General features: G+C 73.1%; 56 protein-coding genes. 30 read left to right on the top strand and 26 right to left on the bottom strand.

The features are described from left to right. The first annotated feature begins 73 nt into the window (after positions 1-73). Positions 74-736: a TetR/AcrR family transcriptional regulator gene (locus F1615_RS12525; protein WP_149549018.1), complete on the top strand. Its 663-nt coding sequence runs from the start codon at positions 74-76 to the stop codon at positions 734-736. A gap of 236 nt (positions 737-972) precedes the next feature. Here the strand turns inward: F1615_RS12525 and F1615_RS12520 are convergent, their stop codons facing one another. Together F1615_RS12520 and F1615_RS12515 are read right to left on the bottom strand one after the other, a co-directional pair. Next, positions 973-1,338, bottom strand: a complete 366-nt coding sequence (locus F1615_RS12520) for a nuclear transport factor 2 family protein (protein WP_149549017.1) — start codon at positions 1,336-1,338, stop codon at positions 973-975. 115 nt (positions 1,339-1,453) lie between these two features. After that, positions 1,454-3,208, bottom strand: a complete 1,755-nt coding sequence (locus tag F1615_RS12515; RefSeq protein ID WP_149549016.1) for an ABC transporter ATP-binding protein — start codon at positions 3,206-3,208, stop codon at positions 1,454-1,456. Positions 3,209-3,341: 133 nt separating this feature from the next. Here F1615_RS12515 and F1615_RS12510 point away from each other — a divergent pair, with 133 nt between their 5' ends. The 6 genes from F1615_RS12510 (at position 3,342) to F1615_RS12485 (ending at position 8,228) form a co-directional block, all read left to right on the top strand. Then, positions 3,342-4,430 carry an S-(hydroxymethyl)mycothiol dehydrogenase gene (locus tag F1615_RS12510; protein ID WP_149549015.1) on the top strand — a complete coding sequence of 363 codons (1,089 nt, stop codon included), beginning with the start codon at positions 3,342-3,344 and terminating at the stop codon, positions 4,428-4,430. Beyond that, on the top strand, positions 4,430-5,059 hold the full coding sequence (locus F1615_RS12505) for an MBL fold metallo-hydrolase (protein WP_149549014.1): 630 nt from the start codon (positions 4,430-4,432) through the stop codon (positions 5,057-5,059). Before F1615_RS12510 ends, F1615_RS12505 begins: the two co-directional genes overlap by 1 nt. 102 nt (positions 5,060-5,161) lie before the next feature. Next, the gene (locus F1615_RS12500; protein ID WP_149549013.1) at positions 5,162-6,076 is read left to right on the top strand and encodes an SDR family oxidoreductase; all 915 of its coding nucleotides are present in this window, start codon (positions 5,162-5,164) and stop codon (positions 6,074-6,076) included. Between the two features lie 50 nt (positions 6,077-6,126). Continuing rightward, positions 6,127-6,942, top strand: coding sequence for an SDR family NAD(P)-dependent oxidoreductase (locus F1615_RS12495; protein ID WP_149549012.1), 816 nt, complete (start codon positions 6,127-6,129; stop codon positions 6,940-6,942). Between the two features lie 241 nt (positions 6,943-7,183). Continuing rightward, positions 7,184-7,879 carry a L,D-transpeptidase family protein gene (locus tag F1615_RS12490; RefSeq protein WP_149549011.1) on the top strand — a complete coding sequence of 232 codons (696 nt, stop codon included), beginning with the start codon at positions 7,184-7,186 and terminating at the stop codon, positions 7,877-7,879. Between the two features lie 163 nt (positions 7,880-8,042). Next, positions 8,043-8,228 (top strand): hypothetical protein, encoded by a 186-nt coding sequence (locus F1615_RS12485; protein ID WP_030863721.1) that lies wholly within the window; start codon positions 8,043-8,045, stop codon positions 8,226-8,228. A gap of 175 nt (positions 8,229-8,403) precedes the next feature. Here the strand turns inward: F1615_RS12485 and F1615_RS12480 are convergent, their stop codons facing one another. Further along, positions 8,404-9,780 (bottom strand): S1 family peptidase, encoded by a 1,377-nt coding sequence (locus F1615_RS12480; protein ID WP_149549010.1) that lies wholly within the window; start codon positions 9,778-9,780, stop codon positions 8,404-8,406. 268 nt (positions 9,781-10,048) lie between these two features. Between F1615_RS12480 and F1615_RS12470 the strand changes: the two genes are divergently transcribed. Genes F1615_RS12470 through F1615_RS12460 form a run of 3 tightly spaced genes read left to right on the top strand, consistent with a single transcriptional unit; the run spans position 10,049 to position 12,363 of the window. Beyond that, entirely contained in the window at positions 10,049-11,248 is a 1,200-nt protein-coding gene (locus F1615_RS12470; protein WP_149549008.1) for a MalY/PatB family protein, read from the top strand. Then, entirely contained in the window at positions 11,241-11,972 is a 732-nt protein-coding gene (locus F1615_RS12465; protein WP_149549007.1) for a class I SAM-dependent methyltransferase, read from the top strand. The genes F1615_RS12470 and F1615_RS12465 overlap by 8 nt, the downstream gene beginning before the upstream one ends. A gap of 10 nt (positions 11,973-11,982) precedes the next feature. After that, complete coding sequence (locus tag F1615_RS12460) at positions 11,983-12,363, top strand: PPOX class F420-dependent oxidoreductase (protein ID WP_149549006.1); 381 nt, start codon at positions 11,983-11,985, stop codon at positions 12,361-12,363. Positions 12,364-12,393: 30 nt separating this feature from the next. On the opposite strand, the gene F1615_RS12455 is transcribed toward F1615_RS12460, so the two are convergent. Beyond that, positions 12,394-12,810 carry a Zn-ribbon domain-containing OB-fold protein gene (locus tag F1615_RS12455; protein ID WP_149549251.1) on the bottom strand — a complete coding sequence of 139 codons (417 nt, stop codon included), beginning with the start codon at positions 12,808-12,810 and terminating at the stop codon, positions 12,394-12,396. 163 nt (positions 12,811-12,973) lie between these two features. Continuing rightward, entirely contained in the window at positions 12,974-13,693 is a 720-nt protein-coding gene (locus tag F1615_RS12450; RefSeq protein ID WP_149549005.1) for a TetR family transcriptional regulator, read from the bottom strand. A gap of 131 nt (positions 13,694-13,824) precedes the next feature. Here F1615_RS12450 and F1615_RS12445 point away from each other — a divergent pair, with 131 nt between their 5' ends. Both F1615_RS12445 and F1615_RS12440 read left to right on the top strand, forming a co-directional pair. Next, positions 13,825-14,670 carry a hypothetical protein gene (locus F1615_RS12445; protein WP_149549004.1) on the top strand — a complete coding sequence of 282 codons (846 nt, stop codon included), beginning with the start codon at positions 13,825-13,827 and terminating at the stop codon, positions 14,668-14,670. Between the two features lie 74 nt (positions 14,671-14,744). After that, positions 14,745-15,350, top strand: a complete 606-nt coding sequence (locus tag F1615_RS12440; RefSeq protein WP_149549003.1) for a peptidoglycan-binding domain-containing protein — start codon at positions 14,745-14,747, stop codon at positions 15,348-15,350. Between the two features lie 15 nt (positions 15,351-15,365). Here F1615_RS12440 and F1615_RS12435 read toward each other — a convergent pair whose 3' ends face one another. The 3 genes from F1615_RS12435 to F1615_RS12425 form a co-directional block, all read right to left on the bottom strand. Next, a complete protein-coding gene (locus F1615_RS12435; RefSeq protein ID WP_149549250.1) occupies positions 15,366-17,681 on the bottom strand; it encodes a PP2C family protein-serine/threonine phosphatase in 2,316 nt (771 codons plus the stop codon). A 190-nt stretch (positions 17,682-17,871) separates the two neighbouring features. Then, positions 17,872-18,246 carry a hypothetical protein gene (locus F1615_RS12430; RefSeq protein ID WP_167533730.1) on the bottom strand — a complete coding sequence of 125 codons (375 nt, stop codon included), beginning with the start codon at positions 18,244-18,246 and terminating at the stop codon, positions 17,872-17,874. A 393-nt stretch (positions 18,247-18,639) separates the two neighbouring features. Beyond that, positions 18,640-19,557, bottom strand: a complete 918-nt coding sequence (locus F1615_RS12425) for a MurR/RpiR family transcriptional regulator (protein WP_167533729.1) — start codon at positions 19,555-19,557, stop codon at positions 18,640-18,642. Between the two features lie 173 nt (positions 19,558-19,730). On the opposite strand from F1615_RS12425, the gene F1615_RS35600 reads away from it, so the two are divergent. Then, entirely contained in the window at positions 19,731-19,892 is a 162-nt protein-coding gene (locus F1615_RS35600; protein ID WP_167533728.1) for a hypothetical protein, read from the top strand. Between the two features lie 48 nt (positions 19,893-19,940). Continuing rightward, positions 19,941-20,354, top strand: a complete 414-nt coding sequence (locus F1615_RS12420) for a DUF3662 domain-containing protein (protein WP_149549000.1) — start codon at positions 19,941-19,943, stop codon at positions 20,352-20,354. Positions 20,355-20,367: 13 nt separating this feature from the next. Here the strand turns inward: F1615_RS12420 and F1615_RS12415 are convergent, their stop codons facing one another. From F1615_RS12415 to F1615_RS12405, 3 genes are all read right to left on the bottom strand, one after another. Next, positions 20,368-21,933, bottom strand: coding sequence for a phospholipid carrier-dependent glycosyltransferase (locus F1615_RS12415; RefSeq protein WP_208818309.1), 1,566 nt, complete (start codon positions 21,931-21,933; stop codon positions 20,368-20,370). Between the two features lie 143 nt (positions 21,934-22,076). Next, on the bottom strand, positions 22,077-22,580 hold the full coding sequence (locus tag F1615_RS12410; protein WP_149548998.1) for a GNAT family N-acetyltransferase: 504 nt from the start codon (positions 22,578-22,580) through the stop codon (positions 22,077-22,079). 15 nt (positions 22,581-22,595) lie between these two features. Next, on the bottom strand, positions 22,596-23,285 hold the full coding sequence (locus F1615_RS12405; RefSeq protein ID WP_149548997.1) for a nucleoside/nucleotide kinase family protein: 690 nt from the start codon (positions 23,283-23,285) through the stop codon (positions 22,596-22,598). Between the two features lie 97 nt (positions 23,286-23,382). On the opposite strand from F1615_RS12405, the gene F1615_RS12400 reads away from it, so the two are divergent. The 3 genes from F1615_RS12400 (at position 23,383) to F1615_RS12390 (ending at position 26,489) form a co-directional block, all read left to right on the top strand. Then, positions 23,383-24,120, top strand: coding sequence for an HAD family hydrolase (locus tag F1615_RS12400; protein WP_149548996.1), 738 nt, complete (start codon positions 23,383-23,385; stop codon positions 24,118-24,120). Positions 24,121-24,300: 180 nt separating this feature from the next. After that, positions 24,301-25,794 (top strand): hypothetical protein, encoded by a 1,494-nt coding sequence (locus F1615_RS12395; protein ID WP_149548995.1) that lies wholly within the window; start codon positions 24,301-24,303, stop codon positions 25,792-25,794. Positions 25,795-26,000: 206 nt separating this feature from the next. After that, a complete protein-coding gene (locus tag F1615_RS12390) occupies positions 26,001-26,489 on the top strand; it encodes a DUF5709 domain-containing protein (protein WP_149548994.1) in 489 nt (162 codons plus the stop codon). Between the two features lie 82 nt (positions 26,490-26,571). On the opposite strand, the gene F1615_RS12385 is transcribed toward F1615_RS12390, so the two are convergent. The 4 genes from F1615_RS12385 to F1615_RS12370 form a co-directional block, all read right to left on the bottom strand. Further along, positions 26,572-26,778, bottom strand: coding sequence for a hypothetical protein (locus tag F1615_RS12385; RefSeq protein WP_149548993.1), 207 nt, complete (start codon positions 26,776-26,778; stop codon positions 26,572-26,574). Positions 26,779-26,957: 179 nt separating this feature from the next. Next, positions 26,958-28,166 carry a beta-1,3-glucanase family protein gene (locus F1615_RS12380; RefSeq protein ID WP_149548992.1) on the bottom strand — a complete coding sequence of 403 codons (1,209 nt, stop codon included), beginning with the start codon at positions 28,164-28,166 and terminating at the stop codon, positions 26,958-26,960. Between the two features lie 313 nt (positions 28,167-28,479). Further along, positions 28,480-29,370, bottom strand: coding sequence for a Gfo/Idh/MocA family protein (locus F1615_RS12375; RefSeq protein WP_149548991.1), 891 nt, complete (start codon positions 29,368-29,370; stop codon positions 28,480-28,482). Between the two features lie 167 nt (positions 29,371-29,537). Further along, on the bottom strand, positions 29,538-29,951 hold the full coding sequence (locus F1615_RS12370) for a VOC family protein (RefSeq protein WP_149548990.1): 414 nt from the start codon (positions 29,949-29,951) through the stop codon (positions 29,538-29,540). A gap of 219 nt (positions 29,952-30,170) precedes the next feature. On the opposite strand from F1615_RS12370, the gene F1615_RS12365 reads away from it, so the two are divergent. From F1615_RS12365 to F1615_RS12355, 3 genes are all read left to right on the top strand, one after another. Continuing rightward, entirely contained in the window at positions 30,171-31,028 is an 858-nt protein-coding gene (locus F1615_RS12365; RefSeq protein ID WP_149548989.1) for an aldo/keto reductase, read from the top strand. Between the two features lie 185 nt (positions 31,029-31,213). Continuing rightward, positions 31,214-32,983 carry an ABC transporter ATP-binding protein gene (locus tag F1615_RS12360; RefSeq protein ID WP_149548988.1) on the top strand — a complete coding sequence of 590 codons (1,770 nt, stop codon included), beginning with the start codon at positions 31,214-31,216 and terminating at the stop codon, positions 32,981-32,983. 113 nt (positions 32,984-33,096) lie between these two features. Next, positions 33,097-33,354 (top strand): DUF5133 domain-containing protein, encoded by a 258-nt coding sequence (locus F1615_RS12355; protein ID WP_149548987.1) that lies wholly within the window; start codon positions 33,097-33,099, stop codon positions 33,352-33,354. 34 nt (positions 33,355-33,388) lie between these two features. Here the strand turns inward: F1615_RS12355 and F1615_RS12350 are convergent, their stop codons facing one another. Continuing rightward, positions 33,389-34,360, bottom strand: a complete 972-nt coding sequence (locus tag F1615_RS12350) for a GlxA family transcriptional regulator (protein ID WP_149548986.1) — start codon at positions 34,358-34,360, stop codon at positions 33,389-33,391. Positions 34,361-34,548: 188 nt separating this feature from the next. On the opposite strand from F1615_RS12350, the gene F1615_RS12345 reads away from it, so the two are divergent. Together F1615_RS12345 and F1615_RS12340 are read left to right on the top strand one after the other, a co-directional pair. Then, positions 34,549-35,022 (top strand): hypothetical protein, encoded by a 474-nt coding sequence (locus F1615_RS12345; RefSeq protein ID WP_149548985.1) that lies wholly within the window; start codon positions 34,549-34,551, stop codon positions 35,020-35,022. Between the two features lie 104 nt (positions 35,023-35,126). Beyond that, positions 35,127-35,342: a hypothetical protein gene (locus F1615_RS12340; protein WP_149548984.1), complete on the top strand. Its 216-nt coding sequence runs from the start codon at positions 35,127-35,129 to the stop codon at positions 35,340-35,342. A gap of 22 nt (positions 35,343-35,364) precedes the next feature. On the opposite strand, the gene tgmB is transcribed toward F1615_RS12340, so the two are convergent. The 4 genes from tgmB to F1615_RS12315 form a co-directional block, all read right to left on the bottom strand. Beyond that, the gene (gene tgmB / locus F1615_RS12335; protein ID WP_149548983.1) at positions 35,365-36,348 is read right to left on the bottom strand and encodes an ATP-grasp ribosomal peptide maturase; all 984 of its coding nucleotides are present in this window, start codon (positions 36,346-36,348) and stop codon (positions 35,365-35,367) included. Between the two features lie 16 nt (positions 36,349-36,364). After that, complete coding sequence (gene tgmA / locus F1615_RS12330; protein ID WP_149548982.1) at positions 36,365-36,556, bottom strand: putative ATP-grasp-modified RiPP; 192 nt, start codon at positions 36,554-36,556, stop codon at positions 36,365-36,367. Between the two features lie 120 nt (positions 36,557-36,676). After that, positions 36,677-37,003, bottom strand: coding sequence for a YkvA family protein (locus tag F1615_RS12325; protein WP_167533727.1), 327 nt, complete (start codon positions 37,001-37,003; stop codon positions 36,677-36,679). A 799-nt stretch (positions 37,004-37,802) separates the two neighbouring features. Next, the gene (locus F1615_RS12315) at positions 37,803-38,960 is read right to left on the bottom strand and encodes a hypothetical protein (RefSeq protein WP_149548980.1); all 1,158 of its coding nucleotides are present in this window, start codon (positions 38,958-38,960) and stop codon (positions 37,803-37,805) included. Between the two features lie 452 nt (positions 38,961-39,412). On the opposite strand from F1615_RS12315, the gene F1615_RS12310 reads away from it, so the two are divergent. From F1615_RS12310 to F1615_RS12295, 4 genes are all read left to right on the top strand, one after another. Next, positions 39,413-39,817 (top strand): hypothetical protein, encoded by a 405-nt coding sequence (locus F1615_RS12310; RefSeq protein WP_149548979.1) that lies wholly within the window; start codon positions 39,413-39,415, stop codon positions 39,815-39,817. Next, positions 39,814-40,593 carry a hypothetical protein gene (locus F1615_RS12305; RefSeq protein ID WP_149548978.1) on the top strand — a complete coding sequence of 260 codons (780 nt, stop codon included), beginning with the start codon at positions 39,814-39,816 and terminating at the stop codon, positions 40,591-40,593. Before F1615_RS12310 ends, F1615_RS12305 begins: the two co-directional genes overlap by 4 nt. A gap of 38 nt (positions 40,594-40,631) precedes the next feature. Continuing rightward, positions 40,632-41,156, top strand: coding sequence for a roadblock/LC7 domain-containing protein (locus F1615_RS12300; RefSeq protein WP_149548977.1), 525 nt, complete (start codon positions 40,632-40,634; stop codon positions 41,154-41,156). Positions 41,157-41,242: 86 nt separating this feature from the next. Continuing rightward, complete coding sequence (locus tag F1615_RS12295; protein WP_037928407.1) at positions 41,243-41,617, top strand: hypothetical protein; 375 nt, start codon at positions 41,243-41,245, stop codon at positions 41,615-41,617. Positions 41,618-41,676: 59 nt separating this feature from the next. Here the strand turns inward: F1615_RS12295 and F1615_RS12290 are convergent, their stop codons facing one another. Then, the gene (locus tag F1615_RS12290; protein WP_149548976.1) at positions 41,677-42,879 is read right to left on the bottom strand and encodes a globin domain-containing protein; all 1,203 of its coding nucleotides are present in this window, start codon (positions 42,877-42,879) and stop codon (positions 41,677-41,679) included. Positions 42,880-43,221: 342 nt separating this feature from the next. Here F1615_RS12290 and F1615_RS12285 point away from each other — a divergent pair, with 342 nt between their 5' ends. Together F1615_RS12285 and F1615_RS12280 are read left to right on the top strand one after the other, a co-directional pair. Further along, entirely contained in the window at positions 43,222-44,952 is a 1,731-nt protein-coding gene (locus F1615_RS12285) for a GAF domain-containing sensor histidine kinase (protein WP_149548975.1), read from the top strand. Between the two features lie 83 nt (positions 44,953-45,035). Next, positions 45,036-47,408 carry a glycoside hydrolase family 65 protein gene (locus F1615_RS12280; protein WP_149548974.1) on the top strand — a complete coding sequence of 791 codons (2,373 nt, stop codon included), beginning with the start codon at positions 45,036-45,038 and terminating at the stop codon, positions 47,406-47,408. 70 nt (positions 47,409-47,478) lie between these two features. Here the strand turns inward: F1615_RS12280 and F1615_RS12275 are convergent, their stop codons facing one another. From F1615_RS12275 to F1615_RS12260, 4 genes are all read right to left on the bottom strand, one after another. Next, entirely contained in the window at positions 47,479-48,843 is a 1,365-nt protein-coding gene (locus tag F1615_RS12275) for an FAD-dependent oxidoreductase (protein ID WP_149548973.1), read from the bottom strand. Between the two features lie 133 nt (positions 48,844-48,976). After that, complete coding sequence (locus tag F1615_RS12270; protein ID WP_149548972.1) at positions 48,977-51,715, bottom strand: SpoIIE family protein phosphatase; 2,739 nt, start codon at positions 51,713-51,715, stop codon at positions 48,977-48,979. 205 nt (positions 51,716-51,920) lie between these two features. Further along, complete coding sequence (locus tag F1615_RS12265) at positions 51,921-52,466, bottom strand: hypothetical protein (protein ID WP_149548971.1); 546 nt, start codon at positions 52,464-52,466, stop codon at positions 51,921-51,923. A 29-nt stretch (positions 52,467-52,495) separates the two neighbouring features. Then, positions 52,496-53,080 carry an ATP-binding protein gene (locus tag F1615_RS12260; RefSeq protein WP_149548970.1) on the bottom strand — a complete coding sequence of 195 codons (585 nt, stop codon included), beginning with the start codon at positions 53,078-53,080 and terminating at the stop codon, positions 52,496-52,498. Positions 53,081-53,242: 162 nt separating this feature from the next. On the opposite strand from F1615_RS12260, the gene F1615_RS12255 reads away from it, so the two are divergent. Both F1615_RS12255 and F1615_RS12250 read left to right on the top strand, forming a co-directional pair. Then, entirely contained in the window at positions 53,243-53,473 is a 231-nt protein-coding gene (locus F1615_RS12255; protein WP_149548969.1) for a DUF397 domain-containing protein, read from the top strand. Positions 53,474-53,628: 155 nt separating this feature from the next. Then, positions 53,629-54,543 (top strand): helix-turn-helix domain-containing protein, encoded by a 915-nt coding sequence (locus tag F1615_RS12250; RefSeq protein ID WP_149548968.1) that lies wholly within the window; start codon positions 53,629-53,631, stop codon positions 54,541-54,543. 335 nt (positions 54,544-54,878) lie between these two features. On the opposite strand, the gene F1615_RS12245 is transcribed toward F1615_RS12250, so the two are convergent. Beyond that, positions 54,879-56,084: a trypsin-like serine protease gene (locus tag F1615_RS12245; protein WP_244328706.1), complete on the bottom strand. Its 1,206-nt coding sequence runs from the start codon at positions 56,082-56,084 to the stop codon at positions 54,879-54,881. Positions 56,085-56,347 lie beyond the last annotated feature (263 nt).

Raw genomic sequence — 56,347 nt, 5'->3', positions numbered from 1 at the left:
AGGACGGGTGACCCTTCTCCACAAGACTGCGTACACGACAAAATTGGCCGTGCCACCAAGGAGGGGAGGGCCGGTGCCGGACAGGCTGCGGGCACCGAGCGGCCGTTACGCGGGAAAGTCCGCCGAGGAGCGGAAGGCCGAGCGGCGCCGGCGCTTCCTCGACGCGGCGCTCGAACTGTTCGGTGCCGGCCCCGGCTACCGGTCCACCACCGTCGCCGCCCTCAGCGAGGCCGCGGGACTGTCGACGCGTCAGTTCTACGAGGAGTTCCGCAACCTGGAGGACGTCCTGGCCGTGCTGCACCTCCAGGTCAACGACCGGGCCGAGGCGGCGGTCCTGGCCGCGGCCGCACGGACGGCACACACCCCGCTCCCCGAACGGGCGGACGCCGTCTTCCGCGCCTACGCCGCCGACGTCACCGGCGACCCGCGCCGGATCCGTATCGCGTTCGTGGAGATCATCGGTGTCAGCCCGCGGATGGAGGAACAGCGGCTCGCCCGCCGCGCCCAGTGGGTCGAGCTGATCTGTGCCGAGGCGCGGGCGGCGGCCGCACGGGGAGAGGCGGCGCCCCGCGACCACCGCCTCGCCGCGACGGGCTTCATCGGCAGCGTCAACGGCCTGCTCCACGACTGGAGCGCGGGCTGGGTGGAGGCCACCCTGGACGAGGTCGTGGACGAACTGGTCCGCCAGCTCCTGAGCATCCTGCGCCCGCCCGCATGGGTCCCGCGGCGGGGCTGACCGTTCCGTCGGCCCCTCCGGTCCGGCGGGCTCGGTGCGCGGCCCGGGCCGGAGCACACGCGCCGGCGACGGGGCCGCACCGGGGGACAGGGCCACGAGGGCCGCGCCGACGGCCCGGGCGCACCCCGGCGGGGCACGGCCCGGCCGGGGTGCGCCCGGGCCGGGCCGCCTCCTCCCGCCGGGCCCGCGTCAGCCGGTCCGGTCCGGCGGCGGGCTGCGCCGCCGGACGGGCCGCGTCACTCGTCCCAGGCCTGGATCAATGTCTGCCCGGTGATCCTGCCGTCCCGCAGGGTGAGCATCGACTCCGAGAGCACCCGCACCCCGTCCGGGTACTGGCAGCTCTCGGAGTAGGCGGCGTGATCGCCCTGGACGACGCACGCCTCCAGCTTGTGCGTCATGTCGCGGCTGTAGACGTCGTCGAGCGCGGCGGCGATCTCGTCCCGGCCGTGCAGGACCTTGGGGTGGCTGGGCTGGGTGTTGCGGTCGACGATGCGCAGTTCCGCGTCGTCCGCGTAGAGCGACACCAGCATCGCCGAGGTGTCCGCCTCGATGCCCCGGCGCAGCGTGTCGGTGCCGAAGGCGGGTTGTGCCGCGGTTGTCATGATGACCTACCTCCTCCGAGGCCGCGGCCCGGACCTCCGGCGGGCCTAGACGGCCTCTCCTACGAGCGTCCTCCGGCCCGGAGGGCACGGCAAGCCGGGCCCCGCACCGCCCCGGTCACTCACCCGTCGCAAGGAACTGCGTCGCCGCCAGCTCCGCGTACAGCGGATCGGCGGTCACCAGCTCCCGGTGCGTGCCGACGGCGCGGACCCGGCCCGCGTCCATCACCACGATCCGGTCCGCCATCGTCACCGTCGACAGTCGGTGCGCGACCACCAGGACCGTCGTCGTGCGCGCCACGTCGGCGACGGTGTCGCGCAGCGCCGCCTCGTTCACCGCGTCGAGCTGCGAGGTGGCCTCGTCGAGCAGCAGCAGCCGGGGCCGGCGCAGCAGGGCGCGGGCGATGGCGACCCGCTGGCGCTCGCCCCCGGACAGCTTGGTGCCGCGATGCCCGACGAGGGTGTCCAGCCCGTCCGGCAGACGGGACACCAGACCGTCGAGCCGGGTCGTCTTCAGCACCCGCGTCACCGTGTCGTCGTCCGCCTCTGGGTTGCCCAGCAGCAGGTTGTCCCGCAGCGAACCCGACAGCACCGGCGCGTCCTGCTCCACATAGCCGATCGCGGCCCGCAGCTGCGACAGCTCCCAGTCGGCCAGATTCCGGCCGTCCAGGGTGATCACCCCGGACTCGGGGTCGTAGAACCGCTCGATCAGGGAGAACACGGTGGTCTTGCCCGCGCCGGACGGGCCGACGAACGCGGTCATGCCCTGTGCGGGCACGGTGAACGTCACCCCGTGATGGACGTACGGCAGATCGTCGGCGTAACGGAAGCGCACGTCCGTGAACGCGAGCGCGGCGGGCGCCGTGCCGGGGCCGGGCAGCTCCACGGGCCCGGCTGCCGGTTCGGCGGGCAGCCGCAGCGCCTCCTGGATCCGGGCGAGCGCGGCGCTGCCCGTCTGGTACTGCGTGATCGCGCCGACGACCTCCTGGATCGGCGACATCAGATAGAAGACGAACAGCAGGAACGCCACCAGCGTCCCGATGTCGATGGCCCCCGTCGCCACCCGGGCGCCGCCCACCGCGAGCACCGTGATGAACGCGATCTGCATCGCGAGGCCGGCCGTGTTCCCCGCCGCGGCCGACCACTTGGCGGCGCGCACGCTCTGCCGCCACGACTCCTGCGCGGCCTCGTGCAGCGTGCGCTCCTCCCGGGGCTCGGCACCCGACGCCTTCACCGTGCGCAGCGCGCCCAGCACCCGCTCCAGCGAGGCACCCATCACGCCGACCGCGTCCTGCGCCCGCCGGGAGGCGCGGTTGATCCGCGGCACGATCACACCGAGCACGGTCCCCGCGGCCGCTGTCACGCCCAGCGTGACACCCAGCAGCACCGGGTCGACGAAGCCCATCAGCACCACGGTCGCCACGAGCGTCAGACCACCCGTGCCGAGACCGACCAGCGAATCGGTGGTCACCTCGCGCAGCAGGGTGGTGTCGGAGGTGATGCGGGCCATCAGATCGCCCGGCTCACTGCGGTCCACGGCCGTGATCCGCAGCCGCAGCAGATACGACGACAGCGAGCGCCGCGCCCCCAGCACCACCGACTCCGCGGTGCGCCGCAGGACGTACGAACCCAGCGCGCCCAGCACGGCGTTGGCGACGACCAGGGCCGACATCAGCAGCAGCGCGCCGGTGATGGCGCGGTCGTCGGAGAGGTCGTCGATCAGCTCGCGGGCCACCAGCGGCAGCATCAGGCCCGTCGCACCGGTCATCAGCGAGAGCAGGGCACCGCCCAGCAGGGCCCACCGGTGCGGCCGTACGTATCCGAGCAGCAGCCGCCACGCGGGCGGACCGGATTCCTCAGCTGCGACGCTCACATGCCCCCCTCGGTGACGGATGGAGGTTCAGGCTACGCGGAGGGCGCGGACCCGCCGCACGGCGGGCGGCGTCGCCGATCATTCCCGCGTAGGGTCGGGGGGACGGACACCGGCCGACGAAGGAGTCAGCACCATGGCCCAGGAAGTACGCGGCGTGATCGCACCCGGCAAGGACGAGCCGGTGCGGATCGAGACGGTCGTCGTACCCGACCCGGGACCCGGCGAGGCGGTCGTGCGGATCCAGGCCTGCGGGGTGTGCCACACCGATCTGCACTACAAGCAGGGCGGCATCAGCGACGACTTCCCCTTCCTGCTCGGCCACGAGGCCGCCGGCGTCGTCGAGTCGGTCGGCGACGGCGTCACCGACGTCGGTCCCGGCGACTTCGTGATCCTCAACTGGCGTGCCGTGTGCGGCACGTGCCGCGCCTGCCTGCGGGGCCGCCCCTGGTACTGCTTCGACACCCACAACGCGAAGCAGAAGATGACCCTCGCCTCCACGGGGCAGGAACTCTCCCCGGCCCTGGGCATCGGCGCCTTCGCCGAGAAGACCCTGGTGGCCGCCGGACAGTGCACCAAGGTCGACCCCGCCGTCTCCGCGCAGGTCGCCGGGCTCCTCGGCTGCGGCGTGATGGCCGGGATCGGCGCCGCGATCAACACGGGCGACGTCGGCCGGGGCGACTCCGTCGCCGTCATCGGCTGCGGCGGCGTCGGGGACGCGGCGATCGCCGGGTCCCGGCTGGCCGGCGCGGCGAAGATCATCGCCGTCGACATCGACGACCGCAAGCTCGAGACCGCGCGCTCCATGGGCGCCACCCACACCGTCAACTCCCGCGAGAGCGACCCCGTCGAGGCGATCCGCGACCTCACCGGCGGCTTCGGCGCCGACGTCGTCATCGAGGCCGTCGGCCGCCCCGAGACCTACCGGCAGGCCTTCTACGCCCGTGACCTGGCCGGCACGGTCGTCCTGGTCGGCGTGCCCACACCGGAGATGAAGCTCGAACTGCCGCTGCTGGACGTCTTCGGCCGCGGCGGCTCCCTGAAGTCCTCCTGGTACGGCGACTGTCTGCCCTCCCGGGACTTCCCGATGCTGATCGACCTGCACCTCCAGGGGCGCCTGGACCTGGCGGCGTTCGTCACCGAGACCATCCAGCTCGACGAGGTGGAGAAGGCCTTCGAGCGGATGCACCGCGGCGACGTGCTGCGTTCGGTGGTGGTGCTGTGATGACCGCCCGCATCGAACGACTCGTCACGTCCGGGCAGTTCAGCCTCGACGGCGGCACCTGGGACGTCGACAACAACGTGTGGATCGTCGGCGACGACCACGAGGTGATCGTCATCGACGCCGCCCACGACGCCGACGCCATCGCCGAGGCGGTGGGGGACCGGCGCCTGACGGCCATCGTGTGCACCCATGCCCACAACGACCACATCGACGCCGCGCCCGCCCTCGCCGAGCGCACCGGAGCCACCATCTGGCTGCACCCCGACGACCTCCGGCTGTGGAAGCAGACCCACCCGCACCGCGACCCCGACTCCTGGCTGGTCGACGGCCAGGTGATCGAGGCCGCCGGCGCGGACCTCACCGTGCTGCACACCCCGGGCCACGCGCCGGGCGCCGTCTGCCTGTACGACCCCGGGCTGGCGACCGTGTTCACCGGCGACACCCTCTTCCAGGGCGGTCCCGGCGCCACCGGCCGTTCCTTCTCCCACTTCCCGACGATCATCGACTCGATCCGGGACCGGCTGCTCACCCTTCCGCCCGAGACGAAGGTCCTCACCGGCCACGGCGACCCGACCACCATCGGCGCGGAGGCCCCGCACCTGGAGGAGTGGATCGCACGGGGGCACTGAACGGCCCGCCCGGGTGACCGGCGCGAAAAGGTGACAGAGGATGTCCGGCTTACCCGTCACGCTCGACGCGTACAGCAGAGCACGGGTGACGGGAGGCCGTACATGTCGGAGCAGCTGAGGGGCAGGGTCGCGCTGGTGGCCGGGGCGACCCGGGGAGCCGGACGGGGCATCGCCGTGGAACTGGGGGCGGCGGGCGCGACCGTGTACGTCACCGGCCGCACCACCCGCGCCCGCCGCTCCGAGTACGACCGCCCCGAGACCATCGAGGACACCGCCGACCTGGTCACCGAGGCGGGCGGCCGGGGGATCGCGGTCCCGACCGACCACCTCGACCCCGCACAGGTCCGCGCGCTCGTCGACCGGATCGCCGCCGAACAGGGCCGCCTGGACGTCCTCGTCAACGACATCTGGGGCGGCGAGACGCTCTTCGAATGGGAAGCGCCCGTCTGGGAGCACGACCTCGACAAGGGCCTGCGCCTGCTCCGCCTCGCGGTGGACACCCACGCGATCACCAGCCATCACGCCCTGCCGTTGCTGCTGCGCAACCCGGGCGGACTGGTCGTCGAGGTCACCGACGGCACCGCCGACTACAACCGGGACACCTACCGCGTCTCCTTCTTCTACGACCTCGCCAAGTCCTCCGTCCTGCGCATGGCCTTCGCCCTCGGCCACGAACTCGGGCCGCGCGGCGCCACGGCGGTCGCCCTCACCCCGGGGTGGCTGCGTTCGGAGATCATGCTCGACCACTTCGGGGTCCGGGAGGACAACTGGCGCGACGCTCTCGAGAGCGTCCCCCACTTCGCCATCTCGGAGACCCCGCGCTACGTCGGCCGGGCCGTCACCGCCCTCGCGGCCGACCCGGACGTGGCCCGCTTCAACGGCACGTCCCTCTCCAGCGGCGGCCTCGCGAGGGAGTACGGCTTCACCGACCTCGACGGCAGCCGCCCGGACGCCTGGCGCTATCTCGTCGAGGTGCAGGACGCGGGCAGGCCGGCGGACGTGACCGGCTACCGCTGATCCTCTCCGGCCCCTGCCGCCGTGATCGTCCCGGCGGCTACCGTCACCCCATGACGACGGACACACGGCGTTTCGAGGGGTACGGGGTTCTCATCACCGGGGCGGCACGCGGCATCGGCGCGGCCACCGCCCTGCGGTTCGCCGAGGAGGGGGCGCGCGTCCTGGTGGCCGACGTGGACCCGGACGCGGCCGGGACGACGGCGTCGGCGCTGCGGGAGCGGGGGCTCGGCGCCGAGGCCTTCGCCTGCGACGTGACCGACCGGGCCTCGGTCGAGGCGGCCGTGGCGCACGCCGTGGGCACCTTCGGCTCGCTCGACGTGCTGGTCAGCAACGCCGCCCACTGCACCCCGGACGCGCCCCGCTTCGAGGACGAGCCGGACGAGGAGTGGGCCGCGGACCTCGACGTCACCCTCACCGGCGCGTACCGCTGCTGCCGCGCCGCACTCCCGCACCTCGCCGCCTCCGGCCGGGGCGCCGTCGTGAGCGTCGGCTCCGTCAACGGGCTGCAGGACTTCGGCAATCACGCCTACAGCGCGGCCAAGGCGGGCCTGGCCTCCCTCACCCGCACCCTCGCCGGGCACGCCGCGCCGCGCGGTGTGCGGGTCAACCTCGTCGCACCGGGGACGATCCGCACCCGGGCCTGGGCGGGCAGGGACGAGGAGCTCGAAGCGGCCCGGCGTCTCTATCCGCTCGGCCGGGTCGGCGAGCCCGGGGACATCGCGGCCGCCGTCGCCTTCCTCGCCTCCCGCGACGCGTCCTGGATCACCGGGACCACGCTCGTGGTCGACGGCGGCATCACCGCGGTCAACTCGGGGTTCCGGCAGGCGCTGGGCGCGGCGTCGCCGCAGCCGCCGCCCAGCGGGTGAGCGCCGCGCGGCGCCCCGGCCGGATCGCCGGCGAGTGCGCGGTCCACGGGACGGAGCCCGGGCCGCGCACCGGCGGTGTCTCCCGGTCCACCTCACGACCCGTGGACCGGTCCCGTACGGATGCATTGTCACCGTTCGGTTGCGGCCGGGACCGGGCCCACAACCGATGGCCCCCGTGGATCGTCTACCTGGCAGAGTGCGCAGGCCTGGCGCACACTTCCGCGGGAAAGGCAGAAGGACCATGGGGGACATACGCAGACGGAGTACCGTCATCCTGGGGGTCACCTCTCTGGTGGCTCCGCTCGCACTCGCGCTCGGCGCGGCACCGGCGCAGGCCGCGAGCTGCACCACCTCGGCGGGCCCGTACCAGAAGAAGGTGGAGAAGCTCCTCGGCCGCCCGGTCGACGGCAAGCAGTCCGCCGCCGACTGCAAGGCCATCCGCGCCTTCCAGACCAAGCACGGCATCAAGCCGAACATCGGGTACGCCGGCCCCGTCACCTGGGGTGTGATGGACCTGATGAACAAGCAGAAGGCCGTGGGCAAGAACCCGAACAAGTCCGGTAAGTGCCCCACGAACAAGGGCCGGATCGCCTGCGTGAACCTGACGCTCCAGCTCAGCTGGATCCAGGACGGCAAGAAGCTCGTCTACGGCCCCGTCCCGGTCCGCACGGGACGCAACGGGTACGAGACCCGCACCGGCCTGAAGAAGATCTACTGGCGCAACATCGACCACGTCTCGACCATCTACGACGTGCCGATGCCCTACAGCCAGTTCTTCGACGGCGGCCAGGCCTTCCACTCGGTCGGTGTCAGCATGTGGAACCCGCCCGGCTCGCACGGCTGCGTGAACATGACGAAGACCGCCGCCAAGAAGTACTGGTCGCTGCTGAAGAAGGGCGACGACGTCTACGTGTACGGCCGCAAGCCGGGCACCTGAGCCCGCCCCGCCGCCCCCGGGCCCGCGCGCGAGGCCCGGGGGCGGCGGTGTGAAATCGCCCACGTTCCGCGGCAGATCACAGCAGATGGACGTGATCAGCAACACTGTCGGAAATGTCCGATATGCGTGCGATTACTCACAGCGTCTTCACGTCCGGCCCCGTATGCTTCACGGCATGTCCACCACTGTTGAACCCTCCTCCGAGCGATCGGCTGCCGAGGTCAACGAGGAGATCCGGGCCCTGTGGCTCCGGTCGGGCGGGACACTGAGCGTCGAACAGCGCGAGGAGTACCAGCGCCTGGTCCAGGAGTGGGCCTCGGCCCTTCCGCAGCCGGCCAGGGCGGCCTGACCGGCCCGCGGCCGGCCTCGGCTCGCCATCCCGTCGACCGGGCACCCGTGATCGAACGGGTGCCCTTCCCGCACCCTCCTCGGCCCTCTGCCGGCGTCGTCCTGTCCGTCCCGTGCGGCGTCCTCCTGCTCCGGCGACGGTGCGGTGCTCCGCACGGCCCGGATCCACGGCCCGCTCAGCCCCATGTCGCCGAGTAGTGCCGCCGGTACGCCTTGCGGTCCTGTTCCGCCCGGATCCACCGTGAGGCCACCAGCGCGACCAGACTGCCCCCGATCACCAGCAGACCCGGCCCGACGTTGCGGGGGTCCGCCAGCCGTGACAGCAGCGTCGACGGGTCCGGGACGATGCCCCTCACCGGAGCCGACGACCCCGGGGTGGCGGCGTCCGGAGCGGCCGCACCCCCGGCGTCCGACGGCGCGGGCGACGGCGCCGCCGCACCTCCGTCGGCCCCGGGCGCCACGATCAGCCGTACGTCGAGCTGCGCCAGCGCCTTCGTCACCGGCTGGAAGTACGTCGTACCGCCCGTCCGGCAGTCACCGCTGCCCCCGGACGTGACACCGAGCGCGATGCCCTCGGAGAACATCGGCCCGCCGCTGTCACCGGGCTCCGCGCACACGTTGGACTCGACGAGACCGCTGACCGTGCCCTCGGGATAGTTCACCGTCGCGTTGAGCGCGGTCACCTCCCCGTCACGCAGTCCGCTGGTGCTGCCGCTGCGGAAGATCCGCTGCCCGACCGTCGGATCCGCCACCCCCGTGATGCGTACGCCCTTGCCACCGCCGACCGCCACCACACCGGCGCCCTCGCCCGCCCGGCCGCCCGCGTACTCGATCAGGGAGTAGTCGTCCCCCGGGAAGCTGCCGCCGACGGTGGTGCCGACCTCCTGCCTGCCCCCGTTGTCGGCGAACCACACCGACCCGTCGGGGCCGCAGTGCCCGGCCGTGAGGATGAAGTCCCGTTCCCCGTCGGTCACGTTGAAGCCCGCCGAGCAGCGGCCGGCCGTGGACAGGATGGGCCGGGCGCCGTTGAGACGGGTGGTGAAGGTGCCCCCGGTCCGCTCCATGCGCACGAAGTCGCCCATGCCGTCGGCCACTTCGGTCAGCTCCGACCAGTCGTCCGCCGACACCGTGGTGTCGCCCCGGACGACCACCTGGTTGGACCGGTAGTCCATCGCCCAGGCGGTGCCGGGCACGCGCGGCGCCGAACCCAGCGTCCGGGCGGCGGACTTGAAGTCGTCCATGCTGTGGCGCACCATTCTCGGCTCGGCGCCCGCCTCGCGCACCTCGGCCGCCGCCTCCTCGTCGGTGACCGCGACCACCGTCCGCCCGTCGGCGCCGATCCAGCTGCCCGCCGTACGGGACGTGCCGAGTTCGGCCACGAGGCCTGCGCCCGGGCCCGCCGCCGTCTCCTCGGCGGTGGAGAACGGGACCGCCTCGGGCACCCGCGGCTCACCGGCGACGGCGCGGGTGACCATCGTGGCCCCCAGGAGGAGTCCGCCGACGGCCGCCAGCCGTGTCACTCGCCGGACGACCCGTCGTCGTGCGTGCCTCATGCATGGCTCCCGAACCTCTGCAGCGCGGTGCGAACACCGCGGGGCCTCCCCTGAGTCGAGTGCCCTCCCTGCATACGGGCCAGGGACCCGTCGTGTTCAGCCCGAGCGCGATCCGCACGCCGGCATGCGCGAACACGTCGGTGTTCCCGCCGCCCGGGTTCTCGCCGTCCGGCCCGGACCCGGCGCAGGCGATCTCCCGCAACGTGCCGACGGCGCCTGCCGCGTTCCGCCGATGCCCGAGCACATCACGGCGCCCTATCGTGTGCTCATGACCAGGATCCCGCACGAGACGTCCGGTGAACCGAATCCCCTGAACACCCTCGGCCTCGACCGCCTGCGGCGCCGCACCAGCATGAAGTGGCGCACCCACCCCGAGGACGTGCTGCCCCTGTGGGTGGCCGAGATGGACGTCCCCCTCGCCGAACCGATCGTGCGGACCGTCACGGAGGCCATGGAACTCGGCGACACCGGCTATCCCGCCGGCAGCGCCTACGCCGAGGCGCTGGCCGCCTTCGCCGGCAAGCGGTGGGACTGGGACGGGCTCGCCGTGGAGCGCACCGCCCTCGTGCCCGACGTCATGCTCGGCGTGGTGGAGATGCTGCGACTGGTCACCGGGTACGGCGATCCGGTCGTGGTGAACTCACCGGTGTACCCGCCCTTCTACGACTTCGTCCGGCACATGGACCGCCGGGTGGTGGAGGCACCGCTCGGCCCGGACGCGCGGATCGACCCCGACGTCCTGGAGGACACCTTCCGGCGGGTGACGGCCGACGGGGGCCGGGCCGCGTTCCTGCTGTGCAGCCCGCACAATCCCACCGGCACCGTGCACACCGCCGAGGAGCTGACCGCCGTGGCCGCCCTGGCCGAGCGGTACGGCGTACGCGTCGTCGCCGACGAGATCCACGCGCCCCTGGTCGTCGGCGACACGCGGTTCGTGCCCCTCCTGAGCGTGCCGGGCGGTGAGCGCGGCCTGTCGCTCATGTCGGCGTCGAAGGCGTGGAACCTGGCCGGCCTCAAGGCGGCCGTCGCCGTCGCGGGGCCCGGGGCGGCCGAGGACCTGGCACGGATGCCCGAGGAGGTCGGGCACGGGCCGAGCCACGTCGGCATCCTCGCCCACACCGCCGCCCTGCGGGACGGCACTTCCTGGCTGGACGCCCTGCTCGCCGGACTCGACGCCAACCGGCGGCTGCTCGCCGAGCTCCTGGCCGACCGGCTGCCGGCGGTCCGCTACCGCCCGGGGGACGCCACCTACCTGGCCTGGCTCGACTGCCGCGCGCTCGGCCTCGGCGACGACCCGGCCCGGGCCTTCCTGCACCACGGCCGCGTGGCGCTCACCTCCGGCCTCCCGTTCGGCACGGGGGGCGCGGGCCACGCCCGTCTGAACCTCGCCACCTCCACCGAGGTGCTCACGGAGGCGGTGCGGCGGATGGCGGCGGCCGTGCAGCGGGCGGGAGCCGTCGGTGGCTGACGAGTGCTTCGGTCATCCACGGCTCGCGGCGCTCTACGATCCGCTCGAGGCCGACCGCGGTGACCTCGACGCGTATCTCCTCATGGTGGAGGAGTTCGGTGCCCGGCGCGTGCTGGACATCGGGTGCGGGACAGGGGTGTTCGCCCTGCTCCTGGCCGACCGGGGGATCGAGGCCGTCGGCGTCGAACCCGCGGGGGCGTCCCTCGACGTGGCCCGGGGCAAGCCGGGCGGCGCACGGGTCCGCTGGATCGAGGGCGACGCGACGTCCCTGCCGCCGCTCGAGGCCGATCTGGCGACCATGACGGCGAACGTCGCCCAGGCCATCGCCGATCCGGACGCCTGGCACGGCACGCTGCGGGGCGCCCGCGCGGCGCTGCGGCCCGGGGGACGGCTGGTGTTCGAGACCAGGGACCCGGCCCGGCGGGCCTGGGAGGGCTGGACCCGCCGGGAGTCGTACCGCAGGACGGACGTCCCCGGCGTCGGGGCGGTCGAGAGCTGGCACCAGGTGACCGACGTGGACGGCCCGCTGGTGACGTTCCGCACCACCTACGTGTTCGCCGCGGACGGCGCGGTGCTCACCTCGGACTCGACGCTGCGTTTCCGCGAGCGGCAGGAGGTCGAGGCCGATCTCGCCGGGCACGGCTACGCGCTGGAACAGGTGCGGGACGCGCCCGACCGTCCGGGCCGGGAGTTCGTCTTCGTCGCGCGCCGTCCCGGCGCCTAGACTTCCCCGCATGGACGACGCGTTGCGGGACCGGCTCGGCGCCGGGAAGTACCTGTTGGTCACCAGTTACCGCAAGAACGGTACGCCCGTCGCCACGCCGGTGTGGGTGGTGCGGGACGGTGACGCGCTCGGGGTGTGGACCGCCGCCGGCTCGTGGAAGGTGAAGCGGATCCGCGCCCGCGGCGACGTCCTCGTCGGCCCGTGCGACGTACGCGGCACGCCCACCGGGGACCAGGTCCCCGCCACCGCGGAGATCTGCGACGCCGCCACCACCGCCCGCTACCGCCGGCTCATCGCCCGCAAGTACGGCCTCGTGGGCCGGCTGACCCTCCTGGGCAGCCGTCTGCGCAGGGGCCTGAACGGCACGGTGGGCATCCGCGTCACCTTCTGACCCCGCGGCCGGGTCCCGCCCGGCGGACCGTCAGGTCCAGGCCCGGAACGGCTCGTCCACCAGCTGGAAGACCGGCTCGCCCCGCACCGGGTCCTTGGCCGTCGACAGCCGTACCCGGTCACCGCTGTGGATCCCGATGGGCGGGCCCATGACCCGGCCGCGCACCACGAACCCCTCCGCCATCTCGATCAGGGAGACATTGCGTGCCGCGGGGGTGTTGCGGTGCAGCACCGTGGAGTGGCGGACCGTGCCGACGCCCTCGCTGCGCTCCGTGCGCAGCTCGCTGCCCTGGCAGACCGGGCACAGCAGCCGGTGGTACGTGGCGGTGCCGCACCAGGTGCAGCGCTGGTAGAGCATGGCCTCCGCGTGGTCGGTGCCCTGGGGATCGAGGACGCCCGTCGCGGAGCCGGCTGCCTGCTGAGCGACGCTTCCTGAGTGGTGGTACACGCTGGTCAACTCCCTGCATTCGGCCGGAATCCCGCGTGCGCGGTCCCCGCGGCACGCGTGTGCCCGGTGTTCCGTGCCACCGCGCACAGCCACAGAGTATGGCACTCAGTGCCACTCGTAAAGGCACTCCGTACCCTCATTTGCCGAGGAGCGGCCGCGCCGTTCAGCCCCTCCCGAGCGCCGCCTCGAGTTCCTGCACCACCCGCCACAGCGGTGCCCCGCGCCGCGAGACGATCACCACCACGTCGTCGGGCCCGTCGGTCACCGCGGGGACGGTCTCGGCGCCGAACGCGGCCCGCACATGCTCCAGCGCGTGGTCCACCGCGGCCTCCGCGTCCCCCTGCCCGTCCGAGCGCAGCCAGGAACGCAGCGCGTTGTTGTGCGCTGCCACCACGGCCGCGGCGATCACATCGGCCCGCAGGGTGCCGTCCCGCAGGCCGGCGTAACGGGCCCGGAGATACCCGGCCAAGGCCCGCTCGTAGCGCCAGACCACGGACAACTCGTACGCCCGCAGCCCCGGCACCTGTCTGGTGAGGCGGTAGCGCTGCACGGAGAACGCGGGGTTCTCGGCGTACATCAGGAGCACCAGCCGGGCGGCGTCGCAGACCCTGCGCACCGGTTCGTCGTCGGTGCCCGCGGCCAGGAAGGCCGTCATGTCGGCCAGGCACCGCTCGTGGTCGGGGAAGACCACGTCCTCCTTGGACGGGAAGTAGCGGAAGAAGGACCGCCGTCCCACACCGGCGAGGGCCACGATGTCGTCGACCGTGGTCTGCTCGTAGCCCCGCTCCAGGAACAGCCGGAAGGCCGCCGCCACCAGGGCGTCCCGCATCGTCGGCTTCCCGGCCTTCTCACCGCGGCCGGCAGCCGCACTGCTGGAGCTCATGCACGGAACGTAGCACCGGGAGGCCGGTGGCGGCACTCAGTGCACGATCGGCACGGCACTCAGTACCGCCGGAGCACTCCCGCGCAGGTCGTCCCTATGATCGAGCCACCGTCGTCCCCCAGGGAGCCCGCATGCCACCCGCCCGTCCGCGCGTCCTCTACGTCACCGACCTGGCCTACCCGGCCCGCGGGCGGCGCTACTGCGACGAGGACATCTTCCTGACCTCCCGGCTGCGCGAGCACGTCGGCCTCGCCCTGTGCCACCCGCGGGACGCCGTCGCCCTGATGGACGGCTTCGACGCCGTCGTGGTCCGCAACAGCGGTCCGGTACTGGAGTACCGGGACGCCTACGACGCCTTCCGCGAGCGCGCCACCGCGACGGGCACACCGGTCTACAACCCGCTCACCGGCCGGGGCGACATGGCCGGCAAGCAGTACCTGCTCGACCTGACCGCCGCCGGTCGGCCCGTGATCCCCACCGTCGGCCGGCCCGAGGACCTGCACCGGCTGCCCGAGGCCGACCGGTACGTGGTCAAGCCCAGGCTCGGCGCCGACTCCATAGGCCTGCGCATCGTCCCCGCGGACGCGGTGCGCGACCTCGTGGACGGCGACGTCCTGGTGCAGCCGCACATCGACTTCACCTACGAGGTGTCCTTCTACTACGTCGACCACTCCTTCCAGTACGCCCTGTACGCCCCCGACCCCGAGCGGCGCTGGCAGCTGGAGCGTTACGAACCCACTGCGGACGACCTCGACTTCGCCCGTCGTTTCGTCGAGTGGAACACCCTCGGCCACGGCATCCAGCGCGTCGACGCCTGCCGCGCGCCCGGCGGCGAACTGCTGCTGGTCGAACTGGAGGACCTCAACCCGTACCTCTCTCTCGACGCCCTCGACGGCGCCGGCCGGGAGGCGTTCGTGTCGGCGATGGTGACGTCCCTGCGCGGCTTCCTCCGCGACAACGGTGTAAGCGGCGGCTGAACCCGCGGGGCCCTCGTCGCGTATCTCTCCCCACAGGCGGCTCGACCGCCCGCACGGGACGGAAGGAGAGCGACGTGACGACACCGTCCGGGGCCGGGCGGCCGCCCCTCGAACCCGTCCACGTCCTGCGTCCGCGCCGCACCGACGCGCTCGCGGAGCTGTTCAGGGAGTTCGAGCGGGAACAACGGGGCGATGACGAGCCGGTGCGGCTGCCCCGGCCGCCGGTCGGCTCCGAGGACCGGACACAGGAACTCCCGCCCGTCCCCGCCGCCCGGCATCCCTCCGGGACGCGCCGCACCGCGCTGGCACTCGCCGTCGCCGCCGCCGCGCTGACCGGCTTCGGCGGCGCTCTCCTGTTCACGGACCGGACCACCGGCGGCCACGCCGCGCCCGCCCCCGGGCCGTCCGCCACCGCGCCCCCGGCGCCGCCCCCTCCAGCGGACCGGGGATTCCTCCGCGAGGGCGACTCGGGTCCCGAGGTGACCGAACTCCAGGAGCGGCTGCTGCGCGTCCCGGACGTCTACCGGGGCGGAACCACCGACGGCCGCTACGACGCCGTCCTGTCGGCCGCCGTCGCCCGCTTCCAGCTCTGGTACGGAGTCCGGGGCGACGAGACCGGCGTCTACGGCGACGACACCCGGCTGGCGCTGGAGTCCCGCACGGGTGACCCGGCCACGTGATCCCGCGGACGGCGGCTACCGCTCCTCGGGCACACGGATGTCCAGCACGCACACGTCGTCGCGGCGCTCGTCCTCCAGCATCGTGTCCAGCAGCGTGCCCAGGGACCCGGGCTCGTCGCCCGGGTGGGCGGCGACGGCCTCGGCGAGCCGCTGCAGGCCCAGGTCGATGTTCTCCGGGGGCCGTTCCACCAGGCCGTCCGTGTACAGCAGCACCCGGTCGCCCGGTTCCAGCCGGCACTCGGCCTCCTCGAAATGCGGCGCGGCGGTCGCGCCGAGCAGCATGCCGGGAGGGCGGCGCAGACAGGTGACCTCGCCGTCGCGCACCAGCAGGGGCGGGGTGTGTCCCGCCTGGGCCCAGAGCAGCCGCCGGTCACCGGGCCGGTAGCGGGCCAGGACCATGGTCGCGGTGCCGTGGGTGTCCCGGGAGTGCAGCAGCAGCGTGTTGAGCCGGGCGAGCGCGCCGGTCATCGAGGAGCCGGTGATGACCATGCCCTTGGTGGTGAAGCGGAGCTGGGCCATGGTGGCGACCGCGTCCACCCCGTGCCCGGCGACATCGCCGACCACGAACAGGGCGTCGCCGTCGGGCAGTTCGATGGCGCTGAACCAGTCGCCCCCGACGTGGATGCCCGCCTGGGCGGGGAGGTAGGCGACCTCGACGCGCAGCCCGGCCAGGTTCACCGCCCTCTCCGGCAGCGGCAGCAGGGCGTTCTGCAGCCGGGAGACCAGGGTCCGCTCGGACTGCAGGACGTCGTGCTGGGTGAGGATCGCCCGCTCGCTCTCCACCAGGGCGAGCTCGGCCCGCCGCCGCGCGGTCAGGTCCTGGACGATGCCGTGCACCTCGACGGGTGTGCCGTGCGCGTCGGCCACCACCTCGGCGACGAGCCGCAGATGACGGACGCCGTGTGGGCCGCGGACCCGGAACGGGACGTCGAACGGCCGCCCCTCGCGGGCCAGCGCTCCGACGGCACGCCGCAGCGCGGACCGGTCTCCGGTCACCGCGAGTCCGGGGAGGTCCGCCAGCGGGACCGGGCCGTTCGCGGGGTCCCGGCCGAGGATGTCGAAGAGCTGCGACGACCATGACGTCTCACCGGTGGCGAGGTTCCAGTTCGCCCAGCCCAGGTTGCCCAGTCGCTGCAGTTCGGCGAGCCGTTGCTCCTGGCGGTCGGAGGAGGCGTGCCGTACCCAGGTCACGACCAGCGCGTCCTCCAGGCGTGCCACGCGAACGGAGTGCGTGGTGAGCTCCGCGGCGCCGTCCACCAGTTCCTGGTGTGCGAACGGCCCGCTCTCGTACGTCTCCCCGCCGGCCAGGGTGTCCAGGCAGCCCTGCCACACCGGCGTGCCCGCCAGACCGGGCCAAAGTTCCAGCAGCCGCCGCCCGGCCGGATCGCCGCCGGTGCCGCCCAGCAGGCCGGCCACCCGCGCCGTCGCGGCGTCGACCCGGAAGTCCTCGGTGTCGCCGGAGGGGCCGCGCAGCGGGGTCAGCAGCATCGCCGGCACCGGCAGTGCCGCGAACAGCGCCCGGACGGCGTCCGGAGGCGTGTCCGTCGCCGGCTCCGACGGGGAGGTGAACGTGCGCAGCCGCCCGGCGCACAACCGGACGGCCCCCAGGAGATGGGCGCGGTCGCGCGGGGTGAAGGGGCCGGGGCGCCCGCGCAGCACACCGATGCAGACGTCGGAGCCGTCCCCGGCGGGCAGCGGCAGCCAGGTCCGGGACGGCCACCGCTCGGGCGGCTCGCCGATCAGCAGGTACTTCGCGCTGTCCGCGGCGAAGTCCTCCAGCCAGCGGGGTTCGCCGGCCTGCAGGGCGTCCCGCACGGCGACCCCGCTGAACGGGGGCACCCGGTGCCACTGGGCGGCGAGCCGTTCGTCGACACCGGCGTGCCCGAGCAGTTCGAGGCAGCCTCCGGCCCGGCGGGCGTAGATCATGACCGAGTCCGCGCCCAGGTCCTGCCCGAGGTGTTCCTGCAGGCAGCGGGCCAGGTCCTGGTGGGTCCCGACGTGGACGAGGGCCCGGCCCAGCCGGCTCAGCGCCTCGGCGACGTCGTCGGGGGTGGAGGGAGCCGCCGGCGGGCCGGCCACGGGCAGGCCGTCGGCCGCGCCGTCCCCGTCCTCGCCGGAGCGCGCCGGGGACCTGGCGTCGCCGGACCGGGCCGGGGCCAGTTCGCCCAGGGTGATCCAGCATTCCTCGAGCAGGGTGCGACGGGCCGCCTTCGCCCGCTGGAGCAGGATCTCGCCCGCGGCGTCCGCGGAGCCACCGGTCAGCGCGATCACGACGCCCCTGGCCCGCTCCACGACGGCCGACGTCGCGGCCTGCTCACGCAACCGGTCCATCTCGGCGCGCTGCTGGGCGACGACCCTGGCCAGTTCCACCAGGTCCGGCGCGGCTCCGGGGTCCACCGGCGCAACGGGCTCGCTCTTCACGCGATGAGCATCGCACAACCCTCCCGGTTCGTTGACCGGCTTGTTCCCCCGGATTCCCGGGACGGCCGGGGCGCCGGGCGCCTCCTCGGCCCCGGAGCGGTCAGCGGCCGGCGCCGGTCAGGGCCTGGGTGACCGCCCGCACGCTGCGGGCGATGTGCTGGAGCTGCATGACCTCGGCCGCGTAGAGCTTGATGGTGTGCTCGATGACGCCCTCGTGCACTCCCAGCCGGGGCAGATCCGCCCGGGCGGTCTGCAGGGCGGTGCGGGCCATCCGGATCTCGTGCTCGACCTGGATCTGCGCGTGCCGGGCCAGCAGGACGGGGTTCCGGATGAACGCCGGGTAGCTCGCGTAGCGCGCAGGCACCAGCTCGCGCAGCCACTTGGCCGCCGAGCGTTCCCAGTCGTAGCTGCCGGGGGTCTTGACCTGGCAGGGCCAGTCGGGACTGAGGCGCGTGGACGTCAGGGGCATGATCATCGCTTCCGGGTGTGCGGCGTCGCCGGCGTGGACGACGGGGTGGGGCGGCCCCGGTCTAGGGGATGACCGGGGCCGCCACGAGCGGCCGGGCAGGGGATGCCCGGCCGAACACCCTGACCGCCGGAGCGGGTAGGAGCCGGCGGCTTCGGGTGTTCGCGCAGGCGCCCGGTCGGTACCGGTGCCATCCGCGGCGGGTGGTGCTGGCTGCGCATGGGCGGACCGTCGGCTTTCCGGGCGGAGCGGGTGGGGACGAGGGTGCTGGGCCGCGGTTCCGGGGCTGCCGGGCCGCGATCCGTGAGCAGTATTTATATATGCCATCTGGTTTGCAAGACGTATGAAAACATTCATGCGCGCTTTGACGAGGGGGTGCCGCGGGAGGCCTAGCCGGGCGGTTCAGTCCCTGAGGAAGAACTGGTGCTCGTCGGCCACGTGCTCGTACTCGTCGAGCCGGGCCTGCGTCCGCTCCGGATCCGCGTCCGTCATGGCCTGGAGCAGCGCCGCGCACATCACGCCGGGAGCGGCGTAGGAGTCGAAGACCAGCCGCGATCCGGTGCCGGTGGCGAAGGTGACGTCGGCCTCGTCCACCAGCGGACCCAGCGCCAGATCGGTGATCAGCGCGACCTTCAGCCCGGCGCTGCGCGCGACCCGCACCGCCGTCAGGGTCTCCTGGGCGTGCCGCGGCATGGAGAACGCGAGCACCCAGGTGCCGCCCGCTTCCCGCGACTGCAGCAGCGCGTCGTAGGCGACGCTGCCGCCCCGCGTCACGAGCCGTACGTCGGGGTGGATACGTCGGGCGGCGTAGGCGAAGTACTCGGCCAGGGAGACGGAGATGCGCAGGCCGAGGACGGTGAGCGGCGTGGAGGCGGACAGCCGGCGGCCCACCTCGATGACCCGGTCGGCGTCGGCGAAGTCCCGCCGCAGGTTCTCCAGGTTCCCGATCTCGGCGTCGACCGCCGCCTGGAGCTCGTTGCCCCGGTTCTCCTCGGCGGGACCGCCCGCGCGGGTGCCGAGGGTGATCGACTGGAGCTTCTCCCGCAGCGCGGGGTAGCCGCTGAAGCCCACCGCCGAGGCGAACCGGGTCACCGAGGGCTGGCTCACCCCGACCCGGTCCGCGAGGTCCGTGATCGACAGGAACGCCGCCTCGGCGATGTGCTCGATCAGGTACTGGGCGATGCGTCGCTGGCCGGGGGAGAGCCGGGGCCGGTCGAACAGCGCGCGGAGCTGGGCCGTCGGGGACATCTCCGTGTCCTGGCCCGCTTTCCCCGAGGTGATCGCGGACGCCTGTGCGCGTGCCTGCTGCGGCGATGGCACCGGTGCGCCTCCTTCGTCTCCCACGAGGGTTCAACATAGCCCACGCACCGTGGTGACCAGGCTCCTCGCCCGAGCGCACCGGCCCGCTTCCCCGGGGATATCCACGCCGCTTCAGGGAACCCGACGGCACAGCGCAACAGAGGACCCCCGCGAGACCCGAGGAGCCAGCGGACATGACCGTCCCCGAGGAGAACCGGCCGAAGACCCGGAACACCGACGACACCATCGAGCGGCGTGAGCAGGACGAGACGCGCGCGCAGGGCGGCACCGGCCGCACGATGCGCGAGGCGCTCGAGGAGGCCGAGATCAGGCCCGACGACTACGACGAGCGCTAGACCCTCCCTCCCGTCCTCGACGCGACTACGTTTCGGCAGGTGAAACCAATGGGCGCTCTGAGCGCGCTGGAAGAGACACTGGAGAACCGATGGGAGGCGCTGTGGGCGCGGATGTTCGGCCGGGACCCGGTCGAACTCGTCGACGCCCTGCGACGCGAGTGCGACAGCAACGCCGTGGTGTGCCGGGCGGGCCGGGTGATGGTCCCCAACGCCTACGACGTGGAACTGGCCGGTCCCGTGCACGAGGAACTGACGCGCCGGGGCGGGCGGGTGGGGCAGGTGCTCACCGACCGGCTGGCCCGGCACGCCGCGCGTCACGGCTACGAGTGGGCGGGCCCGCTCGCCGTGCACGTACGCCGGTCCGCCGAGGTGCCCAACGGCCGTTACCGCGTGGCGAGCAGCGTGATGCCGCACGTGAGCGCGGACGCCTTCCTGCGGGCGGGAGCCGCGGGGCGGAGCTGACGGCGGCCCGCGCTCAGCGCCGGTAGACCGTGATCGAGTGACCGACGTCGTCGACCGGGCGGCTGCTCCGGAGCAGTTCGGCCAGCCGGCCCCTGGCCTTGGCCGCCGCGGAGTCCGACACCACCAGCACCCCGCGCACCTCGTCGAGCGGCACCCGGCGCGGATCGGCCGCGTCGACGCCGTAGTACGAGGGGACCCCGCTGCCCTTGTAGACGAGCCAGACCCGCTCGCCCCGGTACCGCTCGCGCAGCCGGTCGGCGAGCCGGCCGAGGTCCTGGCCCCAGTCCACATTGGAGTCGTGCAGCCGCAGCCGGGTCTTCGACGGACCGCCGAACGCCTCATTGGAGTACGGCAGATAGTAGGGGTACGTCCGCAGCGAGCTCACCGCGACGAGCGTGACGAGCAGCGCCGCCGCGTGCGGTGCCCACCGGCACCGCACGGTGAGCACGCAGCCCGCCGCCACCGCCAGGAACATCGGCAGGAACACGGCGTACCGGGTGCCGAAGTCCCGCGACCCGGACATGGCGGCGGCCAGCAGGACCGCCGGCACCGGGAGCAGACAGGCCGCCGCGGGTCGCAGCCGGCGCACCGTCACCACCGTGACGGCGCCCGCGGCCCACAGCGCGAGCATGCCGAGCGGCGTCTTCACCAGCAGCGCGGCCGGCAGGTAGTACCAGAGCGAGCCGGTGTACACCCGCCCGAACAGGAAGCCCTCCCACGGCCAGTACTCGAAATGGAACTGCACGCGCATGCCGTCCCGGTACGGCTCGGGGAACGGCAGCAGCTCCACGAACAGCCCGCGCAGCCCTCGCAGCACGGGCACCCGCGCCTGCGGATCCCAGCGCAACCGGGGATCGACGGCCAGGTAGGCGGCCCAGACGACGGCGACCGCGACCAGCGTGAAGACGGCGGCGCCCGCCACCGCCCGCACCAGCCGGCGCCGCCGGTCACCCGTGGTCGCGCACCACACCGACACGGCTGCCGTCACGACCAGCACCGGCAGCGCGGGCAGCACGCTCATCCTGGTCGCCAGCGCCGCCCCCAACGCCGCCCCGGCGAGCGGCAGATGCAGCCGCGGCCGCAGGCGCGCCCGCCACACCAGCCAGACGGAGGTCAGCACGAACCCGGCGGCCGGCACGTCGAGCGTGGCCAGTGAGCCGTGCGCGATCACGTCGGGCGAGAGGCAGTACAGGGCGAGCGCCGCCAACGCGCCCGCCCTGCCCGCCAGTTCCCGGGCGAAGGCGAAGACGACGAGCCCGAACAGCAGCGTCAGCACGATCACCGGCAGGCGCGCCCAGAACATGACCCGCCACGGGTCGTTGCCCGACTCGTACAGCAGCCGCCGCCCCAACTCGCCCTGGTCGCCGCCGAACCCCGCGTCGAGGTGCGGATCGGCGACCGCCACCCCGGTGGCGATCACCAGCTTCCCGAGCGGGGGATGCTCAGGATTGAACCGCAGACTGTGCTCCCGCAGATACACGGCGGCGGTACCCACGTACACCGGCTCGTCGATCGTCGGCGTCTGCCGCACTGCGGCGGTCACCATCGCCACGGCCATCTGCCCGAGAAGCAGCACCATCACGACGAGCACCGGCCACCGCCGGCCGGTGCCCCCCGGCGCGGTGCCTCCCTCACCGTCGCCGGGGACCGGCTTGAGTGCGCGCGCCGCCACAAGACCCCTCATGGGCCCCTACTCTCGCACCCGCGCGCGCACCCGGGGCGTCACAACGCCCGGCTCCCGTCCGCCGGTGCACGCGCGGCGAGCTCCTCGAGCGCTCCACCGGTCAGCCGGCACACCGTCCACTCGTCCAGGAGTTCCGCCCCGAGCGACTTGTAGAAGGCGATCGCCGGCTCGTTCCAGTCCAGCACCACCCACTCGAAGCGCTCGAAGCCGTTCTCCCGGCAGATCCGCGCGAGCGTGGCCAGCAGCTCCCTGCCGTGTCCGGCACCCCGTGTGTGCGGGCGCACGTAGAGGTCCTCCAGATGCATCCCGCGGGTCCCGGTCCAGGTGGAGAAGCGCGGGAACCACAGGGCGAACCCCGCGATCTCGCCGGTCCCGTCGTCCTCGGCGATCAGCACGGAAGCGGCGGGGCGCTCACCGAACAGGGCCGCACGGAGCTGTTCATCGGTGGCGCGGGCCTGCTCCGGGGCCCGTTCGTACGTGGCGAGTTCCCTGATCATCGAACGGATCTCGGGGACGTCGTCGACGGTGGCTGCTCTGATCATGGAGGAGAGCCTGCGTCAGCGGGCCGCACCGCGTCCAGTCCGTTCCGGCGGCCGGGACGCGTCCGGCAGCGCGGATGCCGGCACCACCAGATCGGCCCGCTCCCGGGTCGGCGCGATCAGCTCGGCGTTGCGCCGGTCCGAGCGCTCGACCCAGGCCACCGCCTCCTCGTGGCTCTTGCCGAACTCCTCGTGCCGGGCGATCAGGCGGCGGAGCCGCTCCCGCTCGTCCAGGTCGCAGAACCACACCTCGTCGAGCTGCGGCCGGACCCGCGCCCAGGCCCCGGTGTCCAGCAGCAGGTAGTTGCCCTCCGTCACCACCAGCCGGGCGGCCGGCGGCACCGGGACCGCTCCCGCCAGCGGCTGTTCCAGCACCCGCTCGAAGCCGGGGGCGTACACGACATCGCCGTACGGCTCCTCGCGCAGCCGCCGGAGCAGCGCCGCGTACCCGGCCGCGTCGAAGGTGTCCGGGGCGCCCTTGCGGTCCCGGCGCCCGAGGCGGCCGAGCTCGGCGTCGGCGAGATGGAAGCCGTCCATGGGCACGTGCGCGACCCACGGCTCCCCACCGCCGTTCAGCTCGCGCACCACACCCGCGGCGAGGGTGGACTTGCCCGCTCCCGGGCTTCCGGCGATGCCGAGGATCGCGCGCCGGCCGTCCCGCGGGAGCGAGCGGGCACGGCGGAGGAGGTCGTCGAAGGTCAGCACCACACGGGAGAGTGTGTCACCCGGGCCCGGGCGGCCGGTGCTCCGCCGCCGTTGCGGCCCGCGCCCACTGTCCGGCGCCGTACGGGGAACGGTGTCCTGTATGACGGATCTGGGTCTGCCCGATGACATCCTCGCCTGCCTCTTCGATCTCGACGGCGTCGTCACGAAGACGGCCGCCGTCCACGCGGCCGCCTGGAAGGAGACGTTCGACGCCTTTCTCCGCGAGCGGGACGGCGACGCCTTCCGGCCCTTCACCGACACCGACTACGACGAGTACGTCGACGGCCTCCCGCGTGCCGACGGCGTCCGCACCTTCCTCGCCTCCCGCGGCATCGCACTGCCCGAGGGCGGACCCGGCGACCCGGCCGACGCCCGCACCGTGCACGGTCTCGGCAACCGCAAGAACGAACGGCTGCTGGCGAGGATCCGCACCGACGGCGTGGCGCCCTACGACGGCACGCTGCGCTACATCGAGGCGGTCCGCGCCCGGGGACTGCGCACCGCGATCGTGTCCTCCAGCGCCAACTGCCGGGACGTCCTGCGGTCCGTCGGCGCCGAGGACCTCTTCGACGTCCGGATCGACGGGGTGGTCGCCGCCGAGCGGGGCCTGCCCGGGAAGCCGAGGCCCGACACCTTCCTCGCCGCCGCTCACGACCTCGGCGTGGAGCCGTCCCGCGCCGCCGTGTTCGAGGACGCGCTCGCCGGCATGGACGCGGGCCGCGCCGGACGCTTCGGGTACGTCGTCGGCGTGGACCGGGTGGGCCAGACCGACGCCCTGTACGCGCACGGCGCCGACCGGGTCGTGACGGACCTGGCCGAGCTCGGAGGTGATGTGTGAGCACACGGGGGCTCCCGGGGCGCATGCGACGGTTGGCCGTATATCGCCCTGCGTGCCCGTTCCGCGCGGGTTAGGTTTGGCCGTGATCTTCGGACGCCCGGTTTCCGCCGCCCCGGCCCCCCTGGACGCCACGGCCCGTGGAACCCGGCACCCACGACGCGCGAGAACGAAGGACGGACGATGACCGACGGCGCCGGTGCCCTGCTGGCCGCGACACGAGGACGCGAGCAGCGGTCAGGTCCGGGCGCCTCCCGTCACGCGCCCGGCACCAGGCCGTTCGCGGTGCTCGCGGCCGTCTTCACCCTCACCCAACTCGCCCTCGTCCGGCCCGTGCTGGGCCTGGGCTGGGACGAGATCGTCTACACCAGCCAGGTCACCTCCCACCATCCGGCCGCCTTCTTCAGCGCACCGCGCTCCCGGGGCGTCTCCCTGCTGGTGGCGCCCGTCGCGTCCTGGTCCGAGTCCACCGTCCTGCTGCGCGTCTATCTCGCCCTCCTCTCCGGCCTGGCCCTCCACCTGGCCCTGCGCGCCTGGCGCGGCCTGTTCCCGACCCGGGTCCTGGTCACCGCCGGAGCCTTCTTCGCCTCCCTGTGGGTGACCCTCTTCTACGGTCCCCAGGCCATGCCCAACTACTGGGTCGCCATCGGTGCGCTGATCGCCGTCGGCGGTTTCCTGCGCCACCGCGCGGACCCCTCGTCGCGCGGCGCACTGTGGACGGTCGCGGGCGGGGCGGCGCTCATGGCCTGGATGCGGCCCACCGACGCCGTCTGGGTGACCCTCCCGCTCCTCGCCCTCGCCCTCGCGGGCCGGCACTGGCGGTCACTGCTCGCCGTCGCCGGGGGCCTCGCGGCCGGAGGGGCCGAGTGGGTGATCGAGGCGTACACCGCCTTCGGGGGCCTCGGGGAGCGGCTGGCCGAGGCCTCCCGCATCCAGGGCGGGCTCGGTGGGCACATCGCCCTCGACGACCAGCTGCGCAGCCTGGGCGGGCGCGCCCTGTGCCGCCCGTGCACCGGGTCGATGCCCCACCCCGTGATCACCCTCTGGTGGTTCGTCCTGCCGCTGCTCGCCGTCCTCGGCCTCGTCCTCGCCGTGCGGGCCCGCCGCACCGTGCGCACCCTGGTACCGCTGGCCTGCGCCACCACCGCCGCGGTCCCGTACCTGTTCATGATCGAGTACGCGGCGCCCCGCTTCCTCCAGCCCGCCTACGCCCTGCTCGCGATCCCGGTCGCCGACGCGCTGTGGCACCTGGTCACGGCACCCCGCGGGCCATGGCTGCGGACCGCCAGGGTCCTGGTCGCGCTCGCGGTGGCGGGCCACCTCACCGTCCAGCTGACCGTCCTCGTGCACACCGTGGACCGCAACCTCGACAGCCGTCGCGACTGGGCCCGCACGGCGGACGAACTGCACCGGCTCGGCGTCCGCCCGCCCTGTCTGATCACCGGCCACGAGGCCATCCCCATCGCCTACTACGCCGGCTGTTCCTCAGGGGCGACCTCCGGCAACAACGAGAACACCACAGTCGCCGCCATTCTGCGCACGGCCGCACGTGTGCCGGTCGCCGCGCTCACCGGCCCCGGCGGCTCCCCGCCCGGCTACGCCCGGTCCTGGCCCGCCCACCGGGTCGGCGACCTCGAGGTGCGCGTCGCCCCGGCGCCGGGGCCTGACGCGGGCTGACGGCGGCTCCCCGAGCCGGAGACCCGGTTCCTGATCCGGCCGTGGCCGAGCGGCGACGGTCCCGTCCGGACGGCCCGACCGCGCCGCCCCGACCGCGCCGGGCTCTCCCCGCCGTCCGGCGCGAGGGGTTAGAGATCGCGTGACGGGAAACGCGGATCTGACACCGCGGACGACATGAGCCGACGCAGCGTGACAGGGAGGAATCCATGGGCTCCGAACCGATGGCCGACGACGCCTACCAGCCCACCGGGAGCAACGAGGAGCAAGAGGACGCCGCGCCGCTCGACATGCAGGACGCTCTCGACGAACGGACCTACGACGACACCCTCGACGAGGGCTACTCGCCGCCGGAGAAGCCACTCGGCGTCACCAAGCACGGCACCACGGCCGCCGAGCAGCACGACGGGGAGACGCTCTACGAGCGGCTGGCCCAGGAGGTTCCCGAGGAGCCCGTGCCCGCCGGGGACGAGGTGGGCGACCTGCCCGGCGGCGAGGGCGAGCCGGTGGATCCGGAGGCGGGCGGTGCCCGCGCCGGACGCCTGGTCGCCCCCGACGAGGGCGCGCACACCGACACCACCAAGGAGAGCGTCGCGGACGACGTGGGCATCGACGGCGGGGCCGCCGGCGCGGAGGAGGCCGCGATGCACGTCGTCGAGGACGGGACGGCGCTCCCGGAGGAGCGGGACAGAACCTGACCCCGCGCACGGCCTACGGCGCCGCCGGTCCGCATGCACGGGACCGGCGGCGCCGTCCTGCCGGGAGCAGGGAAACGGGCAGTCAGGGGAGGATCTTGTCCAGGGCGGCGGGCCCCTCCTCGGCCAGCTTCCGCCTGGCCCACTCGAGGTTCCGCGGGGTGATGTCCTTGCCGGAGGCAAGGACCAGGTCCTCCGGCGACACATCGGTGCCGGTGCGGGCGTGGAGCAGGCTGTCCGGGGTGGCACGGTCCTCGGGCTGCCGGGACGCGTCGGGCTGGGACGTCGACATCTTCTGGCTCCTCGGGTCCGGATCGCTGTTGCGGCCCCGGTGCTGTCATCGGGTCCGACACTCACCATTCAACGCGGGAGCCCGCCGTGCATCCGGAACGCTCACGGCACCGCGGTGAAGGGCCGCCTCCTGGATGCCGGGGTACCTTCCCGGGCCCGGGGGAAACCTGCCCCGGCGGCTCACTGGAACGGCGTGAGGGTCAGCCGCAGGCCCGTGGGCGCCGTGTCCTGGATGTAGGAGGCGAAGTCGGCCACGTCGTCGAAGGCGAAGCCGTATGCCCTGCCGTCCTCCGTGGCCGCGTGCATGGCCTTGGAGTAGTGGTTGGTGATCCCGGTCCGGTAGAAGACCGAGGGGTCGGTGGTCGGCTGGTCGGGGTGGCTCAGCAGCGTCGACCGGTTGAAGCCCGCGCCCAGCACCGCGGCGACCGGACCGGTGGTGCCGTCGTTGGGGGCGGCGAGGGCGCCGTCGCAGAAGAGGACGTCCCGCGTGGACGGCTTGCCGAAGGAGACCTGGGCGGGCCCGTCGAAGGTGAACCGGTCGCCGCGCACCCGGCCGGTGAAGGTGCCGGCGTTCGTGGTGACCTTGAGGTCCCGGCCGGTGTAGGTGCTCCACACCTCGTCGATGTACGGGGCGAGGTAGTCCTCGGCGAAGAGACCGGCGTCCAGCCCGTGACCGGGGGCGATGATCCGCGTGTCGTCCACGGCCAGCCGGGAGAACGCCTCCACCTCCCTGACGGCGGCGAACGCGGCGGCGCGTCCGCCCGCGCGCACCGTGCCCGTCGTCTGCTCCTCGGCGCCGGTGAGCCGGATGCTCAGCGGCACGCTGAACATGTCGACCATCGTCGTGTTGCAGAACATGCCCGACGCGTTGTAGGTGAACTCCGCGCAGTCGTGCAGCACGCCGTGGTTGGGGTCGGAGGCGACCCAGCCGGCCGGGTACTGCAGCGCCGCGTCGCCGTTGCCGTCGGTGACGACCTTGAACTTGAGCTTCGCGCCGAGGGAGACGTAGATCCGGCCGGACATGTACGGCAGGGACAGCTTGGTCTCACCGCTGCCGGACAGGCCGATCGCGTAGTCGGTGAAGCCGTCCGGGCCGTTGTCGGAGGCGGAGACCGGGACGGCGGTGCCCTCGGGGGTGACCCGGACCTGACGCCCGTCCGCGTTGCCGACGATGTAGAGGTGCACGTTCGCGTTGCCGAAGGAACCGCTGTTGTTGACGATCGTCAGTGGCAGGGGTCCCGCCGCCGCCGTGCCGGCCTTCGGTTTCCCGGGCTGGTCCGCGAGGGCGTGGGGGGCGATCACCGCCGCGGCGGGCAGGGCCACGGCGGCTCCGCCGAGAGCGAAGAGGACCTTGCGGCGGCCGGGGGTGCGCTGATGGCGAGGAGTCATGTGGGGGTCTCCTGGAGTGCTCGTGCGGGTTCCTGGCCGCGCCGGCCGACACGGGGAGGCCTGAGAGAGCGCTCTCAGGATGTACGTCGGGACCGGCGCGCGGCATTGATGCTAGGGACACCGACGTACCCCCGCCAGCGGTCCGACTTGTCCTCAACCCGCTCTCACCTGGGCCTGCTTGAAGGAGGAACGAAGCCCCCACGATCACTTAACCGGCCCTTAAGGGCCGCTTAAGCCGGCCGGGGCGCGGGTGCCACGGAGTGCGCCGGGACCGCTGCGGTGCGCAGCCGGCGGGTGCGCCGGGACGGGCCGTTCAGCGCGGCGCGCCGTGCAGGAGCGTCTCCGCCGTGGCAAGGACCCGTGTGACCCGGAGGGCGAACGCCGCGTCGCAGGAGTGCGCGGTGCCGGTGCGCGCCGCGGTGAGGAGTGCGTCCAGGGCGCGGGTGAGGGCGGGGACGGCTCCCTCCGAGGTCTCCGGCAGGCACGTGACGCCCGCGTCGCCGCGCAGTTCGACCATGGCGCCGGCCGCGGCCGGCGGGGCGGTCAGGCTCAGGGTGAGACTGCTCGACGCGCCGCCGAGGTGGTCGAGGACGAGATGGACGGTGTCGCCGGGGCCGTACGCCGTCGCCGTCACCCGCCGCGCTTCGCCGAGCACCGGAAGCAGCACGGACAGGGCGTGCGGGCCTACGTCCCACAGTGCACCCTTCTCGCGTCGCCACGGCGAGGCGGCGAAGGGACTGTCCCCGGCGGTGAACACCGCTCCGAGCCAGTGCGCCCGCCCGGTGAACCAGCCGCCCACCCGGGCCTGTTCGCCGATCCACGCCTCCGGCCCGGACTGGAAACGGGTGGTGAAGAAGACCACCGAGGCGACCCCGGCCGCCTCGGCCGCGTCGACCACCGCCTGCCCCTGGGGGACCGTCGGCGCGAGCGGCTTGTCGAGCAGCAGATGGCAACCCGCCCGCGCCGCGCGCACGGCCAGCTCCGCCTGCACCGCGGGCGGCAGCGCGACGGCGACCGCGTCCACGTCGGCGAGCAGCGCGTCGACGTCGTCGTAGGCCCGGGTGCCGTGCAGATCGGCCAGTTCCCTGGCGGCGTCCGGCCGGCGGCCCCACACACCGGCGAAGTCCAGGTCCTGGTGCCCGCCCAGCGCGGGGGCGTGCGCCACCCGCGCCCAGGGGCCGGTGCCGAGCAGTCCTATCCGCATGCCGCCGCCTCTCCCGTGGGCCGGCGCCCGCCGGACCGTGTCGCCGTCGCCCTCTGCCGACGCCCTCCGGGTCAGACGATGATCCCTGCCGAAACGGCATGTCAACAGCCCGCGCCGACCGCGCCGCGGTCGGCGGGAAGCGGGCGCCGGGTGTCATCGGCGGAGGGTCAGCCCCCGGGCTGGTTGATGTTGACCATCCAGGGGATGCCGAAGCGGTCCGTGCACATCCCGAACACGTCTCCCCATATCTGCGTCTCCAGCGGCACGGACACCGAGCCGCCGCCGGCGAGCTCGTCCCAGTAGCCGCGCAGCGCGCTCTCGTCCTCGCCGCTGACGCTGACGGCGAAGTTGTTGCCCGGGGCGTGCTCCGTGCCCGGCGGCAGGTCGGCGCCCATGAGGGTGAAGCCGGCGGTGGTCGTCAGTGTGCCGTGCATGATCTTGTCGGCGTACCCGGCGCCGGGTTCGCCGAACGCGCCGTAGGTGTCGAGGCGCAGTTCGCCGCCGAAGACCTCCTTGTAGAACTCCATCGCCTGCCGCGCGTCCCCGTCAAAACTCAGGTACGGGTTGAGAAGTGAGGCCATGAATACCTCCCGAAACGGTGCAAAGGGTCGACTGCGCGCAGAGTAGCGCCGGGCACCGGTCCTCGCGCGGCGGCGCCGCCGCGCGAGGGCGGCCCTGATTCAGCGTCCGGCCTGCTGAATGCGTTCGCGTTCTTCCATTGGATTTCCGGCCGTCCCGCGGCCAGGCTGGTACGCGCTTTCCCCATCGTCGCGACGACAGCCGGAAGAGGTCACGCCCCCATGCACACCCGCCGTATCGGTGAGGTCGAGGTCGGCGCCGTCGGCCTGGGCGCCATGCCCATGTCGATCGAGGGCCGTCCGGACGAGGCCCGCTCCCTGGCCACTCTCCATGCCGCGCTGGACGCCGGCGTCACCCTGATCGACACCGCGGACGCCTACCACGTGGGCGCCGACGAGGTGGGTCACAACGAGACCCTGATCGCCAGGGCCCTCGCCTCCCACGACCGGGGCGGCGACGTCCTGGTCGCGACGAAGGGCGGTCATCTGCGCCCCGGTGACGGCAGCTGGACGCTGGACGGAAGCCCCGGACACCTGAAGCGGGCCTGCGAGGCGTCGCTGCGCCGGCTCGGCGTGGAGGCCATCGGGCTTTACCAGTTCCACCGGCCCGACCCCCGCGTCCCGTACGCCGAGTCCGTCGGCGCGGTGCGCGAACTGCTGGACGAGGGGAAGATCCGCATGGCGGGCATCTCCAACGCCGGCCCGGAGCAGATCCGGCAGGCCGGCGAGATCCTCGGCGGCCGGCTGGTCTCCGTGCAGAACCAGTTCTCCCCGGCCTTCCGCAGCAGCGAGCCGGAGCTGGAGCTGTGCGGTGAACTCGGCATCGCGTTCCTGCCCTACAGCCCGTTCGGCGGCATCGCCCGCGCCGGCGAACTGGCCTTGGACCACGCGCCGTTCGCCCGGATCGCGCGGAGGCACGGGGTGAGCGCGCACCAGGTGTGCCTGGCGTGGATGCTCGCCAGGTCGCCGGTGGTCGTCCCGATTCCCGGGGCGAGCCGGCCGGAGTCCGTCCGTGACTCGGTGGCGGCCGCCGGACTGGCGCTGAGCGCCGAGGACGTCGCGGAGCTGGACGCCGTCTGAGAGCGTCCGCCGTCCGTCTCGGTCGGTGGACTCCGGCGGCGCGCCCCCTCGCGCGCCTGGTGTACTCCTGGCGCGCGGTGTGGAAAGCGCTTGCCGGACAGAGGGCTCACCGGACATGAGCTCACCGGGGACGTGCCCGCCGAGGACGCGTCAGCAAGCAGGCCCACAGGGGAGGACCACCGCCGATGGCGACCACGCCGGAACGACCGCTCGACCACCGCTACCGGGGCGAGCATCCGATCCGCACCCTCGGCTATCTGTTCCGGGCGGACCGCGGCCGGCTGGCCGGCGCCGTCGTCGTGTTCACGGTCAAGCACAGCCCCGTCTGGCTGCTGCCGCTGATCACCGCGTCCATCATCGACACCGTCGTGCAGCACCAGCCGATATCCCGGCTCTGGACCAGCACCGGCGTCATCATGTTCATCCTGCTGGTCAACTACCCGCTCCACGTGCTGTACGTCCGCCTGCTGTACGGCAGCGTCCGCCGCATGGGCACCGCACTGCGCTCCGCCCTGTGCACGCGCATGCAGCAGCTCTCCATCGGCTACCACTCCCGGGTCAGCGCCGGCGTGCTCCAGGCCAAGGTGGTCCGGGACGTGGAGACCGTCGAGCAGATGGTGCAGCAGACCGCGGAGACCGGGCTGGGCGCGCTCACCGTGCTCATCGGGGGACTCGTCATCATCGCCGTCCGCACCCCCGAGTTCCTGCCCGTCTTCCTGATCGTGGTGCCCGCCGCCGCACTGCTCGTCGCCCGGCTCAGGGCCCGGCTGCGCACGCACAACGAGCACTTCCGCCACGAGGTGGAGGCCCTGTCCTCCCGGGTGACGGAGATGACCCGGCTCATCCCCGTCACCCGCGCCCACGGCCTGGAGGGCAAGGCGCTGCGCCGGATGGACGGCACCCTGAACCGGCTGCTCACCTCCGGGATGCGTCTGGACCTGGTCAACGGCAGGTTCGGCTCGCTGGCCTGGGTCGTCCTCAACGTGGTCGGCGTGGCGGTGCTGGCCGGCGCGGCCCTCATCTCCTACTACGACGTCTGGGGCGTCACCGCCGGCGACGTCGTGATGCTCAGCGCCTTCCTCACCACGCTCACCAACTCGACGACCACACTGGCGGGGCTGGCGCCGGTCATCACCAAGGGGCTGGAGTCCGTCCGCTCGGTCGGCGAGGTCCTCCAGGCCCCCGAACTGGAGGACAACGAGGGCAAGGCGGAGGTCACCGCCCTGCGCGGCGCGATCACCTTCGAGGGCGTCGGCCACGCCTACGAGACCGACGGGCGGCCCGCCGTGCGCGACTTCACCCTCGATGTCTCCCCGGGCGAGACCATCGCGCTCGTGGGCGCCTCGGGCGCGGGCAAGTCCACGGTGCTCAACCTCGTCATCGGCTTCATCCGGCCGACCTCGGGCCGGCTCCTGCTCGACGGAACCGACATGAACAGCCTCGACCTGCGCACCTACCGGCGCTTCCTGTCGGTGGTGCCCCAGGAGTCGGTCCTGTTCGACGGCACCGTCAGGGAGAACGTCGCCTACGGCATGGACGACGCCGACGAGGAGACGGTACGGGCCGCGCTGCGGGACGCCAACGCGCTGGAGTTCGTCGACCGGCTGCCCCAGGGCCTCGACACACTCGTCGGGGAACGCGGCGCACGGCTGTCCGGCGGTCAGCGCCAGCGCCTGGCCATCGCCCGCGCCCTGATCCGGGACCCCAAGGTGCTGGTGCTTGACGAGGCGACCTCGGCGCTCGACACCCGCTCGGAGGCGCTGGTGCAGGAGGCGCTCGCCCGGCTGCTGCGCGGGCGCACCACGTTCGTCGTGGCGCACCGGCTGTCCACCGTGCGTGGCGCCGACCGGATCGTCGTGATGGCGGACGGCCGCATCCAGGAGATCGGCACCCACGAGGACCTGCTGCACCGGGGCGGGGTGTACACGGCGCTGCACAGCGGTCAGGCGGCCTGACAGGGCCGGTCGGGGCGCGACGGTTTTCGGTCAATTGCGGCCACTTGAACACATGGGGTGCGTGCTTCCGTCAGGTCCGGGCATACGCAGCGATGACCAGAGAGGGGTGCTTCGTGCTCGTACCGGATCCGAAGGCCGTCAGGCGGCTCCTGACGCAGTACGCGACGCTGCAGATCGCCCAGGCGGAGAGGCATTCGCCGACGGCGGCGCGCGAACTGGAGGACGTCAGCTACACGCTCTGCGTGATGATGGGGACGTCCGCCGTCCACGACGCCATAGCCCGGGCGGACGCCCTGCTCGGCCTGACCCCGCCCGCGCCCGCCCGCGCCGCGGAGGCGGACGGCGAGAACGACCTGTCCCTGGCCGTCTGAGCACCGGAGCGCTCACGCTCCCGCGCGACGGGTGCTACGAGCCGCTCGCGCGGGCGGGACGCCGCCCGTTGAAGGACGAGCGGTAGGCGTGGGGCGTGGTGCCCGCCACCTTGCGGAACCGCTCGCGGAACGCCGTGGGCGATCCGAACCCGGCCTGCCGCCCGATCCGTTCGACCGTGTGGTCGCTGTTCTCCAGCAGGTACTGGGCGCGCCGCACCCGGGCCCGCAGCAGCCACTGCAACGGCGTGGTGCCCGTCTGCTCGCGGAACCGGCGGCTGAAGGTGCGCTCGCTCATGCCGGCGCGCGCCGCCATCGCGCCGAGCGTGACCTCGTGCGCCAGATTGTCCTCGATCCACTCCAGCAGCGGCTCCAGATCCGACCCGCGGGGCACGGGCGGGTGCTCGTGCACGATGAACTGCGCCTGGCCGCCCTCCCGCTCCAGGGGCATCACCGACATCCGGGCCGCGTTCGCCGCCACGGCCGAGCCCAGGTCCCGGCGGATCATGTGCAGGCACATGTCCAGCGCGGCGGCGGCGCCGGCCGAGGTGAGGATCTGGCCGTTGTCGACGTAGAGCACGTCCGGCTCCACGTCGACCAGCGGGAAGGCGCGGGCGAGCCGGTCGGCGGCCACCCAGTGCGTGGTGGCCCGCAGGCCGTCGAGCAGCCCGGCCTCCGCCAGCACGAAGGCACCCACGCACACCGAGGCGATCCGGGCGCCCGCCGCGGCCGCCTGCCGCAGCGCGGCGAGCACCGCGGGGGAGGGCGGCGGCGCGCCCTCGGCGCGGCCCGGGACGACGACCGTGTCCGCGTCCGCCAGTGCCTGGAGTCCGCGCTCGACGCGCAGGGTGAAGCCGCCGTCCGCGGCCACCTCCGGCCGCTCGGCGCACAGCCGGACCCGGTAGGCGGGCCGGCCGTCGGGCAGCCGCGTGAAGTCGAAGACCTGCAGGGGCGCCGCCATGTCGAACGGCACCACCCCGTCGAGAACCAGGATCGCCACGGAGTGCATGACGGCCACGATAGGCGGATTCCCGCCACGCCCCTGAGCCGGGGCATCGGGGCGACGGCGCACCTGAGGCACGGTGGGAGCCGCTGGCGGGAATCCGTTGGATCCTGTCGTTCCAGCCCCTGGGTGATCACCCGACGGGCCCCTAACGTGAGCCCGGCGCCGCTGATCACACCAAGGAAAGAGTCCCGGTGACCAAGCTCCTGCTGTCCCTCCATGTCCTGGCCGCCATCATCGCCGTCGGTCCCGTGACCGTCGCGGCCAGCATGTTCCCGCCGGCCGTACGCCGCGCCGCCCCGGCGGAGGCCGACGGGCCCGGCCCGAAGGCGGTCACCACCGTCGCCCTGCTCCACCGCATCTGCCGGGTCTACGCCCGCATGGGGATCCTCGTGCCCGTCCTCGGCCTCGCCACTGCCCTCGCGATGGGTGTGCTGGGCGACGGCTGGCTCATCGCCTCGATCACCCTGACCGCGGCGGCGGCCGGGATCCTCCTCGCCTTCGTGCTGCCCCGTCAGGACGAACTCGTCGGGCAGTTGACCGCCCACCGGCCGGTCGACCGGCAGAGCACCGTCCAACTCGCCATGTTCACCGGGGTGTTCAACCTGCTCTGGGCGACCGTCACCGTGTTGATGATCGTCCGTCCCGGGTCGATGACGGGCGCCTGACCGTCCGTCGTACCGGGGAAGTCCCCCCTCGTACCGGGCGGGCGCCTACACTCGGCAGTCGCGTCCCCGCACCGGGGCCGCCGAGCAGAAAGGCACGTTGACGGGTGTTCCAGGATTCCCCCATCTACGACCGACTCATCGCGGAGTGCGGCGATGTGCCCGCACAGGTCCGCCGCGAGGCCGAACGCGTGAGCAGGGAACTGGAGCTGGTCATGCGGCCCCTGCAGTCCCCCGGCTACGGTCCGGGCCTCGACCGGCCGCAATCCCCGGGCAACGGCTGGCAGCGCACCGCCATGCTGCCCGGACCGCGGCCGCACTGATCCCCCGTCCGGTGACGGACGCTCACCGCACCGTGGTGCTCGCCCCGTCGAGCTCCGCGGGTTCGTCGGGAATGGGACGGGACAGCCACTCGGCGATGGTCCGCGCGATCGGCTGTTCCGTCTCCACCTCCACGAATCCGAACTGACCCGACTGATTGCACTCCAGGAACCACCAGGTCCCGTCGGAGTCCTCGGCGAAGTCGAAAGCTCCGTACGCCAGTTCGGCCCGGCGCAGGTACGCGCGAACGGCTTCGGCGGTGCGCGCCGGGACCTCGACCGGCTCCCAGGGCGACCCGGGTGCGGCGAAACGCACATCCACCTCCTCCGGATCCCCTTCCGGCGCCGTCGCCTTGCGGGCCGCCAGCAACCGCTCGCCCACCACGGTGAGCCGGATGTCGGCCCGCTTGGCGATCCGCCGCTGAAGCAGCGTCGGCCCGAACGCGACCGCCGAGAAGTCCGTGTCCGGCGCCACCCGGCTGGTCGGCACGGCCCGCGGTGGATCCTGCGGGTGCGCCCCCGACACCGGCTTGACCACCAGATCCGGGAAGCGATCCGCGAACTCCCGCGCCGCGCGCGGGAACGTGGTGATCACCGTGGCCGGCACAGGCAGGCCGCAGCGCTGGGCCAGACGCAGCTGCCACGGCTTGTGGCGGGCCCGGCGGGCCGCGTCCGGATGGTTCATCCAGCGCGCGTCACAGCCGCGCAGCATCCCGTAGAGCGCCTGCGATGCCTCCTCGGTCAGCCATGCGGACGGCTGCGGCGCCCGCCCGGCCGGGGTGCCGGGCCGGCGCACCCACACGGACCTGAGCCCGCCGATGCTCACCAGCCGCCCCCCGACGGACAGATGGCCGCGGAAGCGGCCGTGGACGAACTCGCCGGACAGCGAGACGCCGCCGGTCAGATCGGCGGGATCGAGACGCACCACCGGCACCCCGGAGCCGTTCAGATGCACGACCACCATGTCGGCGGTCACATCCTCCTCACAGGTGAGGATCAGCACGGTCATCGTCTACGGTCCGCGTTCAGTCGTCGAAGTGGGTCTTGGAACCCGCGGTGGACGTCGTCGTCCCCACCTCACGCAACAGCGCGTGGTCGCAGGCCGCGATCCGTCCGTCCCCGAGTACGTTCAACTGCATTCCGGAGTCATACGCGTACGGAGTGGCAACAGCCAACTCAACTGCCGGACGTGCGTAGTTGAGCGCGAACGGTTGCATCGTCTCTCCCTCGTCGGTGCTGCGCCGACCGGGCAACGGCCCCCTGTGGTCCGTCGCTTGGTCCGCCGACTTCTTTTGGCTTCCAGAGACTTATACGAATCGAACGGGTGGTTGGTTTCCTCACGGAGCGTAATCATCGGCGGGTTGCCGCCCCGGCCGGCGCGGGGGCGCGCCGGGCAGGCCCGCTCCGAGGGAGCCGCGCATGGTGCGCAGAGCGAGCAGCAGGACGCCGATGTCGTCCAGGTAGACCGGGTCGGGCAGCAGGTCGGCCGGCAGCACCAGATAGAGGACGGCGCCCCAGAACACCCAGCGCGGCCCCGTGGGCAGACCCGCCCGCCGCAACTCCCGCCGCGTGCGGACCAGACGGACCAGGACGGCGACGGCGCCGGCCAGCACCAGGATCGCGAGAACGGCGGCGACAGCAAGCAGTACGGTGGTCGACTCCAACGTCACTGCCCTCCTCCCGGTGACCGGCGTGCCGCGGCCCTCTCGGCCACGGCACAGCCTTCTCTGATCGGATTCCCGCTGACGGCCCCGGTATGGCGGCGGGGACCGGACATGCGCGCACGCGTCCGATGCCCCGCCCGATTCCTGTGAAACGCGATATCGCCGCAGGTCATCCCGGTGGACCAGTCAAGTGGCAGCGAGCTGCGGGGGCGCCTGGTAATGGTCATCGGCCTTCCCCACGGAGTCGATCATGACCACTTCGCCTTCGTCACCTCGCTCGAACGAACCGGTCATACCTCCCGAGGCGGCCGGGGCCCGGCCCTCCGACACGACGGCGGCCGCGACCGGCACCCATCGCACCGATCCGCCACGCGCACGGCCCCTGGCGGCGGACCGCGCGGATCCGGTGGAAACCGGGCATCAGCGCGATCCGGTCGCCACGGTCGACCTCGTGGACGCCGTCGCGCACCCGGAGCCGGTGTCCCCACCGGGCCCCGACGCCGCCGCGGCCGGGAAGCCGTACGGCGATCCGGTCAGCGATCTCGTGCACGCGGCCGTGGCGGACCGGCCCCTGGAAGAGGTCGTCGACGTCATCACCGCGCTGGAGCGCTCGCCCGGGCATACGAGGGCCGTGGTCGACGCGCTGCGCGCCGCCGGGATCGACCGGTCCGTGGAGGACGTCACCCGGCTCGTCGCCCTGCTGACCCGGCCGCCGCGCGACGCCGGCAGCGCGGACGAGACGATCCGGGCGGCAACGGCGCACGCCTCCCGGCGGCGGTGCGGGAGGGCACCGGCGTGCTCAGCTCTCGGACGTCGTCGACTCCGGCTCCGGCGCGGGTTCCCCGTCCTCGCCGGGCGCGGCGCGGCGGGGCCTGGTGGTGCCGGTCCGCAGGCGCTCCAGGGTGCGGGTCAGGTGCTGGAGAGGGGAGGGGGAGGCCGTCCGGGGCGGGGGCGGCTGCCGGGCGGCCGGGGTGCCGGCCGCGTCCTGGTACGCGGCCAGCGCCTCGTGCGCGCGTTCGGCGGCCTCGCGGTACAGGTCCCGTGACTTCGTCATGGCCTCGAGCGCCTCGGCGTACATGGCCACCAGCGCCCGCTCACGGGCGAGTTCCTCCTCGGGCGTCAGCAGGTGCCAGTCCTCCCGCAGCGCGGTCAGGGCGTCCCGCGCACCGTCGGGCAGCACGCGCGGCAGCGCGTCGAAGCGGGTCACCGCGTCGACCAGGCCGGCCGGTTCCGTACCGTCCAGGAACACGGCCCGCACGGCGAAGGCGTCGGCGTCGTACCCCTCCGGGACCGGAGCGCCCGGCAGCACCGCGGCCCCTCCTCGCGGGACCCGCACACCGAACTCCCGCAGCGCCCAGTTCGCCACCCGTGACTGCTGGGGCGTGGCCCGGTGCTCCACGACCCGGTGCCGCAGCCCCGGCGGCAGCCAGCGCGCGAGCGGCACCCGGCCGCGCTCGTCGGTGGTCATCGCCTCGTGGACGACGACATGGACGTGCCACGCGTCACGCGCGCACGCGCGCAGCAGCCGTCGTACGGCCTTGTCGTCCTCCGGGAGCGGATGGATCTCTCCCGGCCGCAGGTCCGTCACCGCGTCGTGGTTCCAGTCGGTGTCCGGCTCCTGCCCCCAGAACATCCCGGCCGGGGACGGCCAGGCCTGGTCCCAGGGCTGTTCCGCCTCCGCGGCCAGCGTCCATTCCCGGCCCCGGTCCGTGCCGGGCGCGAGGCTCAGCCGGGCGCGCACGGTGACCCCGCCGGCCACCCGCGTCCGGGCCTCGAAGACCAGGTCGGGAGCGGTCTCGTCGGCGGGGAGTTCGAGGAAGTCGTCGATGTCCCGGCCGTCCTTGAGCCGGCGCAGGCTGCGCCTCAGTGCCTCGTCGGCCCGGCTTCCGGTGTGGCGGCCGCGGGCCAGCCGGACCGTGGGAGGGATCGTGGCGCGGGCTGTGGGGGAGTTCGGCATAGGTCCAGTCGTGAGCGGGGGCACGTTCTCCTGCCAGTATCGTCGCCGTCGGCCGGCGGCATGACGCGGGGCTCCGCCGGACGGCGGGTCACGCCTGCGCCTTCCCGGCCCGCGCGGCCCTCATGTGACATGGGCGCCCGGCGTGTCGCGCGCGGGGTGTGCGCGGCGCACACGCGGTCGGGGCGGTTCACCCGTGGTTCCGGCGGCAGGGACGTCACCACAATGGTCCCGCGAGCGGGGCCGGCCCACCATCCGCATCGGGGCCGGCCCTGCCCGCACCAGGGCCGGACAGGGGCCCCGTCGCGAGGGCGAAAAGCCCGGACCCTACCAGGGGCGTGTCACTCCTGTCGCATATTCCCCCGGAAAACACCAAAGCTCTCACCTCGATCGAGCACACACCGTAGCGTCGACGTCACGTTCGCGGTACAGCCGTGCGAGGAGGGGGATCCGGCGTGCCCGGAATCGACGAGAGTCTGCTGGAAGCCATGCGACTGCCCGGGGCGCGGGGCGCCCTGGTGGTCGACTGGATCAGCGGGCTCGCCCTGGGCGCGGTGGGCGACGCACCGGGCGGCGACGCGGAGGCCACGGCCGCCGAGACCGCCGAACTCGCCCGCCAGGCCATGGAGAGCGGCACGCTCGCGCCGGCCGACGACGGAGGGACGGGGACCGTCGGCAAGGAACCGCCCGTCGAGGACCTGATCCTGACCAGCGCGGACGCGTACCACCTGCTGCGCTTCGTCGTCACGACCTTCGACAGCACGGTCTTCCTGTACCTGTGGCTCGACCGCGCCGACGGCAACCTCGCCCTGGCCCGCATACGCCTGGCCGAGATGGCGGACCGGCTGGTGCTCGGATGACCACGGCGGCACGCACCGGCGGATCCGCGCCCGAGCTGCTCGGCACCCTCGCGGCCGACCACGCCACCGGGGCGCTCTCCACGGAGTCCGGGATCTTCTACCTCTCCGCAGGGCACGTCGTCCACGTCGAATCCGCGTACAGCCCCGACCTCGGCGACCTGCTCACCCGCAGCGGTGCCGTCGCACCGGCCGGCTGGTGGGACGCGGTCGAACGGGCGGGGGCCGTGCACCGGGTCGGCCGGCAGCTCGTGGACAGCGGGCGTCTGACCACCGGGGCCCTGGAACTCTGCCACCTGGGCGCGCTGTTCGACGCCGCGTACTTCGCGCTCGCCCACGGCGGCGCCGCGCTCCGCTTCCGCCCCGGCGTCGCCCACTGGCTCGGCGCGGTCCGCCCCGTACCGGTGGCGACGGTGCTGCGCGAGTCGCGGCGCCGCCGTGACCTGCTGCACCGCATCTGGCCCGACCCGGCCGTCGACACCGCCCCGCTCATCCGCGCGGCCGGCGGCGGCGCCGACCGGCTGCCGCCCCGGCGCGGCCGCACCCTCGCCCTGGTCGACGGCGGGCGCACCGCCGCGCAGATCGCCTCGGTCCTCGCCCACCGCACCTTCCACACCCTCGTCGAACTGCGCCGCCTGGCCGCCGACGGGCTGGTCACCCCCGCGCCACCCCCGCCCGCCACGCCCGTCCACTCCGTCCCCGACGCGGGCGGCGCGGCGTGGGACGAGCCCGACACAGCGCTGCTGAGACGGCTCCTGGACGCCTTGGAGGCACTGTGATCCGCGCGCGCCGGCAGCGTGCCGAAAGGAGACTGCTCATGGCCGTCGAGACCGACGTGCTGGACGAACTGCGTCGGCTCCGCACCCGCATACCCCGGCTGGCGGGCTCCCTCGCGGCCACCGTCGACGGACTCGTCCTGGCCCACGACGTGGCGGACACCGAACCGGAGGGGCTGGCCGCGCTCACCGCCGCCGCGCTCGGGGTCGCGTACCGCATGACGGACGCGGCCGCCCGCGGCGACTTCCGCGAACTCCTCGTGCGCGGCAGCCGGGGGTACATCGCGACCTACGCCGCCGGGACCACCGCCGTCCTCACCCTCCTCGCCGACGACCGCGTCAACGTGGGCCGGCTGCATCTGGAGGGCCGGCGCAGCGGCGCCCGGATCGCGGAGCTGGTGGACACCCACATCGGCCCGGGCGGAGGGCGGCACGCCGACCGGGTCGCGCCCCGGGAACTCCCCGCGCGGGCCCAGGACGCCGATCCGGCCCGGCCCATCGGCACCCTCCCGGTGCGGACCCCGCAACTGCCCGCACACCGGCCCCGGACACAACCCGGCGGCTGACCCCCGGCTTCACCTCCCGGCCGTACGCCTCCGCACGATCCGGCGCCCGGCCCGAACCACCCATCACGACGGAAAGGACACCACTCATGGCGAACACCGAGACCTCCCTCAAGGAATGCCTCAGCTCCATCGACGGCGCGACGGCCGCCGCACTCGTCGACTACACCAGCGGCATGGCCCTCGGCACGCTGGGCGGCGGCAAGGACTTCAACCTGGAGGTCGCCGCGGCGGGCAACACCGACGTCGTACGGTCCAAGCTGCGCACCATGGAGCACCTGGGGCTGAACGAGGAGATCGAGGACATCCTGATCACCCTGAACAGCCAGTACCACCTGATCCGCCTGCTCAAGGGACGCGGCGGCAACGGTCTCTTCCTCTACCTGGTGCTCGAGGCGGGCCGCGCCAACCTGGCCATGGCGCGGCACCAGTTGCGCCGCATCGAGGCCGAGCTGGAGGTCTGAGCCGGGCCCGGGTCCCCGCACGCCGGCAGGGCGTGCGGGGACCCGGGCCCGTGAGCGGGTCAGGCCGCCTCGGGCAGCCAGAGGTCGGGGCCGAAGACCTCGTAGTGGATGGACCGGGCGGGGACCCCGGCGCCGAGCAGCGCGCCGCGCACGGTGCGCATGAACGGCAGCGGTCCGCACAGGTACACCGTCGCGTCCGCCGGGACGTCGATCCCCTCCAGATCCATCAGACCGCTGCGGGCGTCGGGCTCCTCGGGACCGGGACGCTCGTACCAGAACACCGCCTCCGCGTCGGCCAGCCCGTTCACCGTCTCACGGGTCTCCGCGCGCAGGGCGTGCTCGGACGGCGAGCCGTCGGCGTGCAGGACGAGCACCCGCCGTGTGGAACCGGTGGCCCGCAGCCGGGCGAGCATGCCCAGCATCGGGGTGCAGCCGATACCGGCCGAGACCAGGACCAGCGGGGTGTCGGCCTCGTCGAGCGCGACATCGCCGACGGGCACGGACAGGGTGAGCTCGTCGCCGGTGCCGATCCGTTCGAACAGCAGGTTCGACACCTCGCCGTCCGGGGAGCCGTCCTCGCCCGCGACCCGTTTGACGGTGATGCGGCGCAGCTCCTCCCCGGGGTCGGAGGACAGGCTGTACTGGCGCAGCTGGTGCACGCCGTCGGACATGACCAGCTTCACGCTGACGTACTGGCCGGCCCGTGCCTTCGGGGCGGGCCGGCCGTCGGCGGGGCGCACCAGGAACGACACCACGTCGTCCGTCTCCTCGTGGCGCTCCACGACCGTCCACGGACGCCAGATGTCACCCGGCTCGACACCGGCGTCGTGGTACAGACGGGCCTCACGGGCGATGAGGGCCCCGGCCATCAGCCAGTACACCTCGTCCCAGGCGGCCGCCACCTCGGGGGTCACCGCGTCGCCCAGCACCTCCGCGATCGCGCCGAACAGGTACTTGTGGACGATCGTGTACTGGTCGTCGGTGATGCCGACCGCGACGTGCTTGTGCGCGATCCGGGCCAGCAGGGCGTCCGGCCGGCTGTCCGGGTCGGCGAGCAGTGCCTGGGCGAACCCGGCTATGGATCCGGCGAGCGCCCGGCGCTGGGCGCCGCTGGCCTGGTTGCCCCGGTTGAACAGGCCGTCCAGGAGCTCGGGCCGGTCGCGGAACATGGTGCCGTAGAAACGCGTCGTGATCTCGTCGAGCGCCCCGGCCACGGCGGGCAGGGTGGCCCGCAGCACTGCGGCGGACTCTTCGGACAGCATGGGGACTCCCAGGGGCAGGGCGGAACAAGGGGGTTGGACCGCGGATCCGGACCGGCGGCAGAACCTGTATAGCAAGCGCGAACGCCCGTTCCCGGGGGTAACGGTGCCCCTGCGGGCGACGCGGGACCGTCGTCCCGCCGGAACGGGACCTGTGGCCCAGGCGGGCGGCCGCCGGACAGGGCCGACCGGCCCACCGCCCCCCGGGAGGGGCCCCGCCCGCGGTCCCCGCCGGACCCGCCGTCCGGCCGATGCCGTACCGTCACCTTTACTGGACCGTTACCGGTTGCCGGTCGGGAGGCAGCCGGGCGGCGGTGCGGAGGCGAGCGGACAGGAGGCACACGGGTGGAAGGCTCCGAGCGGGACGAGGACGCCCGCGTACGGCTACCGCAGCTGCGCCTCGACGAGCTGCTCGAGGAGCTCCAGTCCCGTATCGACGCGGCCCGCGGCACCCGCGACCGGGTGCACAGCCTGCTGGAGGCCGTGCTCTCGGTCGGCCGGGAGCTGGAGCTGGAACAGGTGCTGCACAGCATCGTGGAGGCCGCCGCGGCGGTGGTGGAGGCGCAGTACGCCGCCCTCGGCGTGATCGGCCCGGACGGCAGGCGGCTGTCCGCCTTCCACACCGTCGGTGTCGGCGAGGAGGAGATCGCCCGCATCGGCCACTACCCCGAGGGCCACGGCATCCTCGGTGAACTGATCCGTCATCCCGAGCCGCTGCGGGTGGCGAAACTCTCCGACCACCCCGCCTCGTACGGCTTCCCGCCCCACCACCCGCCGATGAACACCTTCCTCGGCGTTCCCATCCGGGTCCGCGACCAGGTGTTCGGCAACCTGTACCTGACCGAGAAGCGGGGCGGGGCGCAGTTCGACGAGGAGGACGAGTCGGTCCTGTCCACCCTGGCGGTCGCCGCCGGGGTCGCCATCGACAACGCGCGCCTCTACGAGGAGTCCCGGCAGCGCGAGCGCTGGCTGCGGGCCAACGCCGAGATCACCCACGCGCTGATGTCCGGCAGCGAACGCGGCACGGCCCTCCTGCTCATCGCGGAGCGCGCCCGGGAGATCACCGGCGCCTCCCTCGCCGTGGTCGCGGTACCCATGGCCGGCACCGACTCGCTCACCGTGGAACTGGCCATCGGCCAGGACGCGGACAGCCACCGCGGGCTCGTCGTGCCCGTCGACGGCAGCCTGCTCGGCCGTGCCTTCACCACCGGAGCCCCGGTCACCAGCCCGGACATCGCCAGCGACGAACGGGTCTTCCCGGGCCCGCAGCGCCTCGACGAACTCGGCCCGGCCGTCGCCGTGCCCATCGGGTCGGGCGACAGCGTGCGCGGCATCGCCCTGCTGGCCCGGTCCGCCGACCGCAACCCGTTCGCGGACGAGGAGATCGAGCCCCTGCAGGGCTTCGCCGCCCAGGCGGCCGTGGCGATGGAGCTCGCTGAACGCCGCCAGGACGCCGAGCAGATCGCCGTCCTGGAGGACCGCGACCGTATCGCCCGCGACCTGCACGATCTGGCCATCCAGCGGCTGTTCGCCACCGGCATGACGCTTCAGAGCGCCGGCCGGCTCATCGAGCACAAGGAGGCCTCGGAGCGGGTGCTGCGGGCCGTCGACGACCTCGACGAGACCATCAAGATCATTCGTTCGACCATCTTCGGCCTGCGCTCCCGCACCGCCACCGCGGGCGGCGCCACCGGCCTGCGCGCCCGTGTCGTACGGGTCGTCGGCGAGGCCGCGCCCCTGCTGGGCTTCCCTCCCAGCGTGCGGATGGAGGGCCTGATCGACACCGAGGTGCCCAAGGAGACGGCCGACCACCTGGTGGCCGTCCTCTCCGAGTCCCTGACCAACGTCGCCCGGCACGCACGCGCCGACCGCGCCGACGTGGTCCTCCAGACCGACGGGCGCGAGGTACGGCTGACGGTCGCGGACAACGGCGTGGGCATCCCCTCCGGGGGCCGCCGCAGCGGACTGCGCAATATGGCCGAGCGCGCGGAGCAGCTCGGCGGTACCTTCGACGTCACCGGCTCCGCGGGCGGGGGCACCACACTCCTGTGGCGGGTTCCGGTGGGGGAGCGGTAGGGCTCCGGCCGGCCCCGTGTGTGGTGGGGACCCGGCGGGGGTACCCATGGGGCGACCCCCGGCCGCGGCGGGAGGAGCGTCGAGTGACGGAATGGACCTGGGAGTACAACGGTTACGACCCCGCCGACGCCCGCCTCAGGGAATCGCTGTGCACCCTGGGCAACGGGTACTTCGCCACCCGGGGCGCCCTGGCGGAGTGTTCCGCGGACGAGGTGCACTACCCGGGCACGTACGCGGCCGGCGTCTACAACCGGCTCACCTCCCAGGTCGCCGGACGGCAGGTCGAGAACGAGGACATGGTCAACCTGCCCAACTGGCTCCCGCTGCGCTTCCGCCTGCCGGGGGATCCCTGGCTCACCCCCGACACGGCGACCGTGCTCGACCACGTCGTGACGCTGCACCTGTCCTCGGGGCTGCTGGAGCGCAGGACGCGGTACCGTCTCGGCGCGGGGCGGGCGCTCCTCGTGCGCCAGCTCCGGTTCGTGCACATGGCCGACCCTCATCTGGCGGGTCTGCGCACCGAGTTCACCGCCGAGGGGTTCTCCGGCACCCTGGAGACCGAGGCCGCGCTCGACGGCGGTGTCACCAACGCCGGGGTGCCGCGCTACCGGGATCTGGACGGCCGTCATCTGACCCACGTGCTCACCGGCACGGCCACCGCGGACACGGTGTGGCTGCGGTGCCGCACCCGCACCTCGGACGTGCGGATCGCCTTGGCCGCCCGGCTGACCTCGCCCGCGCCCGTCACGATCGGGGACGACCGCTTCCGCGCCGTGCAGACGACCCGGCTGGAACTGGCCGACGGGCGCACCGCCACCGTCGACAAGATCGTCGCCCTGCACACCTCCCGCGACCCCGCCATCAGCGACCCGCTGCACGCCGCCGTCGACCGGGTGGGCCGGGCGGGCGACTTCGACGCGCTGCTGGCGCCGCACCTGACCGCCTGGGCGCAGCTCTGGCGCCGGGCCGAGCTGGACGTGGACGACGAGGCGGAGCGGGTCCTGCGACTGCACCTCTTCCACGTCCTGCAGACCCTCTCCCCGCACACCGCGGACCTGGACGTCGGGGTCCCCGCGCGGGGTCTGCACGGCGAGGCCTACCGGGGGCATGTCTTCTGGGACGAGCTGTTCGTCCTGCCCTACCTCAACCTGCACTTCCCGGAGGTCTCGCGCGCCCTGCTGCACCACCGCCACCGGCGCCTGGAGCGCGCCCGCACCGCCGCGTGGGACGCGGGGCGCAGGGGCGCGATGTACCCGTGGCAGAGCGGCAGCGACGGGCGGGAGGAGACCCAGCAGCTGCACCTCAACCCCCGCTCGGGGCGCTGGCTGCCCGACCACTCCCACCTCCAGCACCACGTGGGATCGGCGATCGCCTACAACGTGTGGCAGTACTGCGAGGCCAGCGGCGACGAGGAGTTCCTGCACACCAAGGGCGCCGAGATGCTGCTGCAGATCTCCCGGTTCTGGGCGGACTCGGCCGTCTTCGACGACCGGATCGGCCGGTACCGCATCAAGGGCGTCCTCGGTCCCGACGAGTACCACGACGCCTACCCGGACGCCGACGAACCCGGCCTCGACGACAACGCGTACACCAATGTCACGGCCACCTGGGTGCTCGCCCGCACCCTGGACGTGCTGCGCGGCCTGCCCGAGCCGCGGCGCCGGGAACTCGCCGAGCGGACCGGGCTGGACGAGGGCGAACTGGAGGAGTGGGACGACATCTCCCGCCTGCTCCACGTCCCCTTCCACGACGGTGTCATCAGCCAGTTCGAGGGCTACGCGGAACTCGCGGAACTCGACTGGCGGGGCTACCGCCGCCGCTACGGCGACATCCGGCGCCTGGACCGGATCCTGGAGGCGGAGGGCGACACCGTCAACCGCTACCAGGCCTCCAAGCAGGCGGACGTCCTGATGCTGGGGTACCTGTTCTCGCCCGCCGAACTCCAGGGTGTCTTCGGCCGGCTGGGGCTGAGCCTCGACGAACGGATCTGGCGGCGCACGGTGGACCACTACCTGCACCGCACCAGCCACGGCTCCACCCTCAGCGGCCTGGTCCACGGCTGGGTCCTGGCCCGGGCCCGGCGCGCGGACGCCTGGAAGTTCTGCCAGGAGGCCCTTCAGGCGGACATCGCCGACATCCAGGGCGGCACCACCGGAGAGGGCATCCACCTCGGCGCGATGGCCGGCACGCTCGATCTGGTCCAGCGCGGACTGACCGGTCTCGAGACCCGCGGCGGAGCCCTGTGGCTCGACCCGGTGCCCCTGCCGGAACTGTCCTCCTACGGCTTCACGCTGCGCTACCACGGCCACTGGGGCGTGCGGCTGCGGCTGGAGCGCGGTCTGCTGGAGATCACGGTGCCCGCGTCCGGCCGTTCCCCGATCGAGGTGCACCTCCCGGACCGCCGCACGGTCCGTGTCGAGCCGGGCGAGACCGGCCGGCTGACCCTCCCGGACTGACCGGCGCCGGGCGCCCGCCCGGTCCGGGACCGGGCGGGCGCCCGAGAGGGTGGCTCCGGGGAGGGGCGGCTCAGGCGCCGCTCTCCCGCAGCATGTCCTCGCGCTCGACGATCTTCACGCGCTCGCGGCCCTGGGGCTCGCCCAGCGCCTTCTCCGCGGCGTCCAGGCGGTACCAGCCGTCCCAGGTGGTGAAGCGGATGCCGCGCTCGGCGAGGAACGCGTCCACCGCCTCCGGAGCCGGGGACCCGGGCGTGAGGAGGCGCCCGCCCGCGTAGTCCTCCAGCAGGTTCGCCACGGTCTCGTTGGCGTCGCCCTTGGTGTGACCGATCAGGCCCACCGGACCGCGCCGGATCCAGCCGGTGACGTACGTGGACGGCAGGTGCTCGCCGGTCTCCTGGACGACCCGGCCGCCCCGGTCCGGGACGGTGCCGGAGTCGATGTCCCAGGGCAGCTTGGGGAGCGTGTCGGAGAGGTAGCCGACGGCCCGGTAGACCGCGCTGACGTCCCAGTCCTTGAACTCGCCGGTGCCCTTGACGTTGCCGGTGCCGTCGAGTGCGGTGCGCTCGGTGCGCAGGCCGACGACCTTGCCGTCCTCGCCGAGGATCTCCACGGGGGACTCGAAGAAGTGCAGGAACAGCTTGTGCGGACGGTCGCCGGTGTCGCGGATCGCCCAGTTCTCCAGGGTCTTGGCGACCATGTCGGCCTGCTTGTTGCCGCGCCGGGTGGCGATCGAACCCTCGTCGTAGTCGATGTCCTCGGGGTCGACGACGACCTCGATGGTGGGGGAGTGGTCGAGCTCCCGCAGCTCCATCGGGCTGAACTTCGCCTGTGCCGGGCCCCGGCGCCCGAACACGTGGACCTCCAGGGCCTTGTTGGCCTTCAGGCCCTCGTACACGTTCGGCGGGATCTCCGTCGGCAGCAGCTCGTCGGCGGTCTTGGCGAGGATCCGCGCGACGTCGAGGGCGACGTTCCCGACGCCGAGCACGGCGACCTTCTCGGCCTGGAGGGGCCAGGTGCGCGGCACGTCGGGGTGGCCGTCGTACCAGGAGACGAAGTCCGCGGCGCCGTAGGAGCCGTCCAGGTCGATGCCCGGGACCGGCAGCGCGCGGTCGGCCGTGGCGCCGGTGGCGAAGATCACGCCGTCGTAGAACGTGCGCAGGTCGTCGAGGTGGAGGTCGGTGCCGTAGTCCACATTGCCGAACAGACGGATCTGCGGCTTGTCGAGCACCTGGTGGAGGGCGGTGATGATGCCCTTGATCCGCGGGTGGTCGGGGGCGACGCCGTACCGGATCAGCCCGAACGGCGCCGGCATGCGCTCGAAGATGTCGATGGACACGCCCGGTTCGGCGGCGACGTCGGACTTGAGCAGGGCGTCGGCGGCGTAGATCCCGGCGGGGCCGGATCCGACGATGGCTACCCGCAGGGGGCGGGGCATGGTCAGTTCCCTTCGAGTGATGACAGGCGACTCGTGAGGAAGCCTAAACTGAGGCATGCCTTACTTGGTACGCGGGTCCGTTCTATGAGCTCATAAGTATCCCTTATGACTACTCCACGGGTCCGCTTATGCCTCAGGGGAGGGGCTGCTCAGCCCAGATGACCTTGCCGGCGGGAAGATAGCGGGTGCCCCAGCGTTCGGCGAGCTGGGCCACCAGGAACAGCCCGCGTCCGCCCTCGTCCGTCATCGTCGCGTACCGCAGGTGCGGCGAGGTGCTGCTGCTGTCGTAGACCTCGCAGACCAGATTGCGGTCGTGCAGCATGCGCACCTGGATCGGGCTGCCGCCGTAGCGGAGCGCGTTGGTGACCAGCTCGCTCAGGATCAGCTCCGTGCCGAACGTGAGCTCCTCCAGCCCCCACTCGGCCAGCTTCCGGGCGACCGCGGCCCGCACCTCGCCGACGGCCGCAGGGACCGACGGCACCGGCCACTCGGCGATCCGGTCGGCGGCCAGCGCCCGTGTCCGCGCCACGATCAGGGCGATGTCGTCCCCGGCCCGGACCGGCCGCCGGGACTCCAGTACGACCCTGCAGGTGTCCTCGGGGGAGTCCCCGGCCCGGGACAGCGCCTCGCGCAGCTGCTCCAGGCCGACGTCGATGTCCTGCGCGCGGTCCTCGACCAGCCCGTCGGTGTAGAGGACCAGCCTGCTGCCCTCCGGCAGCTCCAGATCGGCCGACTCGAACGGGAGACCGCCGAGCCCCAGCGGGGGACCGGCGGGCACGTCCGGGAACTCCACGCTGCCGTCCGGCCGGACCAGGGCCGGCGGGGGATGGCCCGCGCGGGCGACGGTGCAGTGCCGCGTGACCGGGTCGTACACGGCGTACAGACAGGTCGCCCCGGTCACCGGTGCCACCTGCTCGTCCTGGGCCTCGTCCTGGTCGATGCGGGCGACGAGCTCGTCGAGCAGGCCGAGGAGTTCGTCGGGCGGGAGGTCCAGCGCGGAGAAGTTGTGCACCGCCGTGCGCAGCCGTCCCATCGTTGCCGCCGCGTGCAGGCCGTGCCCGACGACGTCACCGACCACCAGCGCCACCCGCGCGCCGGACAGCGGCAGGACGTCGAACCAGTCCCCGCCCACCCCGGCCTGCGCCGGAAGGTAGCGGTAGGCGATCTCCAGGGCGCTCTGCTCCGGCAGGCTGCGCGGCAGCAGGCTCTGCTGGAGCGTCACCGCCATGCTGTGCTCGCGCGTGTAGCGGCGCGCGTTGTCGATGGAGACCGCGGCCCTGGCCACCAGCTCCTCGGCCAGGGCCAGCTCCTCGGCGTCGAACGGGTCCGGCTTCCGTGAACGCCAGAAACTGACCACGCCCAGCACCAGGGAGCCGGCCCGCAGCGGCACGGTGATCAGCGAGTGGATGCCGAAGTCCACGATCTGACCGGAGCGCTCGACGTCCTGCGCCTGCCAGCCCGGCGCCTCGTCGAGCCGGGGCTCGAGGACCGGGCGGCCGCTCGCCAGGCTCTGGCCCTGCGGGGACGACGCGACGAAGCGGATCTTCTCGTTCCTGGGGTAGAGCGGCGCGTCGTCGGCGATCCCCGTCACGGCCGTGCGTCGCAGGGCGGCGGCCGCGTCCGGCTGGCCGCCGGCCAGCACCGACTCGAACAGGTCCACCGTGACGAAGTCGGCGAACCGGGGCACGGCCAGCTCGGCGAGCTCCTCGGCCGTGCGGGTGACGTCCAGGCTCGTCCCGATGCCCACCCCCGCGTCGTACAGCATGTCGAGCCGCTCGCGGGAGGCCTCGGCCCGGCCGGACAGGGCCCGCAGCTCGGTGGAGTCGCGGACCGTGGCGACGCTGCCGCGCGGGCCGCCCGCGCGGTCGGTGGGCCGCTGGTTGACCGCCAGCAGCCGGTCGCCCACCCGGTGCACCTCGTCGGTGGCCACCCGTCCCGAGGACAGCAGGTCGGCGGTGCCGGGGTCGAGGCCGATGTCCAGCACATGCCGGCCCTCGGCGTCCTCGGGCAGGCTGAGCAGACGGCGCGCCTCGTCGTTGGCGAGCATCAGGGTGCCGTCACCGTCGACGATGATCACCCCTTCGCGCACCGCGTGGAGCACCGCGTCGTGGTGCTCGTACATCCGGGTCATCTCGTGCGGGCCGAGGCCGTGGGTCTGCCGCAGCAGCCGTCTGCTGACCAGGGCCGCGCCCCCGGTGGCCAGGGCGAGCGCGGCGAGCGCCGCGCTCAGGACGAGCGGCAGCTGGGCCTCCGCGGCCCCGCCGACGTTCTCGGTGGTGATGCCGGCCGACACCAGGCCCACCACCGTGCCGTCGCCGTCCTCGACCGGCACCACCGCCTGCACCAGCTGTCCGATGGTGCCCTCGATCTCCTCCACGACCGGCTCCCCGGCCAGCGCGGGCTCGATGGTGCCGACGAACTGCTTGCCGATGCGGTCCGGTTTGGGATGCGTGTAGCGGATGCCGCCGGTGTTCATGACGACGACGAAGTCGACGCGCGCCTGCTCGCGGGCCGCCTCGGCGCGCGGCTGGAGCACCGCCGTGGGGTCGGGGGAGTCCAGTGCCTCGACCATGCCCGGCGCGTTCGCGAAGGTCTCCGCGACGGCGAGCGAACGGTTGCGGGCCTCCTGCGTAGTGTCCCTTCGCACCTGGAGCACCAGTGCCACGACGGCGGCCACGACCAGCAGCAGGACGATCACCAGATGCAGGACGAACACCTGTCCGGCGACACTGCGCCCGCTCAGTACCGACCGCAGTGCCGCCACCGGATGCCACCGAGAGCGGCCGCCTCCCTCCCGTCGGCGCCGGGCGGACGCCGCGGCGCCGGGCGGCAGGGGCGACCGGGTCTGGGATCGACCCACGAGTCGGACCATGTGCCATGTCTACACCGCCGCGCCACGCGAGGCGAGGGGCGGCCCCCGGCCGACCGGCGGGCCGCCCCTCGTCCTCGCACCGGCTTCGCGGGTCGCGCGCGGCCTTCCCCCCTCGGCCGCGCGCGACCCTCCCCCTGCGCGACTCGTCCCCCGAAGGTCGCGCGCGTTCCATGACCGGGCCACCCCGGAAGATCCGCCCGATGCCTCAGTCGGCCAGTGCGCGGGCGAGTTCCGTGGTGGCGCGGGCGATCTCGGTGTCCGGCTCGGTCAGCAGCCGGCTCAGGTCGCCGCGCCGGGCGCGCACCGCCTGCCGGGCGGCCCGCTCCCAGACCACCGGGTTCTCCCGGTGGTTGAGCAGCTTGGGGTACGCGGCGGCGGTGCTCTCCCACTGCCGGGCGTCGGCGATGGCCTTGAGCAGCTCGATGATCCGGGCCCGGCAGGTGACGTGCGGGAGCTGGGCCAGCTCCCAGAGGAAGGGGACCGTGGCGGCGGTCGCCTGCTCCGTGACGAAGCCGTACTGGCAAATCCGTTTCCGCAGATCCTCCAGGGCGGCCAGGGCCGTACCGGGGTCCCCCCAGGCGATGCCGTTGAGCAGCAGCGGGATCGCCGCCGCCGATCCGGTGGAGTCCTGCATGTCGGCCCACGGCACGCGGGACAGTGCCGTGAGGGGCGTGGTCCGTGCCACTCCGGTGGGGGACGTGTGGCGCACAGGGCGCTCGCTGCTCGGCTGTTCCGTCGAAGCGCTGCGCATGGCGTGGGTGCCTTTCCGCGGCAGTCGTGTCAGGTGGGCGGGTGGGTCGACAACCGGGCCCACACCGTCTTGCCGGCCGGAGCCGCCGGGGCCCAGCCCCACGCCTCGGACAGGGCGTCGACGATGTACAGCCCCCGGCCGTGCTCCTCCAGGCCGGAGCAGGCACCGGGCGTGCGGACGGGCGGGTGGTCGTCGGGGTCGGAGACGGTGAGCAGGAGGTGCGCCGGTTCCAGGTGGAATCCGAGCCGGACGTCGGGCACACCCGCGCGGCCCGGTGCCGCGTGGGTCACGGCGTTGGCGGCCAGCTCGGTCATCACGAGGGTGGCGTCGTCGCAGCGGTGGCCGAGCGACCAGACGTCCAGGGTGTCCCGTGTGAAGGACCGCGCACGGGCGAGGCCCTCCGGACCGCAGGTGATGCGCAGCGCCGCCGAGGCGGACACGGCGCGGACCGTCTCCCGCACCGGGTGAGGATCCCCGTACGGCACCGCCGGGAGCGGTGCGTGGGGGGATGCCGGGGCCGTGCCGGGACCACCCACCGGTATCACGGCCACGGCCGGCGGCCGGAGCACTGGATGCGCAGGTGATGACACGGCATCTCCTCGATGCGTCGTCAGGACAAGGCGCCTACATGGGGGTTGACGCCGCGGCTATTATCCACGCTGACAACGCCCGCGTGCAATTGCACGAGAAATTGCGCGAGATTTTTCGCCATGTGGGAAGCCGCGGGTGGCGGGAAGCCGTGGGCGGCGGGGAACGCGAACAGCAAGGAGACAGCGGTGCCAGGAGTGCGGAACGGAGTGCGGGCCAGCCAGTTGGACGCCCGCTGGATCAAGAGCCGGCACAGCAACGCCGAGGGCAACTGTGTCGAAGTGGCCCCGCTGACCGACGGGGGGATCGCCGTGCGCAACTCCCGTGACCCCGACGGCCCCGCCCTCGTCTACACGGCCGCGGAGCTGGCCGCCTTCCTGGCCGGCGCGAAGGACGGCGAGTTCGACCATCTCGTCTGACGCGACCCGGGAGCCGGCGCCGTCCGCCCGGCGCGGCGCCGGTGAAACGGAATTCAAGCACCCACTTCTGCGGGGCCTCCCCCGCGCGGATGCGGTGAGGCCCTGTCAGATGCGATAGTGTAAACCGCCCTTGTGCCGGTCTGCTGGGAGTCAGGATGTCCGCCGCGTCGCATCGAATCTCCCGTCTGGAACCCTATCTGGACAGGCCCGAGCCCGCGCCGACCCTCTTGAAGATGCTGGTCGGCGTGCAGCTGGCGGGCTTCCGCGAGGACGCCGCGCTGTCCCAGGACCAGGCGGCGCGCTCCGTCGGCTTCAGCGGGGCGAAGCTGTCCCGCATCGAGTCCGGCAAGGGCCGCCGCCCACCGACCGAGCGTGATGTCCGCGCGCTGCTGGATCTGTACGGCACCGACGACTACGAGGCCTCGGTGCTGCTCAAACTGCTCCAGCGGGCCGGAGAGCCGGGCTGGTGGCAGCGGTACGACAAGCGGCTGATGCCCGAGTGGTTCGACCGCCTGGTCGGGCTCCAGGAGGCCGCCGCCACGATCCGCACCTTCGAGATCCAGTACGTCCCCGGACTGCTGCAGACCGCCGCCTACACCCGCGCGGTGGTCGAGCGGGGGCTGCCGAACGCCCCGGCGAGCGAGGTGCAGCGCCGGGTCGAACTGCGCATGCGCCGTGCCGAGTTGCTGCGGCGCGAGGGCGCGCCGCAGCTGTGGGCCGTCATCGACGAGTCGGTCCTGCTGCGCGTCCTGGGCAGTCCCGCGGTGATGCGCGAGCAGCTCGAGCACCTGGTGACGATGGCCGGGCGGGCCAATGTGACGCTGCAGATCGTGCCGCTGGACGTGACGAACGCGTCGGCTCCCGCGATCCCGGTGACCTATCTGCGCTTCGGCGGGCTCGACCTGCCCGACGTGGTCTACCTGGAGCACATCAGGAGCGCCAACTTCCTCGAGGACCTGGACGAGACGGAGGAGTACCGGATCGCGCTGGACCGCCTCGCCGACGAGGCGCTCAAGCCCCGCGACTCCGTGGAACTGCTGCGCACCACCATCCAGGAGCGCTACGCCTAGCACGCGATACGTCTCGTACAGCTACGCCTCTTCGCCGCACGGCAGGCCCACGAGGGCGGCGTACGACACATGCAGTTGACGCCTTCGGTGCGTGGTTGAGTCAGGAGACGTGCTCAACCAGCTCATGTGGCACCTCGCAGCGTGGAAGGAAACGGAACCAGCAGAGCCCCCGGAGTGTCGACGGCGTCGAGTGGAGACAACACCGCCAACGACCGGGGGCTCTGTCACATCGCCATCCCCTGACCTGACCAATTCACCTTCACAACACAGAGGAAGGAGACTCAGTCATCACTTGCTGGACAAGGCTTCAGCCCTTCGGGGCGATCGGCCCCGGTTCAGGCATTCGATGACAGGCCGAGATATGTACCGTTGAGCGTCCCGAACGAGTTCACCGGGCTGCTCTCTGCGAGGGTTGTTCCGAAGCAGACCGACCAGGAGTTCGCCCCAACCCCCGAGGACGGGCACTTCCAGTCGCCCAAGTGCGTGCCCGAGGCGGTATACAGATCCATACGCGCTTCCGCGCCATAGAGGCTAGATCGGTTGTTGCGCACGATCACCGCTGCCTGGACCCCGCTTCCGTTGGACGACCTGATCGCGCAGGCCTGCGCGATCACGCCGGTGGCGATCGTCTCACTGCTGGCGCAACGCCACGTGCTGGAGCTGGAAGTGATCGGGTTTGTGTTGCCGTAAGCACGCCAGGCACCGGCCGCAGCCGGAGCGGGAACGGCGACAGTGGAGCCGACCCAGGAGCGCAGGTCGTCCGCACGGGTGCTGACCGCGCCGGTCCGGGTTACGGCCGGATCGGTGCCGAAGCAACCTCCCTGCCAGGATTTGCTGCTGACGGCGACCAGCTCGGCCTTGCCGTCGGCCAGGCGCACGGCCGGGCCGCCGGTGTCGCCCATGCAGACGCTCGCGCCGTTCTCGCCGGTGGTGGCGACCGTCTCCGCGGTGACCGAGTCGACGGTGAAGGTGCCGCTGTGCAGGCGCAGCGGGGCCCATTCGGTGGCGGTGCGGCCGTAGCCGGCCACCGTCAGCTTTTCGCCGGGCGTGGCTGCGGCGGCGGCCAGACTCACGGGCGTGATGCTGGTGACCGGGCGGCTGAGCCGCGCCAGGACGGCGTCCCGTGACGGGTGTGCGACGAGTTCCACGACGGTGCGGGTCTCGCCGCCGGAGGTCGTGAGGTCGGTGCGGCCGATGGTCGCGGTGGTCTTGAGCTTGGGCGCGCCGGTGGGTATGGCGAGGCTCGCGTCCGGGTCGTCGGCGAAACAGCTGCTGGCGGTGAGCAGCCAGTACGGGTGTACCAGGGCGGCGGAGCAGGCCTTCTGGCCGTCGCCGATTTCGAGGCGGGTGGTGAACGCGAGCGTGCCGTCGACCGCGGCGGTGCCGGAGACGGCGTTCGCGGGGGTGGCGCTCAGCGCCAGCAGCGCGGCGACGAGTGCCGCGGCGAGGCGTGTGGGGAATGCTCTGGTGAAGGGGGCGCGGCGATGGCCTCTGAGGTGTCGCATGACCTTGGTTTCCTTGGTGGGAGACGTGTGGCTCACGCGCTCGACGGGCCCCCGCAGGGACGGAGCCGAGGCGCGGGTGAGGGTGCTGCTCGGCGGATCTGATGTTCAGTGGAGACGTGGTCTCGGGCACCCGGTGTGGCGTCCCGTGAGGACTCGCAGTCCGCGCGAGACCACGTCTTCACGATGTCGGTGCGATATACGCGTGGTCAGCCGATCTTGGTTCGGTCCCAGGTCCAGGATCCGGTGCCGGAGTCCCAGGCCTTGACGGGTGCGTTGATGCCGGTGCCGGTGGAGGTGAA

Origin of the sequence: Streptomyces marokkonensis, from assembly GCF_008312835.1 — a bacterium.
GTDB classification, from domain to species: domain Bacteria; phylum Actinomycetota; class Actinomycetes; order Streptomycetales; family Streptomycetaceae; genus Streptomyces; species Streptomyces marokkonensis_A.
The sequence above is the reverse complement of the archived record's forward strand: the minus strand, read 5'-3'. Positions and strand labels throughout refer to the sequence as shown.

Coding starts and splice junctions, on each gene's coding strand:
- tgmB (WP_149548983.1), bottom strand. CDS start 36,348: ATGACCGTGCTGATCCTCACCTGTGAGGAGGATGTGACCGCCGACATG.
- F1615_RS12270 (WP_149548972.1), bottom strand. CDS start 51,715: ATGGTCCGACTCGTGGGTCGATCCCAGACCCGGTCGCCCCTGCCGCCC.
- F1615_RS12430 (WP_167533730.1), bottom strand. CDS start 18,246: ATGATCATGCCCCTGACGTCCACGCGCCTCAGTCCCGACTGGCCCTGC.
- F1615_RS12450 (WP_149549005.1), bottom strand. CDS start 13,693: ATGAGCTCCAGCAGTGCGGCTGCCGGCCGCGGTGAGAAGGCCGGGAAG.
- F1615_RS12365 (WP_149548989.1), top strand. CDS start 30,171: ATGCACACCCGCCGTATCGGTGAGGTCGAGGTCGGCGCCGTCGGCCTG.
- F1615_RS12470 (WP_149549008.1), top strand. CDS start 10,049: ATGACCAGGATCCCGCACGAGACGTCCGGTGAACCGAATCCCCTGAAC.
- F1615_RS12385 (WP_149548993.1), bottom strand. CDS start 26,778: ATGTCGACGTCCCAGCCCGACGCGTCCCGGCAGCCCGAGGACCGTGCC.
- F1615_RS12375 (WP_149548991.1), bottom strand. CDS start 29,370: ATGCGGATAGGACTGCTCGGCACCGGCCCCTGGGCGCGGGTGGCGCAC.
- F1615_RS12290 (WP_149548976.1), bottom strand. CDS start 42,879: ATGCTGTCCGAAGAGTCCGCCGCAGTGCTGCGGGCCACCCTGCCCGCC.
- F1615_RS12350 (WP_149548986.1), bottom strand. CDS start 34,360: ATGCACTCCGTGGCGATCCTGGTTCTCGACGGGGTGGTGCCGTTCGAC.
- F1615_RS12495 (WP_149549012.1), top strand. CDS start 6,127: ATGACGACGGACACACGGCGTTTCGAGGGGTACGGGGTTCTCATCACC.
- F1615_RS12460 (WP_149549006.1), top strand. CDS start 11,983: ATGGACGACGCGTTGCGGGACCGGCTCGGCGCCGGGAAGTACCTGTTG.
- F1615_RS12370 (WP_149548990.1), bottom strand. CDS start 29,951: ATGGCCTCACTTCTCAACCCGTACCTGAGTTTTGACGGGGACGCGCGG.
- F1615_RS12480 (WP_149549010.1), bottom strand. CDS start 9,780: ATGAGGCACGCACGACGACGGGTCGTCCGGCGAGTGACACGGCTGGCG.
- F1615_RS12485 (WP_030863721.1), top strand. CDS start 8,043: ATGCTTCACGGCATGTCCACCACTGTTGAACCCTCCTCCGAGCGATCG.
- F1615_RS12420 (WP_149549000.1), top strand. CDS start 19,941: ATGGGCGCTCTGAGCGCGCTGGAAGAGACACTGGAGAACCGATGGGAG.
- F1615_RS12445 (WP_149549004.1), top strand. CDS start 13,825: ATGCCACCCGCCCGTCCGCGCGTCCTCTACGTCACCGACCTGGCCTAC.
- F1615_RS12510 (WP_149549015.1), top strand. CDS start 3,342: ATGGCCCAGGAAGTACGCGGCGTGATCGCACCCGGCAAGGACGAGCCG.
- F1615_RS12520 (WP_149549017.1), bottom strand. CDS start 1,338: ATGACAACCGCGGCACAACCCGCCTTCGGCACCGACACGCTGCGCCGG.
- F1615_RS12400 (WP_149548996.1), top strand. CDS start 23,383: ATGACGGATCTGGGTCTGCCCGATGACATCCTCGCCTGCCTCTTCGAT.
- F1615_RS12500 (WP_149549013.1), top strand. CDS start 5,162: ATGTCGGAGCAGCTGAGGGGCAGGGTCGCGCTGGTGGCCGGGGCGACC.
- F1615_RS12265 (WP_149548971.1), bottom strand. CDS start 52,466: ATGCGCAGCGCTTCGACGGAACAGCCGAGCAGCGAGCGCCCTGTGCGC.
- F1615_RS12360 (WP_149548988.1), top strand. CDS start 31,214: ATGGCGACCACGCCGGAACGACCGCTCGACCACCGCTACCGGGGCGAG.
- F1615_RS12300 (WP_149548977.1), top strand. CDS start 40,632: ATGGCCGTCGAGACCGACGTGCTGGACGAACTGCGTCGGCTCCGCACC.
- F1615_RS12435 (WP_149549250.1), bottom strand. CDS start 17,681: ATGGACCGGTTGCGTGAGCAGGCCGCGACGTCGGCCGTCGTGGAGCGG.
- F1615_RS12250 (WP_149548968.1), top strand. CDS start 53,629: ATGTCCGCCGCGTCGCATCGAATCTCCCGTCTGGAACCCTATCTGGAC.
- F1615_RS12390 (WP_149548994.1), top strand. CDS start 26,001: ATGGGCTCCGAACCGATGGCCGACGACGCCTACCAGCCCACCGGGAGC.
- F1615_RS12490 (WP_149549011.1), top strand. CDS start 7,184: ATGGGGGACATACGCAGACGGAGTACCGTCATCCTGGGGGTCACCTCT.
- F1615_RS12415 (WP_208818309.1), bottom strand. CDS start 21,933: ATGGTGCTGCTTCTCGGGCAGATGGCCGTGGCGATGGTGACCGCCGCA.
- F1615_RS12410 (WP_149548998.1), bottom strand. CDS start 22,580: ATGATCAGAGCAGCCACCGTCGACGACGTCCCCGAGATCCGTTCGATG.
- F1615_RS12305 (WP_149548978.1), top strand. CDS start 39,814: ATGACCACGGCGGCACGCACCGGCGGATCCGCGCCCGAGCTGCTCGGC.
- F1615_RS12395 (WP_149548995.1), top strand. CDS start 24,301: ATGACCGACGGCGCCGGTGCCCTGCTGGCCGCGACACGAGGACGCGAG.
- F1615_RS12380 (WP_149548992.1), bottom strand. CDS start 28,166: ATGACTCCTCGCCATCAGCGCACCCCCGGCCGCCGCAAGGTCCTCTTC.
- F1615_RS12315 (WP_149548980.1), bottom strand. CDS start 38,960: ATGCCGAACTCCCCCACAGCCCGCGCCACGATCCCTCCCACGGTCCGG.
- F1615_RS12505 (WP_149549014.1), top strand. CDS start 4,430: ATGACCGCCCGCATCGAACGACTCGTCACGTCCGGGCAGTTCAGCCTC.
- F1615_RS12275 (WP_149548973.1), bottom strand. CDS start 48,843: ATGCCCCGCCCCCTGCGGGTAGCCATCGTCGGATCCGGCCCCGCCGGG.
- F1615_RS35600 (WP_167533728.1), top strand. CDS start 19,731: ATGACCGTCCCCGAGGAGAACCGGCCGAAGACCCGGAACACCGACGAC.
- tgmA (WP_149548982.1), bottom strand. CDS start 36,556: ATGCAACCGTTCGCGCTCAACTACGCACGTCCGGCAGTTGAGTTGGCT.
- F1615_RS12295 (WP_037928407.1), top strand. CDS start 41,243: ATGGCGAACACCGAGACCTCCCTCAAGGAATGCCTCAGCTCCATCGAC.